We start from the raw sequence: 51,095 nt of genomic DNA, 5'->3' as shown, positions 1-51,095 counted from the left end.
TGTTGGTCGCGGCGAGCGCCTCGTGCACGGCCTGCTCGTCCGCCTTGGACCACTGCCGCCACCAGGTCTGGTGCGGCGACCGGCCCCGGTTGACGGCCGCCGGGCCGAGGTGCTGACCGAGCTGGGCTCGCTGGAGTTCGCCTCGGTACGTTCCTCGGCGGGCATCCCCCGCCTGACCGAGGCGATGCGCCTGCCGGGCCAGCCGCAGTACCGCGTCCAGGCGGCGGTGGCCCTGGGTACGGCGCTGGCCAGACGCGGCGAGACGCGCGCGGCGGTGACCCTGCTCCGCGATCTGGACGGCCAGCTGACGAACCACCCGGACCTGCTGCGCACGGTCCAGACGGCCTCGGCACTCCTGGGCGACCACGACCAGACGATCCGCAAGGAGATGTACCGCTGGCTGCGCGACACCGCCGAACACTCCCCCGGGGCACTGGGCCCCGCCGGCCAGGCCCTCCTCGTACGGTACGAGGCGACAGCGGGCCTGACCTCGGCGGAAGCCGCCATGAAGCAGGTACGCGCCCTGCTGGCGGAACCGGCCGACCCCCTGGCGGAGCCGTTCCTCCTGGGCACGGCGGCAGCGGTGGCCCAATGGGCCGACGAACTGGACGAGGCCGAACGCCTGACTGACCGAGGCCTGACCGGCCAACGCCCGACCCTGCTCCACCCGATGTACGAGGCCCTGCTGAACGTACGCGCGGACATAGCCGCCGCCCGCGGGGACTACGCCCAGTTGCTGAGCGGACCGGAGTCGTGGAAGGGGGAGGCCCCGGGGACGAACGAGGCCTCCGGGTCGAGCTTCAGATTCGGGCTGGAGTGGGCGACGGGGGGTGAGGAGGGGCCGTGGAGCGAAGCGGGTAGCGGGAGCAAGGCCGGGACGGCTGAGTCGGACGGCGGAACCGGAACCGCGCCGACGAACGTGGAGGCACACGTACTCCTGGCGCTCGTCGAGACGGGCCGCCTCGACGAGGCCTGGCAGCTCGCCGACGCGTTCGATCTGCGGGAGGCGTACGACTCCTGGGAGTTGAACCGTTTCCTGTACGCCCGGGGCGTGGTGCGCGCCACCTCCGGTGATGCGGCAGGCGCGCTGGGGGACTTCCTGGAGTGCGGACGCCGCCAGTCCGCACGCGACGTGATGAGCCCGGTGGTCACGCCTTGGCGGGCAGCCGCAGCGCAGTGCAGGCTGGCACTGGGCCGCCCCCAGGAGGCCCTGGCGCTGGCGGAGGAGGAACTACGCCTGGCCCGGGTGTGGAACACCCCACGCCTGGTGGGCCGTTCACTGCGGGTCCTGGGTACGGCAACCGGCGGACGCCACGGCCTGGACCTGACGGACGAGGCGGTACGAGTCCTGCGCGAGGCCTCCGTCGAAACGGAACTGATCCCGACCCTGATCGCCCGGGGCCGCCAACTGATCGCCGCCGGCGAACGCGCCCGAGCCCGCAAGTCACTGCGCGAGGCAGCCGAACGAGCGGAACGCCTGGGCGCCGTACGCCTGCGCTCGGCAGCGGACGAGGCCCTGCGCGAGGGCGGCGCCCGCCGCACGGCGACGGCACTCACAGCAAGCGAACGCCGAATAGCGGAACTGGCGACGAACGGCCGCACGAACACGGAGATAGCGGAGCTGCTGCACGTGGCCCGCCGCACGGTGGAAACCCATCTGACCAGCGCGTACCGGAAGTTGGGCATCCGCAGAAGGGCGGAACTGATGGCGGCACTGGACCGCGCCCCGGGCAGCCACGCCTGAGGTTCAGGGGCTGCCGGCCCCCGTGGAGAGCAGCCCGTTGATGACCAGGGTCGCCAACGACTCGGCGGTGGCGGCGAGTTGCCCGGGCGTGGCGGGGTGGGGCCGGCCCAGCCGCCGGGCCAGCGGAAGGTCGATCATCCCGGGCGCGATCCTGGTCTCGGCGGGCCTGTTCTGCCTGGTCTACGGCTTCTCGAACGCGGAGACTCACGACTGGAGCTCCGCGGCGACATGGGGCTTCCTGGCGACAGGCGCGGCCCTGCTGGCGGCGTTCACCTGGTGGCAGACCCGCTCCCCGCACCCCCTCCTCCCTCTGCGCGTCCTGCTGGACCGCAACCGCGGGGCGTCGTTCATCTCGGTCCTGCTGCTGGGCGCGGGCATGTTCGGCGTCTTCCTCTTCCTGACGTACTACCTCCAGCAGACCCTGTCCTACACGCCCATCAAAACGGGCCTGGCCTTCCTCCCGATGATCGCCGCACTGATGATCGCCTCGACGATCGCGACGACGGTACTGGTCCCCCGCATCGGCCCGAAGCCGATAGTCCCACTGGGCATGGGCCTCGCGGCGGCCGGCATGGTCTGGCTGACAGGCCTGAGCCTGAACAGCGGCTACGCCGGCGACATCATGCCGCCACTGGTGGTGGCGGGGCTGGGGTTGGCCACGGAGGGGGTACGGGCGGTGGACGCGGGGGTTGCCTCGGCGGCCGTGAACACGATGCAGCAGGTCGGGGGGTCGCTGGGGACGGCGCTGCTGAACACGCTGTCGACGAGCGCGGTTGCGAACTACCTGGAGGGGAGGAACCCGAAGGATCCGGGGGTGCTGGCACAGGCGGGCTTGGAGGGGTACTCGACGGCTTATTGGTGGTCGGCGGTGTTCTTCGCGGTCGGGTTGGTCATCAGCGCTGTGCTTTATCGGCGGGGGTGCCGGTTGCGGATCCGGATGCGGCGCCGGTGGTGCATATGTGAGGCATCTGCTCTTGTGAGGCCCGAACGGCAGCGGGTTGCCCGGCGTTCAGCAGCTGTGTCAGGGCCTGTGATCAGCATCAAGCGGGGAGAGACCGCGCGATCCGGAACGCATCCCGCTGTCATCCGCCAGGCGGCTGCGGCGGGCGCCATCGACCCGATCGGTATTCGTCCAACAACCGACGGCTCGCGACCGTGAAAGGATGCTCGGCGCCCAGGCCACGTGCCCGTCGCTCGACGACGTCGGTCATCAGCGCGATCCCCTCCTCCACGTGTCCGAGCGCGGCCCGGGTCCGGGAGAGGAGTTGCCGGGCGGCAAGCACGATCGGGTACTCGGGCCCGAAGCGCCGCACATACGTCTCGGCGACCAACCGCATCTCACGGTCGGCCTCGTCGAAGCGGCCCAGGAGATACAGCGCCCACGCGTGGTTGTGCCGGGCGCCCACGGTCACGGTGTGGTCGGGACCGAGGGACCGATCGCATTCCGACGGCAGCGTGAGCAGCGTGCCGCCTTCCTCGGTGACCACTTCGGCGGCGGGCAGCATCTCCAGCAGGCTGGCGCGGGCCCGCAGGGTCAGCGGATGCGCGGGGCCCAGCGCCGAGCGCCGCCCGGCGACGGTGTCGCGGAGCAGCGCGACGGATTCCTCGCGTCTGCCGAGGTTCGCCAGCACGAGCTGGAGGCCGTAGCCGCTGTCCGTGGTGTCGGGGTCGTCGGTGCCGAACAGGCGCTCCTGGGCGTCTCGCACCGCGCGGAGCAGCGCTTCGGCTTCGGCGTACCTGCCCAGCCGGAACAGTGCCCGCCCTGCCCTGGAGCGGGCGGCGAGGACCGTGCGGTGGTCCGCGCCGAGGAGTCGCTGTGCGAGGTCAGCCGCGCTTCGGGCGGTCTCCCAGGCGGAGAGATAGTCACCGGTCCGGTGCAGCGCGACCGACAGCCGCGTCGCGACGGCGAGGGCGTCGGCGGCGGACGGCCCGCCGATGTGACTCAGCAGGGTCAGCACGTGTGGCGCCAACAGGCGCAGTCGCGGATCGTGCGGACCCGCGTCGGGTACGCCGGGCACGGCCGCGTCGAGCAGCCGGACGGCTGTCGTGTCGAGGGCGGGCACCAGGTCCGCTGGGGTCGCCGCCGAGACGCTGTCGAGCAAGATGCCGTGACTCTGCACGCAGCGTGCGCCGGCGGCGTCGACCAGTTCGGACAGCGACTGGTCGAGGAGGGCCCTGAGGGCTGTCTCGGTTCGGGCACGAGGCAGTACGGCGCCGATGTCGGCGTGGTTGAGCAGAGTCAGCGGCAGCGGTTCGGCGGCGAACCGGGCCAGCAGTCTGAGCAGAGCCGCCGCTTCGGGCAGCCCGCGCGCTTCGAACGCGTCGAGGGTCAACTGCCAGGTCAGGCCGACCAGATGCCGGGGGTCCGCTTCGGACAGCGCGTCGGCTCCCCGGTCGATCAGCTGGACCCGTTCGTCTCCGTCGAGCTGGTCCCCGTAGGCGTCCATCGTCCAGGGGTCGATGACCTGGTGGGAGAGGAAGCCGCCCGCCAGGGTGAGGGCGAGGGGCAGGCGCCCGAGCCGGTCCGCGACCCGCGCCGCCTGCTCCGTCGTACCGCTGTGCGGGGCGAGATCGCGCAGCACGAGCGCGGCGTCCTCTCGGGGCAGTACGCCGATGTACTGCAGCTCGGCGCCCGGCCACCACCGGGCCGCGGCTCGCCGTGTGGTGACCAGGACGGTGCCACGTGGGCTGGTGCGCAACCAGTTGCCGTCCCGCAGGATCTCCGGCTCGTCGGTGTTGTCCAGGACCAGTAACCAGGGTTCGGCGGAACGGTCGAGATATGTCCAGACGAGATCGGCGGCAGGCCTGAGGCCGTTCCGTGCGGCAAGCAGTTCGCCGTCGCTCGCCCCTCGGTCGGCGGCGACGGCGAGCATGCCGGCGCGCAGGCTCGCACGGTCGGAGGCGTTGACCCACAGGCCCACCCGGCCCTGCTCTCCGGCGACCTCCTGGAACAGGGCACAGGCGACCGCCGTCTTGCCGGAGCCGCCCATGCCGTAGAGCACGTAGACCTGGCCGCCTCGCTCCACCTCGACGCTCGCTCGCAGACGTTCCATCACCTCGCTGCGGTCGCGGAGCGCGACGGGAGGCCTACCGACCGCCGGATGTCGCACGGAGTCCGGTCCGCCGCGCTCAGGCCCGTCACCGCCGTAGTGGTGGTGCTCGCTGATGTGCTGGTCGCCCCGCGACTGGTAAACGCGTCCCTGGTCCTCCGCGTGGCCGTCCGTCCCGCCCGTCATCGCTCTGCGATGTGCTGGTCACGTCCGGCTTGGTAGACCCGGGCCTGGCCGGACGCGGTGGCGTGCTGGGTGATCTGCCGGGCGGCGGCCGAGCCACCGGGATCGAGTTGGTCCAGCAGCACGCGCAGTTCCTCGACGGCAGCGGGACGCGCGACGAGCAGCCGCCGCACCAACCCCTGCCACTGAAGGCGCAGTTCGTCCAGGGTCTCCTGGTCGTCCGCCGCCACGGCGGCCAGCACGTCCTCGCGGCCGGCCTCCAACTCGGCGGCGACGGTCTCGGCACGTCCGGGTTGCGTCCGGCGCCAGAGCCGCGTAATCCCGTCACGCGCATGGTGCCAAGCATCGGTCGCCATCAACGCGACCAAGGTGGTCCCCGCGCTCTGTGCGAGCAAGGTCACTTCCGGGTCCACAGTCGCCCCCCGTTCACCCGATTTTCCGACAGCAGAGTGGGAAAGTGTCGTCTGCCAGGCGTTGGCATGATTTTCTTTCCGACCAATATCATTCCACCCTTGAGCGACATGAGACAAGGAGGAATCAATCCTCGCCAATACCCCCGCAAGCAGGGTCTAACACATGGTCAGGCAGGCAAGGTGCACGCTACAGTGAGACGATCCAGACTGATCGAGGGGGCGACGGAAATGGCCAGGCCATGGGAAGCGGATCCGGACACGAGTTTCAAACAGCGCCTGGGAAAAACACCCCAGGAACTCGGAATCACAACCGGAACTCCTGACTGCCCGGACATCTGGGAACTCGCCAACGGCGACATCGCCGTCATCGGCCGGGACGTCACCCACTCACTCGGCAGGAACCTGCCCGACGGTGTCTCGATCGGGTCGGACGAACGCCTCGTGGTCATCCCCAGGAACATGCTCATCGCGGCGAAACCGGACATCCCCAGTGTTTGACTCCTTCCCCGGCGGCACCTCCGAACGCCTGGACCGCCCGACGTACCACGCGGACTTAAGCCGGGTCCACGCCAGCGGGGTCGGCTTCCTCAACAAGCTCGAGCGCGGCCAGCACTTCCAGGAACGCGGCTTCCCAAGCTGGGAGGCCTTCGCCGACGGCGACTGGCAGAGGGCCCTGTCCCTGGCCGACGAGAGGCGCGAAGAGTACGCCCAGGAACTCAGCCGGGCATCGCAACTCGGCGTCACGCACCGCCGCCTTCGTGTCGTGGAATTCCCGATCACGCCGTATGTGCAATGGGAGTTGTTCGTCCTGCGTGTGCGCGTGGACATGGGCGACGACATCAAGGTCCTCGACGCGGGCGATATTTCGAACATCGAGCGGAGGCACCCGGTTCCAGAAGTGGTGATTCTCGGCGATGTGGCCATGTATGAGGTCGTTTACGACGAGGATGGAAATGCAGCAGGAGCCAACCGTTACACCGACCGCTCACTGATCCGGGAAACGAACGCCGGATTCGATGCGCTTTATGAGCGTGGCGAGGGGTTCCACGATTTCTTCGACCGGGAGATCGCTGCCCTGGACCCGCCCTTGATGTCCGGTGCGTCGCCGGGTTCTCGCGGTTCGCGGTGATCGCCGAGGCAGGGTGACGAGCGAGTCCTCAACCTCAGTGTGCGCTTGCGGCGTCAGGACTGGGATTCCTCCAGCTTGATGACAGTGGCGTCCGTGTCGTGCTGTTCAGCGTCTGCTACGGCGAAGGGCTCGTGGTCTTCCACGACCTCCCCATCCACGACATCGCCATCCAGGACTTCGTCATCCACGACTCGGTGCGAGGGTTTCGTCAGCTCCAAGCTTGAGAGGTGCTTCTTGAGCCTCTTGGCCATCGGCAGGTAGGTCGCAAGGGTGAGCCCGCCGGAGACAACGGCCCCGACGACAGGGATGGCCTTCGAGACGCTCTTCGCGAAGGACTGCTTTGTCATCTGAACGCCGAGGTATGCCGCAACCTTTTTCACTACCGGGTAGATGACACCTTTGGTGAGCGCCTTCTGGGGCAGCTTCTTGGCGACCTGCTCCGCCATCATCCCGGCGACCTTCCCCACAGCGGCGTTCGCCGACTGGGTGCCGAACATCACGCCGAAGAACAGCGTGAGTACCCCCATGGTCGCGTCATCGACGTCATGACCATCGTCACCATCGTCGGAGAACAGATCGGGCCAGCTGTAGAGGTACGCGAGTTTCTGCGCGATACGCACCATGTGGCCGAAGTACTGGGCCAGGTCGGCAGGCACCGTGGCGGGAAGGGCGAGGATGCCGGGAATCCCGGCAGCGGCGGAGAGGGCGCTGACCTTGGCGGTCTCGTAGCGGATGGAGTCGTTGGCCAATTTGTCGAGAACCTCGACAGAGATGCCCGCCGCTGCGGGGGTCTCTTCGATCGCCCTTCGGATGTCGTCCTCGGAGCAGTGGCGAGCCAGCGCGCTTCGGAGGTACGCCTCCCTGTTGATCCGCACACCCGGAAGCTTTGCTGCCGCCAGCAGCACCGTGGAGAAGCGCGACTCGGGATTCTCGATCCCTTTGCCCTGTTTCATAGCAGGAACCTACAGTAACTCCGCGCTCCAAGGGCCTTACTGTGTCAGCCCGTTGGGGCCTTGTTGTGGTCTTGGGAGTGGTGGTGGCGTGCGCTGGGTCCATGTGAGATGGGCGGGACTTGAACGGGGCCAGGTGCCTGGCGTTGGGGAACGTGGGGCACCCGATGCCGTTCTAGACCCGGGCGTCGGCGTCGGTGTCCGTCGCCGCAAGCACCGTGACCCGGGTACCACTGGGATCGAGCACGGCGAAGGCCACGTCCGCCGTGTCGTGGTGGAACCAGTCCGTGAACGCCATGAACCGCAGCCACCGACAGTCGGCTGCGTGCCGCACCGCCTCCGGGAACGGGATGTCGTCGGGCAGCCCCATCAGCGCGTACAGGCTGTTCCAGGCGTGCAGTCGGGCGTACTCGGCGCCCTGCCCCTGGCCGTTCACCCCGCCGTTGTGCGCTGCCGCGAACAGTTCGTTGATCACGTCGTCGGGGGTGGTGTGACAGGTGAGAGCACCGCCCCGGCGGGTGCCCTCGCCCTCCAGGCAGTCCAGGGGCAGTTCCTTGACGAACGCGATGTTGAAGTCGTCCGGATCGAGCGGGCCCGGCAGTGCGAAGAAGCGCGCCTCGGGCTCACGGGACCAACCGCTGACGGTGAAGGGCTCGGCGACCGTCGCCGCGCGCTCGGCGTCGTGACTCTCAACGGCCGTACGTCCGACTGCCGCACCGCTGTCGGTCGGGGGAATCTCCGGGAAGCGGGACCGTAGCTGGTCCGGGGTTTTCACGGACCCGAGGCCCCGTACGCGGACCCCGAACCGGTGCTCGACGTCCAGGCGAGTCCTCGGCAGCCGGGCCAGCGGGTGCCCCAGCTCGCGCAGCCTCTCCGCGTAGGCGTCCAGGGCGGGCCGACCACGCCCCGCACCGATCATGGCCAGCTCGCCGAGGACGCAGGCCCGCACCTCCACGGCGGGATCATCGAGCCGCTCCGGCAGCTCCCCGAACAGAACTTCCAGATCACGCAGTTGCTGCGATTTGACCAGCGTCTCGGCCACCGAGCGCCCCACCCGGTTGCTTTCCGCCCGCCGTTCGGGCCCGAGCGGCAGCAGCAGCTCCACGATGGCCACGGCGAACCTCGCGCAGTCCCGGGAACGCGTGTCGGCGAGAGCATCGGCGATCCGTCCGACGGCCCGCGCCGCGGAGAGCCCCTCGGGCCCTTCACGGAACGCCGAACGACACAACTGCTCCGCCGCTTCGTACAGTTCCTCCGGACGTGACTCGGCCAGCTGCTTCAGCTCCGCCGTGCCAGCCTGCTCCCAGCGGGGCTGACGGAAAGCAGCATCACCAGGCGTCACATCGTTGTCGCTCACGCCCGAAGTCTACGAGCAGGGATCGAGTAACTTTGCTGAGGCATACGCGCCTTGAGTGAAGCAGTGCGACGGGGGACGAACGTGGGACATCGGCCGACGGACTGGCACGTTCTTGATCTGGACAAGGACCCGACGCCGGGCGACCCGACCCGGGTGCGCTCGCTGGCGAGGACCCTGCACGACTTCGCCGACGACGTCTCGGAAGCGCTGCGGCTGGTGAAGGGGATGGCGGGGGAAGACGCCATCCTGACGTCGGTGGGCAAGACCGCCGACGTCTTCCGCGACGAGTTCTCCAGCGTTCCGAAGAACCTGCAGAAGCTCAAGAAGTCCTACGACCTGGCCGGGGACGCGCTCGCGGCGTACTGGCCGGAGCTCGAACGCGCCCAGACGCTCGCGGACAAGGCGCTCGCCAAGGGGCGGGAGGCGCAGGCCGATCTCTCGTCGGCCAAGTCCCGTCTGTCGTCGGCCGATTCGTGGGTGGGCCGGGCGACCAAGGAGGCCGACAAGTACAAGGACGACCCGACCGGCGGAAAGGACGTCGACAAGCCCGACGAGGCGAAGGTGCGGGCGGCCACCCGGGACGCGCAGAACGCCGAGTCCGCGCGGACCTCGGCCCAGTCGGATGTCACCTCGGCCTCCAGTGCTCTGGACGCGGCGAAGAAGATGGCCGAGGACGCACGGCAGATGCGTGAGGAGGCCGCCAGGGACGCCAAGCGGAAACTGGACGAGGCCTCCGACGCCGGTATCCAGAACCGCAGTTGGTACGAGGAGATCGGCGACTGGGTCTCCGACAACTGGGACTCTATCGTCGCGGTGTGCAAGATCGTCGTCACCGTCGTCGGCGTCGTCGCGATGATCATCGGCGGGCCGATACTCGGCGCGATCGTCCTGATCGCCGCGCTCGTCGTTCTCGCCGACACCCTCAACAAATACGCGAAAGGCCAGGCCTCCCTGTGGGACGTGGGCTTCGCCGCCCTCGACTGCATACCCGGCGGCAAGGGCATCACGTCCCTCGGCAAACTCGCCAAGGGCATGAAGGGCCTCGGCAAGACAGGGCTCAAGGGCATGGCCAAGGGGCTGCGGGGCGGGCTGCGCCGGGGAGCGGACGACGCGGTGGGCGCGAGCAAGCCCGCCAGGACACGCTGCAAGAACGGTGACCCGGTCGACATGGTCTCCGGCGAGATGCTCATGGAGGAGACCGACGTCGAGCTTCCCGGTCTCCTTCCCCTCGTCCTGCGGCGCACACACCTCTCGACCTACCGATGGGGCCACTGGTTCGGCCCGTCCTGGGCGTCCACGATCGACGAGCGTCTCGAACTGGACAGCGACGGCGCCGTGTTCGCGGCCGACGACGGCATGATCCTCGTCTACCCCGTCCCCACGCCCGGCACCTCGGTCATGCCGCTGGAAGGCCCGCGCTGGCCGCTCGACTGGGACGGCGCGCCCGGCGCCCCCATCCGCATCACCGACCCCGCCACGGGCCACACCCGGCACTTCGCCCCGCTCGGCAGCGCCGCAGCCGCCCACGACACGTTCGTCCTCCCGCTGGCCGCGGTGACCGATCGCAGCGGACGGCGCATCGACTTCGACCGGGACGAGACCGGCACTCCGACCGCCGTCCGCGACTCCGCAGGCCGCCACCTGCACATCGACACCGAGGGCGACCGCGTAGTCGGGCTGCGGCTGCGCAACGAGGAGGAGGGCCCCCACGGCACGCCACTTCTCCGCTACGGATACGACACCGCCGGCCACCTCGCCGAGATCCACAACTCCAGCGGCCTTCCGCTCAGGCTCACCTACGACGACCGCGCACGCATCACGTCCTGGACCGACCGCAACGGTTCCTGGTACCGCTTCACGTACGACGACCAGGACCGCTGCATACGAGGCGAGGGCGCCGACGGCTACCTTTCCTGCGCCATCGCCTACGACGCGGAGACCCGAGAGACGCGCTACACCGACTCCCTGGGCCACACCACGACCTACCGGCACAACGAACGCCGCCAACTGGTCGCCCAGACCGACCCCCTCGGCAACACCACGTACGCCGAGTGGGACCCGTACAACCGGCTGCTCTCCCGGACGGACCCGCTCGGCCACACGTCCCGCTTCACCTACGACGAGCGCGGCAACCTCACTTCGGTGGTCCGGCCCGACGGCACGGCCACCACCGCCGAGTACGACGCCTCCGACCGCCCTCTGACGATCACTCTGCCGACCGGCGGCGCGCGTGGGTACGCGTACGACGAGCAAGGCCGCCCGACGGCGACGACGAACCCCGACGGCGCGGTCACGAGGTTCGCCTACGACACGTCCGGCGGCCTCCTCTCCATCACCAACGCCCTGGGAGCGACCCACCAGGTCGAGCCGGACCCACTGGGCCTGCCCGCCTCCACGACGGCGCCGCTGGGCGGGACCACACACGTCGTCCGCGACGCCTTCGGGCGCATCACCGAGTCGGTCGACCCCACCGGCGCAAGGACGCGCACGCGGTGGACGGTCGAAGGCCGCCCCGCCGAACGAACCATGCCCGACGGACGAAGCGAAAGCTGGTCGTACGACGGCGAGGGCAACACGGTCCTCTACACCGCCCCCGACGGCCGCGGCGTCACTCACACCTTCACCCGCTTCGACCGCCCCGTCACCCGCACGGAGGCGGACGGCTCGACAGTCCAGTTCACCTACGACACCGAACTCCGCCTCACCTCCGTGACGAGCGCGTCGGGCGCGGTGTGGTCGTACACGTACGACGCGGCGGGCCGACTCGTGGCCGAGACCGACTTCAGCGGCCGCACGATCGCCTACTCCTACGACGCGGCGGGCCGCCTGACCAGCCGCACCAACGGCGCCGGCGAGACCACCACCTACGTACGCGACGCCTGCGACCGAGTCGTCGAACGACACTCCGGTACCACGGTCACGACGTTCACCCACGACGCCGCAGGCCTGCTGATCGGGGCCGCCACCCCGGACACAGTCCTCACCCTCACCCGGGACGCGGTCGGCCGAGTCGTCACCGAGGAGTGCAACGGCCGCGCTCTGCACACGGCGTACGACCTCCTCGGCCGACGCGTGGAGCGGCGCACACCGTCGGGCACCGTCAGCCGGTGGGAGTGGGATGCGAACAACCGCCCCACACAAGTCCAACTCGCGGGCAACGCACTGTCGTTCGGCTACGGCGCCTCGGGGCACGAGACCGAGCGGCGGCTCGGCGGGACGGCCGTACTGTCCCAGGAGTGGGACGCGGGCCACCGCCTGACGGGCCAGACGGTCACGCGGGGCGCGGGCCTGTCGTCCGGCGAACAGTCGGAACGGCTGCTGTACCGCTCGTACGCATACGGCCAGGACGGCGACCTCACGGCCATCGAGGACGAGACCCACGGCACACGCCGCTTCACCCATGACCGTCTGGGCCGGGTGGAGGCGGTCTCCGCGACCGGATGGTCGGAGCGCTACACCTACGACGCGGCGGGCAACGTCAGCCGCGCCGACACCCCCGAGGGCCCGCGGGCGGAACGCGTCCACGAGGGCACGCTCGTACGCCGGGCCGGCCACATCACCTACGTCCACGACGCCCAGGGCCGCCTGGTCCGGCAGTCGCGCAGACTGCTGTCCGGCGGCGCGCGGGAGTGGACGTACACCTGGGACGCAGAGGACCGCCTCACCCAGGTCACCACCCCGGACGGCCGCCGCTGGTCATACGTCTACGACGGCCTGGGCCGCCGCGTCGCCAAACGCCTGCTGTCCGACGACGGCAGCCGTGTGATCGAGGAGACCGTCTTCACCTGGGACGGCTCACACCTGGCGGAACAGAGCGACGGGACGGGCGGCGGCCGGAGGAGCAGCTGGGAATGGGCTCCCGGTACGAATCGCGCGTTGCTGCAACTCGACGAGGACGAGGTAGACCGCCGTTTCTACGCCATCGTCACCGACCTGGTGGGCACTCCCACGGAGTTGGTGAACGAGGAGGGCCGGGTAGCGTGGCGCGCCCGCACGACGTTGTGGGGCACGCCGTTCGCCGACGGGACGAGCGATCCGGACACCCCGGTCGACTGCCCTCTCCGCTTCCCAGGCCAGTACCACGACACCGAGACCGGCCTGCGCTACAACTTCCGGCGCTACTACGACCCCGAGAACGCCCGCTACATCAGCCCCGACCCGTTGGGCCTGGCCCCGGCCCCGAACCATTACGCGTACGTGATCAACCCCCTCCGCTTCACCGACCCTTGGGGTTTGGTGAGCTGTGAGGGCAGCAACCACGGAATCAGCACGGCCCGCGAGAACCACATCGAGGGCCAGCACGGCCCCGGCGCCCAGGACCGGGTACGCGAAACAGCCGACCCGACCGGCCCGGAACCCTCACTGCCGGGCGAGTTCTACGACGACTTCCTCTGGGACGGCGAAGACTTCGTCCTGGGCCGACGCCTCATGGATGGCGTCGACGGAACCCCGGCCATCCCCAACCCCCGGGCCCGAGCCGGCCAGAACACCCACCTGCACCGCTTCGACCATGGCAGCCCGGTGGGCATCAACGGAAGCGGACGGGAGACGAGCGTGGTGGAGGTTGTGATTCGGGACGGGGACATTCATACGGCTTATCCGGTGTGATGGGGGTCGGGATTGCCGCCACCTCACGGCTTGCCTCATGCACCACAGGGCCCGTAGCGGCTACTACGGCGCGATGGGCTCCTCTGGGGCGAGACGGGCCACGGTTGCGGCAAATGCCTGCTGGTCCGCCATGTAGTAGCGCGCACGAGTCCACCAGAAGGCAAAGAACTGGCGCTGCACCGGAGCGGTCAGCGCGACCAGTAGCTCCAGTTTGGTGGCCTCCTCCCGCTCCGACAGCACCACCATCCGGGCCCTCGATGCGTAGGCGACAGCAAAATCGATGTGGCGGCGCAGGGGCCAGCTACCCGCGTACGTCAGGACGTGGTCGATCATCCAGCGAGATGCGTCGTCGAGCTGTTGCAGCCACCGCTCCCTCTCACCCTTGAGGCGCTCCCTCAACACCGGCGTCCAGCCCGGGTCGTCTTCCGGAGTCTGCTGCAGAAGAGTGCAGGCCGACAAGATGGTCAGCAGCTGGGTGCCGAAGGTATCCCGGGATGCATGGGCCTCACTGATGCGCTTCTTGCGAGCATCCAGCCGGGGCATGACGAGCAGACCAGTCGCAACGGTTGTCACCACAGCGGTAACGGCGGCCCCCAGGAGAGTCCATGCGGTGTTCATGACGCACATGCTCCCGCACTCTGCGGGCCATCTCGCCTATTGCGTCCCCGTGTTGGCCGGAATTGCCCGGACGCGGCTCCGGCAAAGCTGGCGAATTGAGGTCGGGGACGACTCGTACGTCGTGATGAGCACGACCGCCTCCCTCTAGGCTCAAGGGGATACCGCCCAAAGGAGGAGCAGGCATGCCCACCCCCGAACCGGTGAGACTTCGTAGTGATGGTGTCGGGCCGTACGTGATTGTCGTCCCCCACGCCCCCATCACCGACGGTCGTCTTTCTGCAACCGATCTCGGCGTATACCTGCGCTGCCGGTGGCTGTTGGACGTCTGCGCGCCATACGGCGATCTCGATTGGCTGATCTCTGAACTCGGTATGCCGGAGGACGAAACCCGTGACTCTGTTCGGCGTCTCGTCGAACTCGGATACGTCGAGACAGTTGGGGCCGTCGAGGTCGAGTTCCGTTCTGCGCATGAAATGGGCGATGGCGTCCGTGCTGCCATTGAAGCAACAGTTGACGATCTCACGCCGACCGAGCGTGCCACAGTCGCCCGTTTCGCCGACCTCGTGGACCAACGCCAGGCACAGGCGGACGAGGCGTTTACCGCGGAGCAGAGACGTGACCTGTCCGGCAGTTAGAGGAGGGCTCTGACCTCTGGGATTGTTTCCGGTTCGATAAGCTCTTCGCCAAATACCCTGAGGCCGCTGCCAGGTATGCGGTGACTTGCAGAAGGCTGGAGCTCGAAATACTGAAGATCGACTTCAGCAAGCAAGTAGGGGTCACGCGCATTGAGGACGGCCGAATCATCACGGAGTTTCTCGATCGCGACAAGGTCGAGCGCTCCGCTCACCACGCCTGCTGTGAGTGGCCCTCCAACGACGATGGCCTTTGCAACAGGATATGTCCGGAGTGATTCACTCCTGGGTGGCTGGCTCCTCCTGGGCCGGACACAAAGACGGCTTGTCTAACTCCTCATGGGCGAGTGCGGTCAGGTCCGCATCATGCGTGCGGCCAATGCACTTACCGATCCGAGAAGTTCCGATGGGGCTTGGCCAAGATCGAGGGCGTGCTGGTGCAGCACGATTCCGGAACGCCGGACCATATGGCCGAAGTGTGGCGCGTTTCCCTTCGCATACACCAGGTGACCGTCCTTCAGCCCAAGGGAGGTGCAGTACGCCAGCATCTGGTACAGGTCGGCATCGGGGTAGCCTCGCGGTTTTCCCGCCTTGTATTTCGCGTCGGCCACAGCCAACGGAAGTCCCGACTCCCCGTACCAGACGAAGTCCGGTCGCATCCGGATGACGTCGTCCTCATCAAGGTAGACGTTCCCGGCTTGGAGAGTGCCGCGCCCGCCATACCGGGACAGGGCCTCACGAAGAGCGACGCAGACGAAATCCTCGAAGACCCTGTTCATGTCGAAAAGGAAGCCGTTCATGCGCAGGCCGCCTGGCAGATGCTCGGTCGACGTTCCGTCCAACACGAGGCCTGCCAGACGGAGGGCGACGTGATAGCGGGCGTTGAGTCGGTTCGGCTGCCATGCCGGGACCGCCTGTCCGCGCACGAGTGGGGCAACATCCGAGAGCCTGGCCCGCTGATGCATCAGGCGCGCGCGTGTGCCTCGGGGCACGCCGGGCAGGCGTAGCAGCCGTTCAACTGCAGTACGCAGTATGCGGTTCTCGGCAATGTCCGTCGTGAACTCGTCGTACGCGATCTCCAGCGGTAGAGGGGCACCGAATCGACGCCGGATCTGCTCCGCTTCGCGGATCCGGCCTCGTACGACGAACGCCGTGGCTTCCGTGAGCCGATAGCCCTGCAGAAGCCCCTGCCGTACGGCCCGGTCCGTCTGCCGCTCCACCGCGTGTGCGAAGGCAGGCAGCAGTCCGTCATGACCCGCGACGTCGACCGTTCCCTCCCGCCAGCCGGACGGGTCGAGGCTGTAGCCGAGGAGGAAGAACAGGCGCTCGATGGGTACTTTGGGCGTGATCCTCAAGGTGACGGCATCGCGTCCCGGGACGTCGAGTACCACCGCGCCCACCTTGCTTCCCGCCCGCAGCCGCCACAGTCCCGGCTCGTACGGATCGGGCACAGCGTCCACGATCCTCGATACGGCAAGGGCCCGCCCCACTGCGTCCGGTAGGGATACAACTGTCGCCGGTGCGTGCTCGACGAGGTGAATCTCAGTCACTGCGTGCCGCGGCCTTCTTCGTCTTCGTCCGCCGCTGCCTTGCGTACGACCAGGGACGCCCGTAGCGCTTCCAGCCCGTACCGCTTCTCGATGTCCACGCCTTCCCCGTAGTGGTGCTCTTCCAGCAGCGGCAGGATTTTCGTCCGCCAGGTGCGTTCGAGTCCGCCCTCACGGTAGACGCCGGGTTTCATCAGGTAGGACGGCCCGACCCGGAAGTCGACATCGTCGATACGGGCGTTGAGGGCATCGAGCAGGTCGGCCGGCTCGGTGTCCTTCTTCTCGCCTTCCAGCCAGCGTTCCAGCAGCCCGCTGGTCGGCTCTACCCTCGGGGAGAGCTCGACGAAGGCGAAACGCCTGCGCATCGCAGCGTCCACCAGTGCGATGGACCGGTCGGCGGTGTTCATCGTGCCGATGATGAACAGGTTTCGGGGCAGGGCGAAGTCCTCGTCCGAGTAGGTGAGTCGGACCGCCTTCTTGCGGTACTCCAGCAGGAAGTACAACTCGCCGAAGACCTTGGCCAGATTGGCACGATTGATCTCGTCGATGATCAGGAAGTACGGGACGTGCCGATTGCCTTCTCGACCGGCGACGTCGGCCAGCTCCCGCAGCGGACCGGGAGTCAGCCGGAACGCGACCTCGTGAGTGTCCGGGTCCTCCCGGGGCCGGAACCCCTCGAAGAAGTCCTCGTACGCGTAACTGGGGTGGAACTGAACCAGCTTGACCTGCTCCGGGCCGCCGCCGAGGAATTCGGCGAGTTCCTGCGCGAGGTACGTCTTGCCCGTTCCGGGAGGTCCGTAGAAGATCAGCTGACGTTCGTCCCAGAGCAGGTCGCATACCTCGCTCAGCCATTCGAGTTCATGGACGTTGAGCTTCTTGCGCAGTTCTTCTTCGGGTTGAGGGAATTCAAGTTCACGATGAGCAATGACGGCCTGAATCGCCATTCCGGATGCACCCGAGGCTTCCTCCGCCACCTTCCTCAATTCCGCTTCTGACGACCAGAGCCCGTCGAGAAGGCTCTTGACCGCCGTCAGATCGACCAGATCGTGACCACTGTGCAGCCTCTGCTGCAGTTCCTCCGGGAGCTTGTCGTACGGGTAGCCTTCTCTTGCCCACTCCACCGGGCGGCGCAGAATGCTCCGTCCGTCCTCCGAAACCACCTGCTCGGCGTTCCCGGTGATCTCACCGACGTACAATTCTCCACCGGAGAACAGGCAAACGGTGTCTCCCGGTCGCATCCGGGAGAGAAACGCGTGGAATTCTTCGACGAGTCGTGCCCTCTGGCTGTAGGCGACCGCCGACTCGTAGTCCTCGTCCACAATGGCGCGCAGTCGCTCCTTGCTGACGCCCGGGGCCACTCCCGGCCTCAACCGGTCCGCGCCGAGCGTCACGCGGTCCCTGGAACGCCACATCTGGTCGGCCGCCGGACCAAGGCCGTCGATCTCGGGGTCACGGACCAGCCAGGCGCGGCTGGGGCCTGCCGAGGCCTGTTCCAGGAAATCAGCAAGGGGCCGACCGTCAGCGGTCTTCCATTCCAGCCAGCCGTTGGCGCTGCGGCCGAGGAGGATCTCAGCCGCAGCCGACGGTGAGTTGCACTCGACGTCGCTGACAACCTCCAGCCAGCCGGGCCAGGTGGTCGTCTCCTTGATCGTGCCCTCTTCCCTCAGTTGTTCCCGCAGCCGGTGGGAGGACGGCATCCGGACGGGGAAGGAGGGTACGACCTCGGGCCGGGCCGGCGAGCCTGCCAGGACCACCATCTTCTGGCTGCCGTTGGTTCCCTTCTCCCCGAGCAACCGTCCTCGCGCCACCGGCCCACCGTGCGGCAGGTTCAGCAGGAACTCCGGGTACTCGTCGGTCATCGGTCTCCTCAGTCGCTCAGGTCAGGGACAGGAACAAGCCGCCCTCAGGCACAGTCACAGGTGCGTTTCCGGCCGGATATTGAAGCCGGATTGGCCTCCGAAGCGTGCTGCGCCCATGATCTGTTCCCAAGGGGAGCAGACATGAGGGGGAACGGTGGGAAGCGGAACGACAACGGGGCCGAGGCAATCGCAGGCGGAGGCTGTACCCACGGCACTTGGCGTGTCGGTGTCGGAGCTCGTACACGCGGTGGGCCGCTTCGAGGGTGGCCCGGCCGAGATGGTTCGGGCCTCGGTACGGGCAGCTGAGCGGGCGTTCGCCGAACTCGACGCATGCGATGCCGTGATCGACAAGGCCTCGGAGTCCGGCAGGAGCATCGCGGACCGTCTGCGCGCACATCTCGCCACGGAGTCCGCGGCGGACATCCCCGCCGAGTTGGACGAACTGGCGGCCATCGCTGCCAGGGTGCGAGGCACCGACGAAACCCGTCGGCTGCTGAACCGCGTATTGGACAAGGAGGACCGGGACACGTTCACGCCCGCCGGCGTCGCCCACCTCACCGCCGCCGACCTCCCCAGGCTCCCCTCCGCCTACGCGGAACCCGACGACTACAAGGACCTCCTCGCGGTGGCCGGCCGGGAAGAGCAGTTGCGGCCTCAACTGAAACTCGTGCACGCGGATCGGATCGCGCGTACGGCCTCGCACCTGGTGACCGTGGTGGAACGAGTGGCCGCGGCGGGCTTCATCGACAGGCGGTTCGCCACCGAGTCGCTGAGCGAGGCACGCCGTGCGTACGGGCTGTGGGAGAGGTGCCTGGCCGAGCGCCGACGTGACCTGGGCTAGGAGCATGGCTCACACAGCTCCAGTCATCTTGAAAGCGGCCCAGAACAGCGGGTTCTCAGCGCCCAGTTGATCCATGTACCCACGCCACTCCGGAAGCACCGAGTCGATGGCCGACTCGGCGGAGAGCAAGGGCCCTTGCTGAGAGGGCACTCGCCACTGATGCGCACGCAGATATCGAATCGTGTCGGCGTACGCGGTGCGGGTGCCCGTGCCGGAGCCGAGGTAGGCGTGGAGCACGGCGGAGAAGACGACGCCCAGCAGATCAGTGATCTCCCACAGCGTGGAGATGACTGCCCTTGCGCCGCGAGCCAGGAACGCGGACTCAAGGCTGCGCAGGGTCTGCACAGTTCGTCCGGTGCCTTCGTGGGCGCCCGTTCGGCAAGCGTTCAGGACGACCAGGTCGACGCTGGAGAAGTCGCCATCGGCGAGGATCCTGCTTGCTGTCAGTGTGGCCTCCCCCAGTGAACTGCCGTGCAGCGCAAGTCCGGCGGCCCAACGATCCGGATGGGGAAGGCCGTGTGATGCCACGTGGACGATTCGTGCACCGGACATCGCGTGCAGGGCTTGGTCCGGGGTCGCTTCCTCTCGCAGGAGCACCTCCGTGCCGCCCTGAAGGCTGGCGATCAACTCTGCTTCGTAGAGCGGCCCGCCGATCGAGGTGACATCGGGAAGGTGGCCGCCACCGTGCGCGACCACCAGCACCTCGACCCCCGCGACACGTCGCGGGGACCTCTGAATGGCGGACACCAGACGGGCGGTGGGCGCATACGTGATGTGCTCGAACGCATCGCTCAATGTCATTGTCCGCTCGCTGTCGAGCGGAGCCGCGTGAAGAGGCAACAGTTCCAGCGGAGCCGTGGGACTGAGTATCAACCGATCGCACCCAGAAGATGCGGTCATCTCGACGATGGCTCGCGCCGGCTCGCCACACTCGCTGACGAGCCGTTCCATGTCGTCATGCCACGTGTTACCAGGATGATCCGGTGAGTGTCCTCTCCATTCCTCCACCGCAGCCGCGAGATACCCGAGGGGCAGTTCCTCGCAGGTGACCAGGTCGAAGTGTGGGCGGCCCGCGCGAGTCCAGGACGCTGCGAGCTGAAGCCTTCCATGCTGGTTGATCAGGTGTATGAACACCGTTCGTTCGTCCAGCAGCGCAGTCTTGGCATTCCCGCGGCCATCGGCTGCCCGGAAGAGTTCCAGCATCCGCTGCCGGTCTTCGGCAGCGGACTTCAACTCCGCGCTCGTCTCATGCGCGATCTCCTGGTTCAGCAGACGTGAGGCATGCCGAGCACGTGCATGGGCGAGATCGCGTACGGCACCCATGAAACGCCGGTGCTCAGGGACGTCGGAAACAAGGGCGAGCTCTTCATGAATGTCCTCGCCCTTGGCGTTCTCACAGCTTCGGAAGGCAACCTCTGGGGCTTGGTCTTGACCTTCGGTGGCTATCCGTTGCTTTATCGTCTGCGTATCATCTCCGACCAGCTCTCGGAGTGCCTTGATGGCGGCCTCCTTGCTGCGGGTGCGCACCTCCTCCGGCAGTTCGAGCCAAATACTTCCCGCTGCCTTGAGTTCGCCATCGCCGACGATCCGGACAACGCTGAGGCGGATGTATCCGACGGTTGCGAGATGCAGGAGCTCCCAAGCGTGTTCCACCCAGGACAAGCCATAGGTGTACGGGACTTGAAGCGGAGGTTCAGGATCGCCCAGAGGCACGGGAAGAACCAGCCAGAGCTTCAAGCCGTTGCGGTACTCATCGATGTTGAAGCCGTACCGGGCACCCGGCTCCATCAACGCCTGCATGGCGGCAAGATGCGTGTCCGTCTCGGCGGTGGCCAACCAGACGGGGTGAGGGCCCGTCTGCACATGAAAGAAACGTGCTCCAGCTGTGACGATTTCCTCGACCATCCAGTCCGGAACCGAAGAGTTCAGAGCGCGGGTCTGCGATTCCCACAACAGAGCATCGTCCACCAGTAGTCGGACTTGGTGCAGCCCCTTGCCCGCTACAAGACACTCTTCCGCGTACCGATCATCCTCTGTCATCGGTTTCATCAATGTGCGCTCGTACGCCGTCAGGCGGGACACCAGTCGGCCCATCTGCGCGTCCCATACGTCGAGATCGTCACGAAGCCCCGCCAACGGTTCCGGTGATGGGTTCCTGATGCGATCCACCCCGTTCTCCAGATCGAAACGGCGGTGCAGGCGCTTGGTGATCTCCGCCAGATCAGGTCTGTCAGCCAGCTCCGACCTGGCGCGCAGGACGTCCTCACTACAGGTGATCTTGATCCATCCGCCTACGACGAGGGCTTGCAGACACGCACGCGCTCTGCCGGTAGCAGATTCGTGGAGGAGGTCCGGCGGCAACGAAGCGTAGGGATCTGCAGCATCGCGGAGGAAGGTCTCAACCAGGTGGCCCGGGACGCGCCAGACGCTCGTCATTTCCTCCCGGACCGTCTCCGTGGATTGAGTCGACAGGCGCCGTTCAGCCCACAGTTCGAAGAGCAACACGTGCAGTCCGGTAACGTCCCACCACCGTTCCCAGGGAACCCCTTTCTTACGAACTCTGCGCAGCACAGGCATGACGAGGTTCTCGGCGACTACGGGACTGGGCACCCTGGAGTCGACAAGGCCGGCCGCTCGAAGATGGTCACAGATGACCTGCGGAGATCTGCCCCTTATGTCATCGAAAGCGATTCGGGCCAGCAAGGCAGCGAGCGCCAGCGGGTCATCCTCGACCCATGTGGGGAACATGCCGGAACGGCATGTGTCGGGCCTGAGTTCGCGACAGACCCGAGCCGCGAGACCATCGACCCAGACGGAACGCATCCACGACAGGTTGTCTCGCATCAGCCGCCCCCAGCTCGCTCCCCCAACAATACGCAAGTGCCACGGCAGTATGTCTGTGGCACACAGCCAACTCACCGTGAGATTACGGGACATGGGGCTTCCGAGTCGCATAGCTCCCGCACCCGCCGTTCGGAAGGACGCACAGCGATGCCGCACGCACCGACGACAGTCACCCAAGTCGTCATCGTCCTTCTCCTCGTACTCCCCGGCGCGACCTACCAGTTCGTCCGCGAGCGCGCTCGTGGCCTCGTTCCCGGCCACAAAGACCTGGGCGAGCGCATTCTCCGAGCGGTGACTGCCGGTATCGCTCTCGACACCCTCTACGTCCTGCTCGCAGGCCCGTGGTTGGTGCGTCTCGTCTACGACCGTCGCCGGGGCTGGCTGACCGGCGCGGCGGAGAATCCACGCCTCACGGCCCTGACAGCAGCGGCACTGTTGATTGTTGTGCCGGCCGTCGCCGCATGGCTGCCCTCCTGGCTGCGCTCAAGGCGCATCCGATCGACCTACGATCCGACCCCCACCGCGTGGGACAAGATCTTCCAGAGTCGTGGCCACTGCCTGGTGCGTGCGCGGCTGAAGAGCGGCCGCTTGATAGGCGGGTACTACGGTGAGGAGTCCTACACGTCGAGTTACCCGGAACCCGCGGACCTGTATCTGCAGACCGCCTGGACCCTGTCCGAGTCCGGGCTCTTCGAACACCCGCAGGAGCACTCCGGCGGGATCTATATTCGGATGGATGACGTGGAGGTTCTCGACTTCGTCGAAGTGTCTCCAGCGACTGGACCGGCCCCCGACGGCGAAAACGGAGACACAACCGGTGACTGAAACACGACCTCTGTTCGACCCGAACGAGAAGAGGGGGTACCGGCCCGTCGGCCGACGCCCCGAGCCGACGCAGGCTCCGCCCACTCCTCCCCCGATCACTGAGCCGGACGCCGGGACAGCCGACGAAGAGTGACTCGGCAGGCGTCCACCGTTCGAAACCCACACATCCTGTCCCCGCGAGGGGTGGTCTAGCGTGACGCTGGACGCCCGCCCCTCCTGCTCGCCCTGATTGTGAGGCCCCACGTGCACATCGCGCCCCTCAGCCCCGACGATCCCTCCGAGCTGGGTGGATACGAGTTGCTCGGGCGGATCGGGCAGGGCGGTATGGGCCAGGTGTATCTGGGGGAGTCGCCGGGCGGGGAACCGGCCGCCGTGAAGGTGATCAAGCCGTCCATCGTGGACTCCGAGACCCGGCTGAGGTTCGCGCAGGAGGTGGAGATCCTCAAGACGATCTGGGGAGCTCGGATCGCCGCCCTCCTGGACGCCGACCCGGAGGCGGACCCGCCGTGGCTGGCGACCGAGTACGTCGAAGGGCTGGACCTCAGCAGGCATGTGGCCAGTCACGGCCCGCTGGACGCGCTGCTCACCGCCTCGCTGGGTGCGACGCTCGCGGAGGCGCTGGCGACGGTGCACAAGCAGGGGCTGCTGCACCGTGATCTGAAGCCGGCCAATGTGCTCCTCGGCCCCAACGGACCGAAGGTGATCGACTTCGGGCTCGCGGTGTTCGCGGAGTCCAGCGTGTCGCTGACCGCGGCCAACACGGTCGTCGGCACACCCTCCTGCATGCCGCCCGAGCAGGCGAACGGCGAGAAGCCGCTGACCCCCGCGGTCGATGTGTACGCACTGGGCGCCGTGCTGCTGTTCGCCTCCACGGGGCACGCCCCCTACCGGGCCGACAACATCCACCTCCTGTTCCACCAGGTCGTCGACGCCTCGATCGCACCCGACCTCTCGGGAGCGCCCGAGGAGCTGGTGCCTCTGCTGACGGCCATGCTGGCCCACCGTCCCCAGGACCGGCCCGCGCTCGACGACGTCATACGGCGGTGCCGGGCGCTGATCGAGGCGCGAGGGCTCAAGGTCGCCCAAGCGCGGCGCAGGCTCACGAACTTCACGGCCGCTCCGGCCCATGTGCTCGACGACCTGCTCGCCGTGGACCGCCCTGCCACGCCGGGATCGACGGCTCGGGCACGTGCCGGGGCGGCCGACGTTCCGCCCGGCCAAGGAGAGTCAGAGCCAGAGATGCTCGCGCCCGAAGCGGCCCAGCAGGAGCCGGGCGGGTTCCGGCCCGACCGTCAAGAGCCCGAGCCGCCGCACACCCCGCCGATGCCACCGGCTCCGGTGCCCCGGCCGACGGATCCGCGCCTGCTGTTCGCGCGCATCGACACCCCCACGCCGCCACCGGCCGGCACCACGACGGATGAGGCAGCGGTGAAGCCGGACCGCAGTCGGCCCTCGGCCCGTCCGGCGCCACGAGGCGGTACGGGCACCGGCGGCGGCAGCAGCGCCCCACGCCGCTCGCTGCGGCATTCCGCACAGGCCAGAATCACCGCCCAGCGGCTGCGCGAGGCATACGCGGCCAATAGCCCTTTCTGACCCGCCCCTCCTGGCCCGTACGCCCCTCCGACCCGCGATAATGGGCGGGCCCTGAAGGAGGGCCCGCGCATGTACGACCGAACCGCCTCAGGAGGCCACGGGTGACCGCCGTCCAGACCAGTGCGGAGCAGAGCGGCGCCACGACCGGCCAGGAGCAGGAGCACGACCAGTACCCGGCCGGTGCCCAGGTGCTCGTGCGGGACGAGGTGTGGCTGGTCAGAAGCTCGATGCCGACGACCGAGGACGGTACCCGGATCGAGGTCGTCGGGGTGTCGGAGTTCGTCCGCGATCAGGAGGCCGTGTTCCTCTCCGGTCTGGACCGCATCGAACTGCTGGACCCGCGTGCGACCGCCCTGGTCATGGACGACTCCCCGAACTACCGCCGCTCCCGGCTGTTCCTCGAAGCCGTGCTCCGCCGCACCGCGCTGCCCCAGTCGGAGCGTCGGCTCGCCCTGGCCGACTCGTTCCTGATGGACCCGCTGCCGTACCAGCGGCGCCCCGCCGAGCTGGCCCTGTCCGGTGCCAACCTCCGCCCACGGCTGCTGATCGCGGATGTGGTGGGCCTCGGCAAGACCCTGGAGATCGGTCTGACGCTGGCCGAACTGATCCGTCGCGGCCGGGGCGAGCGCATCCTGGTCGTCACCCCGCAGCATGTGCTGGAGCAGTTCCAGCACGAGCTGTGGACGCGGTTCGCGATCCCGCTGGTGCGACTGGACTCGGTCGGCATCGAACGGATCCAGCGGGAGATCCCGGCCGGCCGCAACCCCTTCACCTCGTTCAAGCGGGTCATCGTCTCCATCGACACCCTGAAGAACACCGACCAGTACCGGCACCATCTGGAGCAGATCCGCTGGGACGCGGTCGTCATCGACGAGTCGCACAACCTGATCAACCGCGGCTCCCTGCGCAACCAGCTCGCGCGTACCCTCGCCCCCCGCACCGACGCCCTGATCCTGGCGTCGGCGACCCCGCACAACGGCGACGCGAAATCCTTCGCCGAGCTGATCGGCCTCCTCGACCCGGTGGCGATCCGAGACCCGGAGAACTACCGCGCGGCCGACATCGAGCATCTCTTCATCCGCCGTACGAAGATCAGCCCCGAGGTCCGCGAGCAGATGAAGGGCCAGTGGGCGGACCGCGGCCCCTCCCGCTCCGTGCACTGCCCGGCCACCCCCGCCGAGGAGAAGATCTTCGAGGAACTGGCGGCCGTCTGGTTCCCCCGCGACGGGGACACTTCGGTGAGCTCGGTGCCCCTCTTCCCGTACACGCTGCTGAAGTCGTTCCTGTCGTCCCACGCGGCGCTGCGGGCCACGGTCTCCGCGCGCATCAAGACCCTGGAGAAGAAGGACGACCCGCAGGGCACCGCGGCCGAACTGGCCGCCCTCCACCGGCTGTCGGAACTGGCCGCCGACCTGACCGAGGCGGATTCGGCGAAGTTCGCCGCCCTCGTGCGTCAGCTCCGCGAGGAGATCGGTGTCGGACCCGGTTCCGACGAACGGGTCGTGGTGTTCTCCGAGCGTGTGCAGACCCTGGAGTGGCTGGCCGAGGTGCTGCCCGCGGCGCTGGGCTTCAAGGGCCGGGCCGCCCGTGACTGCGTCCGGGTCATGCACGGTGGTCTCTCCGACGAGCAACAGATGGCCTGTGTCGAGGAGTTCGGCCTGGCCGACACGCCCGTACGGGTCCTGGTGACCGGTGATGTGGCCTCCGAGGGCGTCAACCTGCACCGGCAGTGCCATCAGTTGGTGCACTACGACGTGCCGTGGTCGCTGATCCGGATCGAGCAGCGCAACGGCCGTATCGACCGGTACGGGCAGGCCAGCCCCCCGGAGTTCCGCGCGCTGATCCTGACCAGCGACGTCGAGGGCGCCAAGGACGACACCGTGGTCGCCGAGCGGCTGCTGGAACGTGAGGACCAGGCCCACCGCTCCCTCGGCACGGCGGAGGCGGTGACCGGCCTGTACCGGGCGGAGGCGGAGGAGAAGTCCCTCATCCAGGACCTGCTGCACGGCCGGACCGTGGACGAGTCCCTGGACGCCCGCCGCTCCGACGAGGACGACGAGGACGCGGGCCTGGAGGACTTCCTCGCTGACTTCTTCGGCCCGGTGGGTGAGGAAGCGCCACCGGTGGAACCCACAGCAGCCGACGGCTCCGCTGCCGGTACGGAGTCGTCGGGCGGCCGGGCCGCCGCGAGCCCCGTACTCCCCCGGCTCTTCGACTCGACCGCGCACTTCCTGGACGACGCGCTGCGCGAGGTGTACCCCGACGCCCGCGAGCGGCTGGACCTGGACCGCGACCAGCAGTCGGGGCTGCTCTCGTTCCGCCCGCCGACGGAACTCATCCATCGTCTCAAGGCGCTCCCCATGGACTACCTGCGCGAACAGCGGCTGCGCGAGCGTCTGCTCGTGACGTTCAACCGCCGCCTCGCCGAGCACTCGCTGCAGCGTGCCCGGGAGTCGTCCACGTCGAGCTGGCCGGAGATCTCCCTGCTGACGGACCTGCACCCGGTCGTCGAGTGGCTCACCGACAAGGTCCTCGTCGGGATGGGCCGCCAGGAAGCCCCGATGATCACGGCGAACGTGGCGGAGCCCGTCTATCTCGTCCAGGGCGTCTACTCGAACAAGCTGGGCAGGCCCACGGTCGTGAAATGGATGGGCGTCACCTGGCGGCAGGCAGGCAAGGAAGGGCTGGTCGACGACGACATGGTGTCGCTGCTGCGCCGCTGCGGAGTCGGCCCCACCATGGCGAACAAGCTCCGCTACCGCGATCCCGCGCCGCTGCGCGCGACTCTCCCCCGGGTGCTGGACACGGCCGAGGCGTTCCTCAACGCTCACCGCGACGCGTGGGACGAACCGCTGCGCGAACCCATCGAGCAGTACAAGCGGCGGCTCGGCACCTGGCAGCAGCCCACCCTCGCAGGGGAGCGCACGAAGGAGCGCCTCGCCGATCTCGCCGACTCCCTGCTGACGACGGGCCGGCCGCTGCTGCGGGTCCTCGCGGTTCTGGTGCCGGACCCGGACCGCAAGGACGGCGACGACGGCCCGCCGCTCGTGTCCCTCACCGCCCCGGCCGCGTCCCCGTTCCGGTTCTGAGAGAAGCCCTGTCATGACGTACGACTCCCTGGTCAACCGCGGCGACTACTTCTCGGCCCACTATCTGGCCGAGGTACTGCCGAAGGACCTCAAGTCGGGCCTGTTGCAGGCGTGGAAGGAACGCGAGGAGGCAGCCAAGCCGCCCTCCGAAGGTGCCGCCGCGTCGGAGGCCGACGTGCTCGCCACGGCGGCACCCGGCGGCGACGAACTGCCGGTGACCCCCCGCGCCGGACTGCGGGCCCTGCGCCGCGACTACTTCCGGGCCCGGTCCTTCTTCGCCCTCCCCGAGGACGAGGACGGCATCCCCGCCGTACGCGACACCGACGACGACACTCTGACGTATCACGCCCCGCAGTGGCGGGAGCGGGTACAGGCCCTCAACGCCGAGGTACTGCGCGCCCTCGGCTACGACGCGAAGCCGCGCACGCTCACGGTCGAGCGCGCGGGGCAGACGTACGAGATCCCGGTCGCGCACGCCGAGAAGGGCCTCGTCGCGGTGGACTGCGGCTGGGCCGCCGAACCGGACGCGGCGCTCGACCCGAAGGGCCGGGGACGCCTGCTGGACTCGGTGCCGCTGGACGGCCCGACGCCCGTCGAGACCGGATCCAAGCTGGCCTCGTTCCTGTTCGCCTGCGAGGAGGTCGACGGCGACCGGCCGCCCCGGTACGTGCTGCTGCTCGGCGGCGGTGTGATCGTCCTCGCCGACCGCGCGGTGTGGGGCGAGGGCCGCTACCTCGCCGTCTCCCTCGACACGGCGCTCCAGCGCAACGACACCAGGGCGGGCGGCGAACTCGACACGGTGGCCGCGTTGTTCGGCGCGGACTCGCTGCGTATGCCGGAGGAGGGCGGCGAGAACCCGCTGTCCAAGCTTGTCAGCGAGTCGACCAAGCACGCGGTGGGGGTCTCCCGCGATCTTCGCGACGGCCTGCGCAAGAGCGTCGAGCTGATCGCTAACGAAGTCCTGGACCGGCTGCGCGCGCAGGGTCTACGCCCCGAGGACATCGGCGAACTCCCGGAATTGGGCCGCCAATTGACGCGCGAGTCGCTGCGCTACCTCTACCGGATCCTGTTTCTCCTCTACGCGGAGGCCCGCCCCGAGCTGGGCATCCTGCCTGCTGACTATCCCGAGTACCAGCAGGGGTACGGACTCGGCCGGCTCGCCGAGCTGATCGCCGACCGGGAGCCGATCAGCGACAGCGCCCGCAACGGCTTCTACCTCTACGAGTCCCTGGACCTACTATTCGGCAAGGTCCAAAACGGCTACCGCCCGCGCCGAACCCACGGCGTGGACGCGACCGAGGTCGACCTCGACGCGAAGGCCAGCGAGGACGTCGGCCTGCGCTTCGAGCCGCTGCACAGCAAGCTGTTCGAACGCGACGCCATTCGGCTGATCGGCGCCGACAGCCTCCTCGACCCCCGCCACGACTCCGACGAGGCCTTGGCCCGGGGCGAGTCCGTCCACCACCTGGACACCCGACTACGCAACGCCACGCTCCACCAGGTGCTGCACAGCCTGATGATCACCCAGGGGAAACGGGGCGAACGCGGCGGCTTCATCTCGTACGCCCAGCTGGGCATCAACCAGCTCGGCGCGGTGTATGAAGGCCTGATGTCCTACGGCGGCTTCATCGCGGGCGAGGAGCTTTACGAGGTCGCCAAGGGCGGTGACCCGAAGGACGGCTCCTGGCTGGTCCCCAAGTCGAAGATCGGCGACTACGACGACCCGGTGTTCGTACCACGCAGAGACAGGCACACAGGCGAGGACGTCCGGGTGCGGTACGCCCCAGGTTCGTTCGTGTACCGCCTCTCCGGCCGCGACCGGCAGACCTCCGCCTCGTACTACACGCCGGAGTCGCTGACGAAGGTCACCGTGCAGCTGGCCCTCCAGCAGCTGCTCACCGAGGAGACCGAGGCGAAGGACCTGCTGAACTGGCGGATCTGCGAGCCCGCGCTCGGCTCGGGCGCGTTCCTCAACGAGGCGATCAACCAGGTCTCGGCCGAGTATCTGCGGCGTAGGCAGAGTGAGTTGGGCCGGTCGATCGACACCGAGCAGTACGCCGTCGAGCTGCAGAAGGCCAAGGCGTACATCGCCCTGCACAACTCGTACGGCGTCGACCTCAACGAGACGGCCGTGGAGCTGGCCGAGGTGTCACTGTGGCTCAACACGATGCACCCCGGCATGGAGGCCCCCTGGTTCGGCCTGCACCTGCGGCGCGGCAACTCGCTGATCGGCGGGCGGCGGGAGGTGTACGCGGCTGATCGTCTGAAGAAGGGCGGCTGGCTGGGGACGACTCCGGAGCGGTTCGCGTTGGCGGACGCGGTGGGGGGTGCGGCGCTGCCCGAGGGTTCGGTGCACCACTTCCTGCTTCCGGCGAAGGAGTGGGGCGCGGTCGCCGCCGAGAAGGAGGCGCGGGCTCTCGCGCCAGAGGCGGCCAAGGCGCTGGGTGCGTGGCGGAAGGCGATCACCAAGTCACCAACGGCCAGGCAGACGGCCCGACTTCAGGGGCTGGCCCGGCGGGCCGAGTACCTGTGGGGGCTCGTCGTACGGCGGTTGGAGCTGTCGGAGCGGGACATCTCGCGGCACATCCGGGTGTGGGGCGCGGAGGGCGACTGGCTGCGGCGGCCGGAAGTCGTGGTGCAGCGAGACGAGGTACTGGCCGACCTCCAGGCCGAGGACACGCCGTACTGGCGGCTAAAGACGCTCATGGACACGTGGTGCGCGCTGTGGTTCTGGCCTGTCCAGAGCGCTTCGCTGCTGGACGGTACGGATGAACTGTACGCGCGGGCCGAGGCGTTGGCGGAGCGGGCGGCGGAGTTCGAGGCGGCGGAGGAAGCTGGCGCGGCTGGTGAGGAGGGTTCCGGGGTTCTGATGGCCTGGGATGTGGATGCGCTTCCCGGCTTCGAGGCCGAGCCCAAGCAGATGACGCTGACGCGCGATTCGGTCTCGCGCCGCCGCACCGGGCGCCGAGAGGAGCGGCTCAAGGGACAGCGCCGGGAGGTCATTCCGCTGGCGGGGCTGGACGACTGGCTCGACTTCGCCGAGGCGTTGCTGGGTACGCAGGATGTGCCGAGTGAGTCGCTGGTGTCGACGTTCGAGACGTTGGACGACCTGTCGGTGTATGAGGACGAGTTGCCCGAGTGGATGGGCATGGAGCGGTTCCATCGGCTGGAGAACCAGTTCCTGTGGGCAGGCGCGGCGAAGGATGTGGCTAAGGCTCAGGGATTCTTCCACTGGGAGTTGGAGTTCGCGCAGGTTTTTGCGCGGGGTGGGTTTGATTTGCAGGTGGGGAATCCGCCTTGGGTTCGGCCGAGGTGGCAGGAGGACCTGGTCCTCGCGGAGTTGGAGCCGTGGTTCGTGTTGGAGGAGCGGCCCAGCACGGCGGAGTGGCGTCTGCGGCGGAATGAGGTTCTGGATGCCTCCGATGACAATCAGGCCTACTTCCTGCGCGAGTTGGCCACACACGAGGGATCCGTCGCTGTGCTGGGCAGCTCTGGCGTCTATCCGCTGCTCGCGGGAACACAGGGTGACCTCTACCGAGCCTTCATGTCGCAGGTGTGGCGGCACATGACACCTCGCGGGAGCGCAGGTTTGATTCACCCTGACACGCACTTTGGCGGAGCCCGCGAAGGCGCACTTCGTGCGGCCGCATACCGTCATCTGCGCGTGCACGGACATTTCGTCAACTCGGCCAACTGGGCATTTGAAGATCTCGGACGTACGCAAGAGTTCGGTACGCACATCTATGGCTCTTCGCGCGAGCCCGATTTCCTGCACGCCAGCGAACTACGCGCTGCGGAGGTGCTGCCCGAATCGCTGGCCCACGACGGACAAGGGACAGTGCCCGGCATCAGGTACGGCGACACGTGGGATGTACGGCCGCATCTAGAGCGCGTGGTACACGTGAACACGGCGCTGCTGACCAGCTGGCAGACTCTGACGGGCTCGGCAGGTCCAGCCACTGAGGCGCCCTTGCTCTACCCCCTCCTACGCGGAGAGGAGGCGGCCATCGAAGCACTCGCCGCCTATCACAGCATCCTTGCCGACTACCGACCGATGATCACGAGGGGATACGACGAAGCCGGTGCCAAGAAAGACGGACTGATCCGTTGGGGCAACCAGACCGTTCCCGAGCAGGCGGATGTCATCCTGCAAGGGCCGCACATCTCGGTAGCCCATCCCTTCTCAAAAGAGCCGAGAACCCCTTGCCGAAATCACCGGGACTGGGAACCTGTTGCGCCCACGGAACTGCCTGAGGCGTACGTACCAGTGACCAACTACGTGAGGGCGACCGATAGCGCGACGTACCAGACCGCCCAGAACTCCTGGAATGGAGAGCCCTCCACCTCGTACTTCCGGCTGGCCTGGCGAGCCATGATCCCCTTCAACACATATCGCAGCCTGATGGCCGCCCTGTTCCCGCCCGGCCCTGCGCACGTCCACACAGTGCACTCGATGGCCCTGAAGAGCAATCGATTGACTGCACTCAACGCGGGCTTCTGGGCAGCGCTTCCTCTCGACTACCTGTTGCGCATCACTAGCCGCTCCCATCTGCAGGTAGCTGAGGCACACCAGATGCCCGCCCCCGACCCCAAGCACCCGCTTGCCCCAGCGCTCCTCCTCCGCACTCTCCGCCTAAACGCCCTCACCACCCACTACACCCCCCTCTGGACAGAGCTGTTCGACCCCCGCTGGGCAGGCTACGAAGACTGGGCCAACCCTGACTGGCGCCACCTGAAACCCCTCGCCGCCGGCCTCAAGCCAACCTGGGAGTACGGCACCCCCCTCCGCACCGAGCACGAGCGCCGCGCCGCCCTCGTAGAACTCGACGCCCTCGTCGCCGTCTGGCTCGGCATCACCGCCGACCAGCTCGCCGCAATCTTCAAGTCCCGCTACCCGCAGCTGTACGACTACGAGTCGGCGACCTACTTCGACGTCAACGGCCGCAAGATCGCGGGCGACTTCAACACGTACGGCCACGGCCAGACCAAGCAGGACTACCTCGATCTCCTCGCCCACCTGGAGGACCCAGAGCACACCCCTCCCCCGGAGGGCTACCAGGCCCCCTTCTACAAGGCCGACCGAGAGACCGAGATGAGGGCCGCCCACGCGCACTTCCAGGCCCGCCTGGACGCGGAGATCGCCGCCGGGCGCTGGACTCCGCCCGTCCGCGACGCCGTACAGGCGTAGTCGGCGGGTCCTGCCGGACACAGGTCTGCCCCTGACACCTTGCCAGGGGCAGACCCAACGCCCTACCGGACGGCGAAGCCGACGAACGCGGTCCAGGCCGACTCATCGACCGCAAGGCCACGGCGGACTATGTCCTTGGAGTCGCGCACGTGGACGACGTGAGGGCAGACGGCGACCTCGACGCACTCGCCTCCATCGCCCGTGCTGTAACTGCTCTTGAACCAGGCCAGTTCGGGCTCGAAGTTCATGTCTCTCCCAGCAACTTCTCTACGTATGCCAGTGACTCGGTCGGCGTGAGGGCCTGTGCTCGGAGAATCCCGTAACGGGCCTCAAGCTCCCGGACCTTCGGCTGCCCCGAGTAGAGGCGGCTGTCGCCTTGCACCTCTGCATAGGCGATCCTCCGCCCTTCGGGTGCATCGATCAAGGTGAACGGGCCACCCAGTGCGCCATGGTCCTCGCGGCTGACCGGCATGACCTGGATCTCAACGTTCCGCTTATGGCCAATGAGCAGTACCTGCTCCAACTGGCCCCGCAGAACTTCCTTACCCCCGATGGGCCTCTGGAGCACGGACTCTTCCAGGACGAAGCTCATCAGCGGCGCGGGCGTGCGCGCATAGATCTCCTGCCTCGCCAGGCGTGCACTCAGCCCTTGCTCGATCCGGTCCTCGTCAAGCAGCGGGCGGCGGACGGCAAACACCGCTCGGGCGTAGTCCTCGGTCTGCAACAGGCCCGGGATGGCGTACATCGCGTACACGTGAAGCGCAATCGCCTCCGCCTCCAACCTGGCCGCATCCCGGAAGAACGCCGGAAACTGCGCCCGCGCAACCTCCTCCTTCATCTCCCGGAGGACCCCACCCGCGTCCAGCACCTCATCCGCCCGGTCGATGAACTTCGGCGGCGCCACCCGGCGCCCCTGCTCGAACGCCGCGATCGTCGACGCCGAATAGCCCACCATCGCCCCGAACTCGGCCCGCTCCAGCCCCGCCCGGACCCGGAACCTCTTCAACTGGCGCCCGAAGACACGCAGAATGCCGGAGCCCGCCCCCGGCTCCCGCTCCTCCTCCGCGCCGGACTCCTCCTCGGCCGATCCAGCCAACTCGCTCATGTCCCGCACCACCTCCCCGGCCAACGCGGCCCCGCGTCGACCGTCACGCTCCGCCCCGCCTACACCCACCGACTCACCACGTACAGCGACCTCCTGTGTGCACGTCGTATCTCGTCACGGTAAAACCGGCACGTCAGCGTGGACACATGAACAACGAAACTTCCCCCTCCCAGGGGACCGCACCGTGCCCGGTCCGCGAGTTCGCGATGCGCTTCACCTCGTCCGCACGCGGCGCGCGCCTCGCCCGTCGTCTCGTCTCGCACCGGCTGGACTCCTGGGGCCATCCGTACACCGGTGACGTCAACGAGACGCTGGCGCTGCTCACTTCGGAGCTGGCCGCGAACGCCGTACGCCACGGGCATGTCGCCGGGCGGGACTTCCACGTACGGCTGTCCGAGACCGGCGGCAACCCGCGCACCCTGCGTGTCGAGGTCACCGACACCCGCACCGAACGCGTACCGCTGCTCACCGCCCAGGAGCCGCCCGGGGACGAGGAGTCGGGGCGAGGTCTGCTCATCGTGGCGTGTCTGGCGTCGCGTTGGGCGGTCGCGCCGCGCGTGAACGGCCCCGGCAAAACCGTATGGGCGGAGCTGTGGCTGCGCTGAGGCACCCAGCGCTCCGCCCCCTCCCCCGCTGCGTACCTCATGACACGGCAACCGCAGAGATGATGAACCGTCAGCCTCCAAAGCCGACACGCCTGCAACGCCGGCAAGCCGGTCCGGAGGAAAAGCAAGGTCGGACACCGCCTTGACAGCGAGGTGTCGTCGTGTTGATCCAATTGGCCTGCCCGGATCAGCGAGCAGCCTGAGCGCAGTGGGCGTACCAATGGCAGCTTTGCAGTGTGTCGGGGTGGTCCGGTCCCAACACCCGGGCCCTGTCCCCGGCCACACCGGCCATCAGCCACGCTGCCTGAGCAAGATCACCGGCCTTCATGACGTAATAGGCGTGCCAGTGTCGACTTTCCAGTGTCTCGGGGTGGTCCGGTCCCTGCACCCGGGCCCTGTCGCCGGCCACGCCCCCCAAGAGCCAGGCTGCCTGGGCGGGATCACCGGTTTCCCCGACGAAACAGGCATGAGCGAAGCGGCTGAGCAACGTGTCATGGTGGTCCGGTCCCAGCACCCGGGCCCTGTCGCCGACCACACCGGCCATCAGCCACGCTGCCTGAGGGCGATCGCCGGAGGCCCCGACGAAGCAGGCGTGCTCGTAGCGGCTGAGCAGCGTATCGGGGTTGCCGGGCCCCAGCACCCGGGCGCGGCCAGCGGCTACACCTGCCATCAGCCCCGCTGCCTGAGCAACATCGCCGGCCACCCCGACGAAGCAGGCGTGCAAGTGGCGGCTGAGCAGCGTGCTGGGGTGTTCCGGTCCCAGCACGCGGGCGCGGCCGGCGGCCACACCGCCCATCAGCCCCACTGCCTGAGCAACATCGCCGGCCTCAAAGACGCCGTGCGCGTGGATGTGGCTACTGAGTAGCGTGTCGGGGTGGTCCGGTCCCAGCACCCGGGCGCGGCCGGCGGCCACACCGGCCATCAGGGCCCCTGCCTGAGCGCGATCGCCGGCCGCCCAAACGCCAAAAGCGTGAAAGTGGCGGCTTTCCAGTGTGTGGGGGTGTTCTGGTCCCAGCACCTGGGCGCGGTCGGCGGCCACGCCGGCCATGAGCCGTGCTGACTCGGCAAAGTCTGCGGTGGCTCCCAACTGCAGGGCCTCCTGGTGGCGTCGAGCCAATTCCGCGATGGTGAGGCCTGGTTGGGGGGCGGCGGTGACAGGTACGGTCGGGGGGTGTGTGACCGCCCCGTTCGGCTGCACCATTGCAGCGGGTATCCCCGGTGCGGGCTCCTTTCGACTTCGGATCAGCCGGGTCACCTCGGCAGGCCAAAGCGGCCCCGGAAAGTGGTCCGGAGGAGCCCACTGGTTTGCGATCGCTCCGGCGAGCCCCGGGAGGGTGGGCCGCTGGTCAGGGTCCTTACGCAGGCAGTCGGCGACCAGGTCACGCAACGGCCGCGGTACAGAGTCCAGTTGGGGTTCGGCGCTGATGACGCGGTGCATCAGGGCTGCGGCACCGCCTTCGCCGAACGGCCCGGTGCCGGTGGAAGCGAAGGCGATCACCGCTCCGAGCGCGAACACGTCGCTGGGCGGCTCCACCGTCCCACCCTGGACCTGCTCCGGCGACATGAAGCCGAACGTGCCGATCACCTTTCCGGTGCCGGTCAGCGCGGTCTGGTCGACCGCCCGGGCGATACCGAAGTCGATGACCCGCGGGCCGTCCTGGGCGAGCAGCACGTTCGCGGGCTTCAGGTCCCGGTGGACGATGTGCACCGCGTGGATCGCCTGTAACGCCTCTACCAACCCCCCCAACAGCGGCCACAACGATGCCTCTGGCAGCGGGCCACCCGCCGCGACAGCCTCGGCCAGGTTCGGCCCCGGCACGTAGACGGTCGCCAGCCAGGGCGGGTCGTCATCCGGGCCCGCTGCCACCACGGGTGCGGTGAAGGCACCGCTCACCGCCCGTGCGACCGTGACCTCTTGCCGGAACCGGCGTCTGAACTCCGGATCCTGCGCGTAGTGCGGGTGAACGATCTTCACCGCCACGGCCCGTCCGGCCGGCGAGTGGCCCAGGAACACCTGGCCCATACCACCCGCACCGAGACGGGCCCTCAGCACGAACCCCCCGACCATGGCCGGGTCCCCGTCTGTCAACGGCTTCATCCCCGCCCCCTCCCCGTCCCCCCGGGCGCAGCACCGTGCGTCACGGGCCATACCCAGAATCCCGTCGGACGAAAGCTGCGTGCCCACCGGCGCTCCGGCAGTCACCGACCGAGGGCGCACGAAGCCCGAAGCGCATCGGTCGTGCCGTCGGTACGAACGCCAGAGCCTGCGGCGGCGGTCGCGCTCGTACTGCGACGAGCTTCAGGCGGAGCCGTGCTGCACCAACAACGTGGAACGCCGCGAATCTGCGTTTTCAGGCCAACACCTGACGGGTTTTCGGAAACTCGGGCGCCCGGTGTCAGACCCGCCGACTAACGTCAGCCGCTCATGCCTCCGTCAGTGCATGGCAGACCAAGGGGAAGCGCTGTGACCACCACGCCCGAGGACCGGACCAGGTACCGGATCTCCATCGTCGATGAGGACCCGCTGCGTGCGCGCAAGGAAGCGCGCGAGCTGCTCGCCGGGATCGCCGACGCTGACCCCGGGGCTGCCCTCGACGTTCCCCGGCACGGCACAGCGGCCGGCGCGACGGAGAAGGGCGGGCTGTCCGCCGACACCATCGGGCTGGTGATCAGCTCGGGTTCGCTGGTCGCCGCCGGGGTGCAGATCTGGCTGGCCCGCGTACCCCAGCGGACGATCACCGTCAGGCGGCCCGACGGCGCGACTCTGCACATCACCGGCAAAGAGGCCCGCGAGGACGACGAGCGGATCGAGCGGTTCCTCGCGGGCGGCGGAGAGACGCCGCACACGGGCGACGACGGCCTCGGCAACACTCCTGCAGCGGGCTGAGCGAACATGGCCGACAACGACCGGTTCGCCATGCTCGTCGGCGTGTCCACGTACGACAGCGAGGCCTACCGCGATCTGCCGCCCGTACGCGCCGACCTGCACTACATGCGGGCGGTGCTGGAGAACACCGAGATCGGCATGTACAACGACTGCGCGCTGGTCGCCGAGCCGACCCGCGCGGAGATGCTGCACGCCGTCGAGACGTACCTGAGCGCGCGGCAGCCCAGCGAGACGGCCCTGCTGTACTTCAGCGGACACGGGGAGTTCTGCGAGGACGACAACCAGCTGTACTTCCTGACCCGGGACACCGACCCGGACGATCTGCCGGGTACGGCGGTCCCGGCGGAGTTCCTGGAGCGGATGCTCCAGTCGTGCCGGGCCGCCTCGAAGCTGGTGCTGCTGGACTGCTGCTCCAGCGGTTCCGTCGTCCAGGGCTGGACCGCAAAGGGGCCGGCGGAAGAGCCCGCGCGGCCCGCGCCGAGCACGCTGCTGCGGCCGACGGGCGTGTACTTCATCACCGCGTCCGACGCCCTCCAGTCCGCGTCCGCGATGGCGCCGGCCGGGTCGGGTCTCGGTACGTCCCGGTTCACCGGGGAGATCGTGGAGGGGCTGCGCAACGGGCGGATCAAGGAGGGCGGCTGGATCACGCCGGACGACCTCTTCGAGTACCTGACCGCGCAGATGAGGCGGGACGGCGTACCGGAGGAGCAGCGTCCCACCAAGTCCACGATCAGGGCCACGAACCAGCTGCCCTTCGCCCGGTCGGTGGCCCGCCCGGTGCGTCTCGCGGAGCCGCCGCGCGACGCGGGCGAGGCGGGCCGGCGGTCCCCCGCCCTGCTGAAGGCCCGGGAACTGGCGGCGTTGGGCGCGCGGGACGGCGTCGACTGGGAGCGGCTGCTGCGGTACTACGCGCACTGCCTCACCGCTCAGTCGGCGGCCGGGATGCGGCCCGACCGGGACAGCGGGCGGGACTCGAAGTACTTCCTGCTGGGCCAGGGCGAGGAGACCATACAGTCCGGGCGGGGTTCCGTCTTTCCCGCCCCCGGGAAGCTGCCCAAGCCGCAGGCGGCCACGGGCGGTTCGGCGGGTTCGGGCGGCGGGGACGCGGGGGCACAGCAGGAGTACTGGTACGGCTATCCGGCGATCACCCTGCCCGTGCGGGACAGCGGGGCCCGGGGGCGCCGTACGGCGGTGGAGCTGGCGCCGCTGCTCATCCAGCAGATGGAACTGGCCCCGGACGAGGAGGGCCGGGACGTGCTCCGGCCCAGTGGTGTTCCCTCCCTGCACACGGGTGTCGTCGCGGAACTGCTGGACGCGGGCGACGCGGCCGACCTCGTCGCGCGCTGGCAGCCGTCCTGGCAGGAGGGCAACGACGCGCAGATGCTGCGCGCCGTACGGGAGTTGCTGGACGAGCTGGGGCTGCCGGAGCTGGAGCCGCTGGACCCGTCCGCGCTCAGCGAGCGGACGGTGATGCAGGCGCTGCGGCCCGGCGCGCACAACGCGGCCGTACTGCTGGTGCCTTCGGGTGTGGAGGCCAAGGCCACCGAGGCCCTGGTGGACAACCTGTTGCAGATCTCGACCCGGACCGGGCAGATCCCCGGCACCGCCCTGGACGCGTTGCTGAGCGGCGGTGAGGGCGGTGCGCGGGGCGCGTCGTCCGTCGCCGTGGTGGCTCCGGGGCCGTGCAACGAGAGCCAGGAGTCGGTCATCTCCTCGGCGATGACACGGCCCCTGACGGTGGCGACCGGGCCGCCGGGCACGGGCAAGAGCGAGGTCGTCACGGCCGTCGTCACCACCTGTGTCGCCGCCGGGCAGTCCGTACTGGTCGCCTCGACGAACAACGAGGCCGTGAACGTCGTCGCCGAACGCTGCGACGACATCGCTCCCGGCCTGCTGATGCGGACGGGCAACACCGAAGCGCTGGTGCGGGAGGCGGCCAAGCTGGAGCGGCTGCTGGGCGAGCCCGCCCAGGCGCCGCGCCGCGGATCGGCCACCGTGGGCGGGCAGTTGCGCAGTGCGCGCAAGGCCGCCGACGGACTGCGGGCAGAGGCCGCGCGACACGTCGACGAGGAGGGGCGGTTGCTGGAGCTGCTTCGGGAGCGGAAGGAACGGGTGGAAGCTCTGGAGCTGCCGCTGCCGCTCCTGGAGGGTGTCTGGGCGGCACCGGGCGAGGACGACTCAGCCGCGCTGGGACGGTGGGAGGACCGGGCGCGGAAGGTGGCCGGGGCCCCCTGGTGGCTGCTCGGCCCGTGGCGTCGGCGGCGGGCGCTGGCCGCGCTCGTCTCGGCGGTGTCCGACGACGCGGAGGAGGACCACCCGAGTCCTCCGAACCGACCGGATCCTTCGAACCTGCGGGACCGGCCGTCGTGGCCGGAGTGGGCGACCGGGCGTCCTGTACGCGCGGAGTTGCTGGAGTCGCTGGCGGACACGGTGGCCGTGGAACGGGAGGTGCGGGCGCTCGTCCCCCGGCACACGGGATGGGACGAGGACGGGCTGCGGCGGTCACGGTTGGAGGCGGCGGGCACGCTCTCCGAACTGTCGGCGGAGTTGTCGCGGGCGCTGTCCGCCGAGACGCTGACACGGGCGCGTGGGCTCATGCAGCAGCGGCTCCAGGCGCTGCGGAGCCGCTCGGGCTTCCAGCGCAGCCAGAAGAACCTGCTGGCGCACATCAAGGGCTGGGCCGTCAGCACGCACTCGGTGCGGCAACTGGAGCTGACCCCGAAGCTGTTCGACCTCGTCGTCATCGACGAGGCGAGCCAGTGCTCCATCCCCTCGGTGCTGCCACTGCTGTTCCGGGCCCGACGGGCGCTGATCATCGGCGACCCGATGCAGCTCGGACACATCCCCGGCGTGTCCCCTCAGCAGGAACAGCAGGCGCGGGTCCGGGCCGGGCTGAGCGCGGCGCAGTTGGAGGACCACCGGCTCACGTACCACGTGTACTCCTCGTACCACGCGGCCGAGCAGCACGGTGACTCAGCGCTGCTCCTCGACGAGCACTACCGGTGCCACCCCCGGATCGCCGACATCGTCAACGGTTACTGCTACGCGGGCCAGTTGCAGGTGCTCACCGACGTACGGCGGCAGATCCCGGCCCTCGACCCGGTGAGGGCGGCCGATCCGGCGCCGGCGCTGGGCTGGGTCGACGTACCGCGCGGCGAGTCGGCGCGGGGCGGCGACGGACGGTCCTGGCGCAACGCGACGGAGGCGGAAGCCGTACGGCGGGTGGTGGACGAACTGCTGGCGCGGCTGCCGCAGGACGCCACTGTCGGCGTGGTCACGCCCTTCCGGGCGCAGAAGGATGCGTTGGCGCGGGTGTGGCGCGACGACGACCGTGTCCGGGTCGGCACCGTGCACGCCTTCCAGGGCGGGCAGCGCGACGTGATGGTGCTGAGCCCGGTGGCCACGCACAACACCCCGCCGAGGACGACCCATTGGGTCGCGAGCCAGGTCAACCTGTGGAACGTGGCGGTGACCCGGGCCAAGTCCCAGCTGATCACCGTGGGGGCGCACGCGTTCTGGCAGGGGCAGAGCGGACTGCCGACCCTGCTCGCGGAGCGCTCGGCGCCTCTGGGGGCGAGCATGGACGAGGCCGACGGGCCGGTGGTGACGGCGACCCCGGCGACCGGGTTCCGCGAGGAACTCGCCGACCGGCTCCAGCGGTACCTGACCGAGCGTGGGATCACCGACCTGGAGCGGGCGGCGGTGGTCGGCGGCCACCCGGTGGACCTGCTGTTCACGGGAGGCGGGGAGAACACGGCCGTCCTGGTCGACCCCGGCCCACCGCCCGGCGTCGACCCGGCACGGCATCTACGGCTGACACACACGCGGAGCGACCTCCTGACCGGGCTGCCGTCCGGGGGCTACGGAGCGAAGGCGTGCCCGGTGGGGCGCACGGTGCGGGTGCCGGCGTGGCGGATCCTGGCGGGCGATGAGGTGCTGGCGCCGCTGTTCGACTGAGTGGGGAGACGCCTCCGCCGGGGCCGGTTCAGGTGCCGGGCAGGGACCGGACGACGTACGTCATGTGCTGGACGTTGCCCGCCCAGAGCCACTGGGTGTGGGTGCCGGTGCCCTCGCTGTCCGTCATGGGCCCGTCGGCGCAGTCGCGCAGCCAGGTCTCCCCGGCGCTCGCGACCGCCTTCCGGAAGTCGGGCAGATCGCGGATCCGGCCGGCTGCGGCCCGGATGCCCGCCGTGCGGTCCGGTCCGCCGTTCAGCACCTTGCACAGCACGAACGAGCGGTCGGTGGTGTAGCGGAGGACGCCCCAGGGCGGGCCTCCGTCCCCCGGCTTCGTGGCCAGGGACGCGGGGGACTGCACTCCGTAGTCGCCGTACCTGAGCCGTGAGAGGCGTTCCCGGCGCATCGCCCGTATCTCGTGCCACGTGTCCCAGTCGGCGCGGGGTTCGTCGTGCGGCTCTCCCAACTGCACCATGTCATCCGTGACTTGGGGGAACGCCCCGCCGAGCACGGCGACGGTCCGCCAGTCGTCGGCCAGTGCCACGAGAGCGTCGAGGGCGCGCAGCGCCTCCTTGCCCGCGTCGGGGCGGCCGGGCAGGACACCGCCCAGGTCCAGCAGGAGATCGACGGGCACCTCCCCGCCGATACGGTCCAGCAGCGCGCCGACGTCCTCGGCGACGGCTCCGTCCCACTCCCCCGGCATACGGACACGGATGCCGACTCCGCAGCCACAGCGGCGGGCGGTCTCCACCGCGGCTGTCTGCTGGGCCTCGTCCCGCTCCGGCCCGGTCACCGGGCGCAGCAGGCGGTTGATCGCGGTGCACTCGTCCAGGATCGCGGCGAGTGCCGGTATCTGCGCGGCCTCGGCGAACGGGGCGTCGATCCAGCCCGGATGGCGCCGGTGCACGCCCCTCACCCGGCGCAGTTCCTTCTGCCAGTAGGCGCTCTTGAGTTGCTCCGGGATCGTCCCCGGAGAGGGTGGGAGGTTCCAGAGAGGCACGATCGCCGCCTGTATATCGGGCCGGAGGCGTTCGTAAGCGATCCGGGCATGCTGCCGGACCGGCAGAACGGGGACGTAGAGCGGTTCGGACATCGCGGCTCCCCCTCGGCACTGCCCGCGCGCTTTCCCTTCCCGTCAGGGTCCGTGCACGTCAAGGCGTGAGGAAAGAGGGCCGTTTCGGTCCGAATGGCTGAAGTGCGCAAGTACCTGGTGACGGTGTGACGCAAGTTGTACGCTTCGTGATGCTCGGTGGTCGGACGCGCCAAGTGGACGGCACACGTGGGGAACTGAGCAGCCCTCAGCGGCCTGTCTCAGGAACCGTCCGCCGTGCGCCGACCAGTTCGATGCCCGGGTCTTCGTGGCCCGGCCGTTCCACGATGGGCGCGAGGCTTGAACCACCGGATACTCGGTCTCACAGTGCGCAACTTCCGCACCCTGACCGACACGAAGCTGCCGCTCGGGCCCCTGACCGTCATGGTTGGTCCGAACGCGGCGGGCAAGTCGAATGTGCTGCACGCGTTGGAGTTCCTGGGGGACGTGACCCGCAAGGGGATCGAGCCGACCCTGGAGGAACGTGGCGGGTTCGACGCCCTGGCCTTCCGAGGCGGCCGGACTCCGATGTCGAAGATCACCATTGGTGTCGAGGGCATCTGGACGGACTTCGCATCGGAAGAAACTCCGGACAGCTACGAGTTGAGCGTCTCTCAGCGCCGACTCCCCGAACCTCGGCACCGTGGGCATGTGCTCTATCGACAGGAGCGGTTCACCCAGCACCCGTGTCCGAACGCGGAGTCGACAGCCGAGCTGACCAGCAATGCCTGCGTCATCAACAGCCCGTCGGAGAGCGGCAGCGAAGAAGTTCAGGTCACTGTCGACCGAATGGTGTCCGCCCTTCACCAGAACCAGGTTGTTCCCTGGCCGGACGGCAGTTCGTCCGCGAAGGCCATCAGCGAAGTGAAGCGGCATCTTTCCCGCATTCGGGTCTTCGACCCGGACGTGAGGGCCGCCCGGCGGCCCTCACCCATCAGTGAGTCGGGGCGGTACCTCAAAGGTGACGCTTCCAACCTGGCGGACTTTCTGCTGGGTCTCCAGGAACATGGAGAGGCATGGGAACTTCTCCTGGAGGACATCAGGACCGCGGTCCCCCAGATCCGGAACATTCATATGTCCCTCCTTCCTGGTTCCGGCCTGGTCGAAGTGGAACTGGAGGAAGAACGCCTGCGAGGGCGCACCCGCCTGGCTGACGCGTCCTGGGGCACTGTCCGCGCCCTGTGCATGCTCGCGGTCATTCATGATCCGGAGCCTCCGTTGCTGACGTGCATCGAAGAGATCGATCACGGCCTCCACCCGCATGTGCTGAGTCTTCTGGCGCTCAGGCTCCGCGAGGCCAGCGCTCACGGCCAGTTCCTTGTGACCACGCATTCGCCAGTCCTCGTCAACGAGCTGGAACCCGAGGAATTGATCGTGTGCGAACGTCGCCCGAGCGGTGCGTCCCACATCCCGGCTCGGAGCCTGGAGGACATTCAGCGGGTCGTCGAGAAGTCCGAGTTCGAGCCGCTGGGAGATCTCTGGTACTCGGGTGCTCTCGGGGGTGCCCTGTGAGCCCGAAGCCTGTTCGCGGCCGTCAGCGCTCGGTCATCGTGGTCGCCGGTGAGGACCCGAACGACTGCAAGGTGCTCCAGCACCTGATTCCCGCGCTCTATCCGGGGTCCTGCCCGGAAGTGAAGTTCATGAGGAAGCCCGTCCGGCTGGCGCGTGCCCAGGCAACGCTTTCTCCCCGCCTTCAGGAGATCAAGCGATTCGCTCAGGGCCATGCGGACACGGCAAAACTGGCCGGGGTCGTCATACACGTCGATTTCGACGCGGTCGCCGACGAGAAGTACGACAGTGTGCGCAGGCGCATCACCGAGGAGATGCGCGCCGCCTTCAGGGAATGCTGCCCTTCCGCTCTGGCCCTGGCCGCCTACGAGATGGAGGCCTGGCTGATGCTCTTCCCCGAAGCGTTCCCCAAGGTCAAGCCAGGCTGGCAGCTCAAGGAGGCCGAACGCCGCCGCGATCTCGGCCAAATCATGAAGGCCAAAGAGCACCTCGCCAAGAGCCTCGGGAAACCTCCGTACAGCGAGTCCCACGCTCCCAAGATCATGGAGGAGGCGGTCAAGGGCGGTTATGTCACCGGGCGCCCCGCCGGCAACAACCGGTCGTTCCGCGACTTCGCCGAGGAACTGGCCAACTGGAAGAAGGCCGCCTAACCAGGTCAGGCCCGGTTCACCACCGTATGGGACTGTCAGCCACCCCCTATACGGTGGTACCGATCACCAGGGCACCGGCATCGCAAGGGGGACCGTCGTGAAGCCCACCATGGCCGCCGCGCAGCTCCGCGGCAGTCTGACGCAGTACCTCACGACGACGTACGCCCTCGCCGACGAGGACACCCGCGGCGCACTCGAACGCTTCCTCGGGCATCCCGAGACCGGCATTTTCCGCGGGCCCTACCTGCGGATCAGGACGCCGTTCCATGTCGCCGAAGGCGGGTGGGAACGGGAACTTGAGTGGTCCGCCGGGTTCCCCGGGTTCGCCCCGTGGCGGCATCAGGCCAAGGCATGGGCGCGGCTGTCCACGCTGCACGGGTCCGCCAGGCCGACCCTGGTGACCACCGGCACCGGGTCCGGCAAGACCGAGTCGTTCCTGATCCCCGTACTGGACCACTGCCGGCGGCAGAAGGCCGAGGGGCGAGCCGGGATCAAGGCCGTGCTGCTGTACCCGATGAACGCGCTCGCCACCGACCAGGCCGGGCGCATCGGGGAGTACCTGGCGCGGCCTGAGCTGGCCCAGGTCACGGCGGGGCTCTATATCGGGGATCGGCCCGACACCGACTTCCGGCGGGTGATGACGCGCCGCGAAGAGATGCGTGTCTCGCCGCCGGACGTGCTGATCACCAACTACAAGATGCTCGACCTGCTGTTGCAGCGGGGAGAGGACCGCATGCTGTGGGACGGCGCCGAGCCCGCGTACGTCGTGCTGGACGAGTTCCACACGTACGACGGCGCGCAGGGCACCGACGTGGCGATGCTGCTGCGCCGGCTGGCCGCCGCCACCGGCGCGTCCAGGCCCGGCAGACCGCTGGGGTCGATCTGCCCGGTGGCGACCTCGGCGACGCTGGGTGAGGGTGCGCCGGGCAAGGAGGCCGGGGGCATCCTCGATGTGGCGGCGCGGGTGTTCGGGATGCCGTTCCCGGCGGACGCGGTCATCGGTGAGGAGCGGATGACCGCCGACGAGTTCACCGGCACCGTGGACTACGAACTGCCGGAACCGCCGACCCCGCAGGAGGTCGTGGCGGTGTCCGGCGGACCGGACGTCGAGGCCCGGCCCCACCTGCTGGACCTGGACGCCCTCGCCGCCCGGATGCTGGGCCGCTTCGGCCTGGACGCCTTCCGGATCGGACGGCTGCTGAAGCGGCACGACTTCACCCACGGTGTGCTGTCACTGCTCAGCGGGGAGCCACTGGACGAGTGGGCGCTGCGGGAACGGCTCGCCCGGTTCGGCTACACCTGGGGCCGCACCGCGCGGGAGAACCCTCTGCTGGTGCTGCAGGCGCTGTCCCGGTTCGTGGCGCTGTTGTCGGCCGCCCGCGACCCGGACTCCGACGCGCGCAGACCCCGGCCGCTGCTGCACATCGAGGCACACCTGTGGGTGCGGCCCGTGACCCGGGTTCTGCGCGGGGTGGGCCGCACCCCCGAGTTCCGCTGGTACGAGGACGACCGCACCGCCGCCCGCCGGGCCGCGCTCAACGCCGCGCCGCCCGGTGACGAGGACCCGGACGCCTCGTCCGGCAGCTATCCGTCGTCCGCGGGCAGTCAGCCGCTGCCGGGCACCGACACCGCGCCACGCCCGGCCCAGGTGCACCTGCCCGCCGTGTACTGCCGCAACTGCGGACGCTCCGGTTGGGCCGCTCTCTCCCCCGAGACCGACCCGCAGCAGCTCGTGATGGCCCAGGACCGGATCTGGCGGGCCGGGGTGGGCCGGGACAAGCGACGTGTCCGCTACTTCATCTCCGCCACCGGCCGCGAGCGACAGCAGGCCCTCGACGCGCTGACCGGGGCACGCCCTTCGGACGGCGGCGTCGACCCACTGTCGGTGGTGGTGCTGGACGGCGGGCAGGGCACCTACCGACTGCCGACCACCGGGGACGACGGAGATCTCGTCGACGCCTGGTTCACGTTGGCCGTGCTCGACAAGAAGACCGCCGACCGGGCCGCCAAGGACGACCGGTGCCCGGCCTGCCACACCGACAACAGCATCCGCTTCCTCGGCACGGCCCAGGCGGCCCTCGCCTCCGCGACGGTCACTCAGCTGTTCACCGGCGGCGACATCGCGCTCGTCCCGGAGGAGCGCAAGACGCTGCTGTTCAACGACTCCACGCAGGACGCGGCCCACCGGGCGGGATACGTCGCCAACGCCTCGTACAAGTTCTCGCTCCGCTCGCTCCTGGCCCACAACCTGGACGAGTCCGGTGCGCCGACCGCGCTGAACGACCTGATCGGCCATGTCCTGGACTCGGTCGACGACCCGGAGGCACTGGCTGCAGTAGTGCCCCCCGATCTGCACGACGAACCGGGCGTCGACCGGCTGCTCTCCGGGCGCGGCACGGGCGACGCGCGGACCTGGCGGCTGATCGGGGAGCGGTTGGCGTTCGCGACGGTGATGGAGTTCGGGCTGCGCAGCCGCATGGGCCGCACCCTGGAACTGACTCGGACCGCCGCCGCCGAGGTCGCCGTGGCGGACCCGGACCGGGTCACGGACCTGGCGCGGGACCTGCACCTGACCCTGCCCGGCCAGTTGCTGGCGGTCGGCGGGCTGCCCACACCCGAGCGCTATCTCGCGTACGTCCGGGGCCTGCTGGAGCGGCTACGGCTGCGCGGCGCGGTGCGGCACCGCTGGCTCGACACCTGGATCAAGGAAGTCGGCGCCGACCGGTATCTCATCTCCGGGCGCAGGCCGGACGGCATGCCCGCCTTCCCCGAGGGAGTCGCCCCGCCGCGGTTCCTGCTGGACGGGCAGAAGGACAAGACGGAGTTCGACTCGGTCACAGGACGCCTGGGGTGGTACCAGGACTGGACCCGCAGATGCCTGGATCTGGACGCCGCCGGGGCCACCGAGTACCTGCGCAGGCTGCTGCCCGCCCTCGCCGACGCGGGCGTCCTCTCGGTGCGGACCGCCCGCGACCGGCAGACCCGGGTTTACGGGCTGCAGCCCGGCCACATCGAGGTGCGGCTCCTCGACGACGCCGTCGTCAACAAGGCCTTCGTGAACTGCGAGGACTGCCGCTGGCAGCAGGTCGTGGCGCCCGAGCGCCTCACCCGCTGGTACGGGCATCCCTGCCCTCGCTACCGGTGCAAGGGGCTGCTGACCGCGCCCCGGGCCGACCGGTCCGGCGCCGAGGCCGAGGTGTCCCGCTTCGGATCGGGCCCACTCGTACCGGAACGGGACTACACCGGCGACTACTACCGCCGCCTCTATCTGACGGGCGGCACGTTCCGCGTGGTGACCGCCGAGCACACGGGCATGCTCAGCCGCCCCGAACGGGAGCGCGTCGAGCGCGCCTTCAAGACGGGTACGCACTACACCGACCCCAATGTGCTGTCGTGCACCCCAACGCTGGAACTCGGTATCGACATCGGCGACCTGTCCGCCGTACTGCTCGGCTCCCTGCCGGCCGGTCCCGCCAACTACGTACAGCGGGCCGGACGCGCCGGGCGCCGCACGGGCAACGCGCTGATCGTCGCGTTCGGCGGACGCAAGGCGCGCGACCTGTACTACCTGGACGAGCCGCGCGAGATGATCGCCGGGACGATCCTGCCGCCGGGCTGCTATCTGTCGGCGGTGGAGATCCTGCGCCGCCAGTACACGGCGCGGCTGCTGGACCTGGCGGCCCGTGGCGAGCTGCGGACCTCCGACGGCGAGGTGCTCGCACCGCTCCCCCGGCTGTCCTCCGCCCTCTTCGGCACCAGCGGGTGGTGCGAGGACCTCGCGGACGCCGCGCGCACGCACGGAGCGGCGCTCGTGGAGGAGTTCCTGGACCTGTTCCCCGACGCCGGCGACGGCCGGGACACCGACAGTTCCGACGGGGCGGGCGTCTCCGCGTACGCGGCGGAGGAACTCCGGGCGTACGCGACCAGCGGGATCGCGCGGGCGTTGCAGGAGGCCGAGGAGGACTGGACGGGGCGGCGCGAGGAGCTGCGCCGCCGGATCGCGGCGATCGACGAGGCCGCGGAGCAGCTGGCCCAGTCCGACGAGTCGCAGGCCCGGGAACGGCGCGAACTGCTCGCCGAGCGGCGGGGTGCCGGGGACCTGTTGCGGGAGCTGAGCCAGTCCAGCGCTCACGCCACCCTGGTGGACCTCGGGCTGCTGCCCAACTACAGCCTGACGGACACCACCACCCAGCTGGAAGCGACGCTCTACTGGACGGAGACGCCGGAGGAGGACGACACCGACGGGGTGGGAGCCGCCGAGCGGGGCGCCGTCCGCAAGGTGTACCGCAGTGAGACGCGGGACTACGAGCGGTCCCGCAAGCTGGCCCTCACCGAACTCGCCCCCGGCAACAGCTTCTACGTCAACGGCTACCGCCACGTGGTGCGCGCCCTCGACGTCGGCACTCCCGAGCGCCGCGCCTGGTCGGTGTGGCGGCTCTGCCCCGCCTGCGGATACGTCCGCACCGAGGAGCGGAACGCCGAGCACAACACCGATCCGTGCCCGCGCTGCCAGGGCCGGGAGATCGCCGACGCGGGCTGTGTCCAGCGCGTACTGCGGCCCAGGCGGGTCCTGTCCCGCGACAAACGCGACGACGCCCGGGTCCGCGACGACCACGACGAACGGGACCGCAGGCGCTACGCGGTCCTCACCACCGTGGACATCGACCCCGACCGTCTGGCGCCCGGTTCCTGGCGGCACGACACCGCCGTGTTCGGCGTGGACTTCACCCGCCACGCCACGATCCGGACACTGAACCTCGGGCTGGACCGCGAGGACGGCAGCAGCACGGTGCCGCTCGCCGGACAGGACGTACGGATCAACCCGTTCTACGTCTGCACCGAGTGCGGCGGCGCCACGGCCGACGGCCGACCGGTGGTGGACGTACCGCAGCACGCGCTCACCGAGTCGGGGGCGGCGAGCACCCCGGCCGCCCACCACCATCAGTTGTGGTGCGCGCGGCGCCGTGTCCGCAAGCCGGTGACCGATGCGGGTGAACAGCAGGGCAAGGGCCAGGACGTGCCGCTGCTGCTCGCTCACGAACTGACCACCGAGGCCGTGCGCATTCTGCTGCCCGCGTCGGTGGCACGCGTCAAGGAGCGGCTCGCGTCGTTCACCGCCGCCCTGTTCGTGGGGATCGCGGCCCGCTACGGCGGCGATCCCGACCACATCGACATCGCCGAGGCGACTATGCCCGACCACGCGGGCGACCTGGACGCGGACTGGCCGAGGCGCTTCCTCGTCGTCTACGACCGGCTGCCGGGCGGCACGGGCTATCTGCACCGGCTGGCGTCCGCCGACGGCTTCCGGGAGGTGCTGCTCAGGGCACGGGACGTCATCGAGGGCTGCGCGTGCCGCGAGAAGGGGCTCGACGGCTGCCACCAGTGCCTGCTGCGGCGGGTACCGGCCGCCGACTACGACAAGGTCAGCCGCAACGAGGTCCGCCAGATGCTGGACGAGCTGCTGGGCGCCGACGGTGAGCGGTGGCGCACCTCACCGGTGGCGACGACACGTCATATCCCGCTGCAACGACAGGCCGAGAGCGACCTGGAGATCCTCTTCATCGACACCCTCCAGGACTGGGCGAAACTGGCCGAGTCGAAGGCCGCGGCGGACACGTACACGACCTCCGCCGGTACGTACGCCCTCGACCTGCGGCTCACCGCGGCCGACGGGTCCACCGTGAGCTGGCGTGTCTCCCAGCAGCGTGCCCTGGACGGCACCCGGCCCGACATACTCCTCGAACGGCTGGACACCCCCGGCCCGCGCGTGGCCCTGTACCTCGACGGCTACGCATACCACGCCACCCGTGAGCACAACCGCCTGGCGGACGACGCGATGAAGCGCACCCGGCTCCGGGCGGACGGCCTTCGCGTGTTCCAGCTGACCTACCACGACGTCAAGGAGTGGCGTCAGCGGATCAAGGACACCGGGTACGCGGGAGCCGGCCCCGCCGCCCCCGTGTGGGAGCCGTACGGCGCGGCGGGACAGCAGCGGGCCCGCGACTACTACGACCGCGTAGGCCGGGGCCTGCCCGGTGAACTCGCCGAGACGGTGTGGGTCAACCCGGCCCGGTTGCTGCTGGCCTATCTGCGCTCTCCGGACCCGGAACGCTGGAGGCGACGAGCGGAGGCGGCTGCCGCCGGGCTCAGCGGGGCGGACGGGGTCCGCGCCACCGCGCTCACCGGCGAAGGCGTCGGCGAGGGCCTCCGGGCGGCGCTGCGCGGCGGCATGCCCGCCGGGGGCGCCGGACCCGTACGGCTGCTGTCCGGCCCCGACGCGTCGGGCTGCCGTCTGGTGCTGGCCGCCGACGGCAGACGCACCCCGCCCGTGTGGACAGGGCTCAGCGTCCTGGACAACAGTGACGCGGCCCTGGCCGACGAGCCGGCCCACAAGCGGCGCTGGCGCGCCTGGTTGTACTGGAGCAACGTGCTGCAGTTCCTGGAGCACGGCGGTGGTGACAGTGCCCAGCTGACGTCGAGCATGCTCGACGGCTTCGCCCCCGAGGTGCTCACCGTGACCGGCGGGGAGGGCTGGCTGACGTCGACACGTACGCCGGTGCCCTCACCGGCGGACGAGCTCGCGTCCGTCGGGGTCGTCCCCGCGCCCTCGGTGCCTGCCGTGAGCAGCGGTGAGGCAATCGCACCGAGGCCCCCGGCAGACGAGGCACGCGGTGACGAGGGAGCGGGGCGGGATCCCGGCTGGGACCGGGTCATCGAGTACCTCGACCCGGAGGAACCGGGGCTCACGGATCTCGCCCACGCGCTGGCCGACGCGGCGGTGCCCGCACCCGAGGACGGCTACGAACTGGACGGCCACGGCTGGCA

The 51,095-nt window shown here is 69.1% G+C and carries 29 protein-coding genes and 1 pseudogene; 17 read left to right on the top strand and 13 right to left on the bottom strand.

The window, feature by feature from the left end; all coding sequences use genetic code 11:
• Positions 1–1,744, top strand: a 1,744-nt coding sequence (locus ACWCRB_RS25690) for a LuxR C-terminal-related transcriptional regulator (RefSeq protein ID WP_450998275.1), incomplete at its 5' end; no start/stop codon positions are given.
• Between the two features lie 64 nt (positions 1,745–1,808).
• Positions 1,809–2,707 (top strand): annotated as a pseudogene (locus ACWCRB_RS25685) (MFS transporter); the annotation flags it as partial.
• Between the two features lie 119 nt (positions 2,708–2,826).
• Here the strand turns inward: ACWCRB_RS25685 and ACWCRB_RS25680 are convergent.
• Positions 2,827–4,980 (bottom strand): tetratricopeptide repeat protein, encoded by a 2,154-nt coding sequence (locus ACWCRB_RS25680; protein WP_450998274.1) that lies wholly within the window; start codon positions 4,978–4,980, stop codon positions 2,827–2,829.
• Positions 4,977–5,390 (bottom strand): hypothetical protein, encoded by a 414-nt coding sequence (locus ACWCRB_RS25675; protein ID WP_450998273.1) that lies wholly within the window; start codon positions 5,388–5,390, stop codon positions 4,977–4,979. The genes ACWCRB_RS25680 and ACWCRB_RS25675 overlap by 4 nt, the downstream gene beginning before the upstream one ends.
• 228 nt (positions 5,391–5,618) lie before the next feature.
• Here ACWCRB_RS25675 and ACWCRB_RS25670 point away from each other — a divergent pair, with 228 nt between their 5' ends.
• Together ACWCRB_RS25670 and ACWCRB_RS25665 are read left to right on the top strand one after the other, a co-directional pair.
• The gene (locus ACWCRB_RS25670; protein WP_450998276.1) at positions 5,619–5,888 is read left to right on the top strand and encodes a hypothetical protein; all 270 of its coding nucleotides are present in this window, start codon (positions 5,619–5,621) and stop codon (positions 5,886–5,888) included.
• Positions 5,881–6,519, top strand: a complete 639-nt coding sequence (locus tag ACWCRB_RS25665) for a DUF6879 family protein (RefSeq protein ID WP_450998272.1) — start codon at positions 5,881–5,883, stop codon at positions 6,517–6,519. Before ACWCRB_RS25670 ends, ACWCRB_RS25665 begins: the two co-directional genes overlap by 8 nt.
• 53 nt (positions 6,520–6,572) lie before the next feature.
• On the opposite strand, the gene ACWCRB_RS25660 is transcribed toward ACWCRB_RS25665, so the two are convergent.
• Both ACWCRB_RS25660 and ACWCRB_RS25655 read right to left on the bottom strand, forming a co-directional pair.
• Positions 6,573–7,472, bottom strand: a complete 900-nt coding sequence (locus ACWCRB_RS25660; RefSeq protein WP_450998271.1) for a hypothetical protein — start codon at positions 7,470–7,472, stop codon at positions 6,573–6,575.
• Positions 7,473–7,644: 172 nt separating this feature from the next.
• Positions 7,645–8,826: a DUF6183 family protein gene (locus ACWCRB_RS25655; RefSeq protein WP_450998270.1), complete on the bottom strand. Its 1,182-nt coding sequence runs from the start codon at positions 8,824–8,826 to the stop codon at positions 7,645–7,647.
• 81 nt (positions 8,827–8,907) lie between these two features.
• On the opposite strand from ACWCRB_RS25655, the gene ACWCRB_RS25650 reads away from it, so the two are divergent.
• On the top strand, positions 8,908–13,434 hold the full coding sequence (locus ACWCRB_RS25650; RefSeq protein WP_450998269.1) for a DUF6531 domain-containing protein: 4,527 nt from the start codon (positions 8,908–8,910) through the stop codon (positions 13,432–13,434).
• Positions 13,435–13,497: 63 nt separating this feature from the next.
• On the opposite strand, the gene ACWCRB_RS25645 is transcribed toward ACWCRB_RS25650, so the two are convergent.
• Positions 13,498–14,052: a hypothetical protein gene (locus ACWCRB_RS25645; RefSeq protein WP_450998268.1), complete on the bottom strand. Its 555-nt coding sequence runs from the start codon at positions 14,050–14,052 to the stop codon at positions 13,498–13,500.
• 182 nt (positions 14,053–14,234) lie between these two features.
• On the opposite strand from ACWCRB_RS25645, the gene ACWCRB_RS25640 reads away from it, so the two are divergent.
• Complete coding sequence (locus tag ACWCRB_RS25640) at positions 14,235–14,687, top strand: hypothetical protein (RefSeq protein WP_450998267.1); 453 nt, start codon at positions 14,235–14,237, stop codon at positions 14,685–14,687.
• Here ACWCRB_RS25640 and ACWCRB_RS25635 read toward each other — a convergent pair.
• From ACWCRB_RS25635 to ACWCRB_RS25625, 3 genes are all read right to left on the bottom strand, one after another.
• Positions 14,684–14,899 (bottom strand): hypothetical protein, encoded by a 216-nt coding sequence (locus ACWCRB_RS25635; RefSeq protein ID WP_450998266.1) that lies wholly within the window; start codon positions 14,897–14,899, stop codon positions 14,684–14,686. The two genes, ACWCRB_RS25640 and ACWCRB_RS25635, sit on opposite strands and share 4 nt — an antisense overlap.
• A gap of 138 nt (positions 14,900–15,037) precedes the next feature.
• A complete protein-coding gene (locus ACWCRB_RS25630; RefSeq protein WP_450998265.1) occupies positions 15,038–16,234 on the bottom strand; it encodes an McrC family protein in 1,197 nt (398 codons plus the stop codon).
• Positions 16,231–18,090, bottom strand: a complete 1,860-nt coding sequence (locus ACWCRB_RS25625; RefSeq protein WP_450998264.1) for a DUF4357 domain-containing protein — start codon at positions 18,088–18,090, stop codon at positions 16,231–16,233. The genes ACWCRB_RS25630 and ACWCRB_RS25625 overlap by 4 nt, the downstream gene beginning before the upstream one ends.
• 220 nt (positions 18,091–18,310) lie before the next feature.
• Here ACWCRB_RS25625 and ACWCRB_RS25620 point away from each other — a divergent pair, with 220 nt between their 5' ends.
• Positions 18,311–18,931, top strand: coding sequence for a hypothetical protein (locus tag ACWCRB_RS25620; protein WP_450998263.1), 621 nt, complete (start codon positions 18,311–18,313; stop codon positions 18,929–18,931).
• A gap of 9 nt (positions 18,932–18,940) precedes the next feature.
• Here the strand turns inward: ACWCRB_RS25620 and ACWCRB_RS25615 are convergent, their stop codons facing one another.
• Complete coding sequence (locus ACWCRB_RS25615; RefSeq protein WP_450998262.1) at positions 18,941–21,775, bottom strand: CHAT domain-containing protein; 2,835 nt, start codon at positions 21,773–21,775, stop codon at positions 18,941–18,943.
• Positions 21,776–21,922: 147 nt separating this feature from the next.
• Here ACWCRB_RS25615 and ACWCRB_RS25610 point away from each other — a divergent pair, with 147 nt between their 5' ends.
• The 4 genes from ACWCRB_RS25610 (at position 21,923) to ACWCRB_RS25595 (ending at position 32,470) form a co-directional block, all read left to right on the top strand.
• On the top strand, positions 21,923–22,600 hold the full coding sequence (locus ACWCRB_RS25610; RefSeq protein WP_450998261.1) for a DUF6338 family protein: 678 nt from the start codon (positions 21,923–21,925) through the stop codon (positions 22,598–22,600).
• A 243-nt stretch (positions 22,601–22,843) separates the two neighbouring features.
• A complete protein-coding gene (locus ACWCRB_RS25605) occupies positions 22,844–24,193 on the top strand; it encodes a serine/threonine-protein kinase (protein ID WP_450998260.1) in 1,350 nt (449 codons plus the stop codon).
• 101 nt (positions 24,194–24,294) lie between these two features.
• On the top strand, positions 24,295–27,282 hold the full coding sequence (locus ACWCRB_RS25600) for a DEAD/DEAH box helicase (protein WP_450998259.1): 2,988 nt from the start codon (positions 24,295–24,297) through the stop codon (positions 27,280–27,282).
• A gap of 13 nt (positions 27,283–27,295) precedes the next feature.
• Positions 27,296–32,470, top strand: coding sequence for an Eco57I restriction-modification methylase domain-containing protein (locus ACWCRB_RS25595; RefSeq protein WP_450998258.1), 5,175 nt, complete (start codon positions 27,296–27,298; stop codon positions 32,468–32,470).
• A 62-nt stretch (positions 32,471–32,532) separates the two neighbouring features.
• Here the strand turns inward: ACWCRB_RS25595 and ACWCRB_RS25590 are convergent, their stop codons facing one another.
• Together ACWCRB_RS25590 and ACWCRB_RS25585 are read right to left on the bottom strand one after the other, a co-directional pair.
• Entirely contained in the window at positions 32,533–32,718 is a 186-nt protein-coding gene (locus tag ACWCRB_RS25590) for a DUF397 domain-containing protein (RefSeq protein WP_450998257.1), read from the bottom strand.
• Positions 32,715–33,575: a helix-turn-helix domain-containing protein gene (locus tag ACWCRB_RS25585; protein ID WP_450998256.1), complete on the bottom strand. Its 861-nt coding sequence runs from the start codon at positions 33,573–33,575 to the stop codon at positions 32,715–32,717. Before ACWCRB_RS25585 ends, ACWCRB_RS25590 begins: the two co-directional genes overlap by 4 nt.
• A 146-nt stretch (positions 33,576–33,721) precedes the next feature.
• Here ACWCRB_RS25585 and ACWCRB_RS25580 point away from each other — a divergent pair, with 146 nt between their 5' ends.
• Entirely contained in the window at positions 33,722–34,180 is a 459-nt protein-coding gene (locus ACWCRB_RS25580; RefSeq protein WP_450998255.1) for an ATP-binding protein, read from the top strand.
• 187 nt (positions 34,181–34,367) lie between these two features.
• Here ACWCRB_RS25580 and ACWCRB_RS25575 read toward each other — a convergent pair whose 3' ends face one another.
• Positions 34,368–36,278, bottom strand: a complete 1,911-nt coding sequence (locus tag ACWCRB_RS25575) for a protein kinase domain-containing protein (RefSeq protein WP_450998254.1) — start codon at positions 36,276–36,278, stop codon at positions 34,368–34,370.
• 366 nt (positions 36,279–36,644) lie between these two features.
• Here ACWCRB_RS25575 and ACWCRB_RS25570 point away from each other — a divergent pair, with 366 nt between their 5' ends.
• Both ACWCRB_RS25570 and ACWCRB_RS25565 read left to right on the top strand, forming a co-directional pair.
• Positions 36,645–37,067, top strand: coding sequence for an effector-associated constant component EACC1 (locus tag ACWCRB_RS25570; protein WP_450998253.1), 423 nt, complete (start codon positions 36,645–36,647; stop codon positions 37,065–37,067).
• A gap of 6 nt (positions 37,068–37,073) precedes the next feature.
• Complete coding sequence (locus ACWCRB_RS25565; protein ID WP_450998252.1) at positions 37,074–41,024, top strand: caspase, EACC1-associated type; 3,951 nt, start codon at positions 37,074–37,076, stop codon at positions 41,022–41,024.
• A gap of 28 nt (positions 41,025–41,052) precedes the next feature.
• Here ACWCRB_RS25565 and ACWCRB_RS25560 read toward each other — a convergent pair whose 3' ends face one another.
• On the bottom strand, positions 41,053–42,114 hold the full coding sequence (locus ACWCRB_RS25560; protein WP_450998251.1) for a beta family protein: 1,062 nt from the start codon (positions 42,112–42,114) through the stop codon (positions 41,053–41,055).
• Between the two features lie 324 nt (positions 42,115–42,438).
• Here ACWCRB_RS25560 and ACWCRB_RS25555 point away from each other — a divergent pair, with 324 nt between their 5' ends.
• From ACWCRB_RS25555 to ACWCRB_RS25545, 3 genes are all read left to right on the top strand, one after another.
• The gene (locus tag ACWCRB_RS25555) at positions 42,439–43,623 is read left to right on the top strand and encodes an AAA family ATPase (RefSeq protein WP_450998250.1); all 1,185 of its coding nucleotides are present in this window, start codon (positions 42,439–42,441) and stop codon (positions 43,621–43,623) included.
• Positions 43,620–44,270, top strand: a complete 651-nt coding sequence (locus tag ACWCRB_RS25550; protein WP_450998249.1) for a hypothetical protein — start codon at positions 43,620–43,622, stop codon at positions 44,268–44,270. The genes ACWCRB_RS25555 and ACWCRB_RS25550 overlap by 4 nt, the downstream gene beginning before the upstream one ends.
• Before the next feature lie 97 nt (positions 44,271–44,367).
• The coding region (locus tag ACWCRB_RS25545) for a DEAD/DEAH box helicase (RefSeq protein ID WP_450998248.1) at positions 44,368–51,095 on the top strand (6,728 nt) is incomplete at its 3' end.

This window comes from Streptomyces sp. NPDC002156 (assembly GCF_053593675.1).
This window is presented reverse-complemented; position numbering and strand designations above follow the sequence as displayed.

Bases quoted from the DNA above. Each gene is read 5' to 3' on its own strand.
- ACWCRB_RS25680 (WP_450998274.1), bottom strand. From the start codon at position 4,980: ATGACGGGCGGGACGGACGGCCACGCGGAGGACCAGGGACGCGTTTAC.
- ACWCRB_RS25670 (WP_450998276.1), top strand. From the start codon at position 5,619: ATGGCCAGGCCATGGGAAGCGGATCCGGACACGAGTTTCAAACAGCGC.
- ACWCRB_RS25660 (WP_450998271.1), bottom strand. From the start codon at position 7,472: ATGAAACAGGGCAAAGGGATCGAGAATCCCGAGTCGCGCTTCTCCACG.
- ACWCRB_RS25645 (WP_450998268.1), bottom strand. From the start codon at position 14,052: ATGAACACCGCATGGACTCTCCTGGGGGCCGCCGTTACCGCTGTGGTG.
- ACWCRB_RS25640 (WP_450998267.1), top strand. From the start codon at position 14,235: ATGCCCACCCCCGAACCGGTGAGACTTCGTAGTGATGGTGTCGGGCCG.
- ACWCRB_RS25625 (WP_450998264.1), bottom strand. From the start codon at position 18,090: ATGACCGACGAGTACCCGGAGTTCCTGCTGAACCTGCCGCACGGTGGG.
- ACWCRB_RS25615 (WP_450998262.1), bottom strand. From the start codon at position 21,775: ATGCGAGACAACCTGTCGTGGATGCGTTCCGTCTGGGTCGATGGTCTC.
- ACWCRB_RS25610 (WP_450998261.1), top strand. From the start codon at position 21,923: ATGCCGCACGCACCGACGACAGTCACCCAAGTCGTCATCGTCCTTCTC.
- ACWCRB_RS25595 (WP_450998258.1), top strand. From the start codon at position 27,296: ATGACGTACGACTCCCTGGTCAACCGCGGCGACTACTTCTCGGCCCAC.
- ACWCRB_RS25590 (WP_450998257.1), bottom strand. From the start codon at position 32,718: ATGAACTTCGAGCCCGAACTGGCCTGGTTCAAGAGCAGTTACAGCACG.
- ACWCRB_RS25585 (WP_450998256.1), bottom strand. From the start codon at position 33,575: ATGAGCGAGTTGGCTGGATCGGCCGAGGAGGAGTCCGGCGCGGAGGAG.
- ACWCRB_RS25580 (WP_450998255.1), top strand. From the start codon at position 33,722: ATGAACAACGAAACTTCCCCCTCCCAGGGGACCGCACCGTGCCCGGTC.
- ACWCRB_RS25575 (WP_450998254.1), bottom strand. From the start codon at position 36,278: ATGAAGCCGTTGACAGACGGGGACCCGGCCATGGTCGGGGGGTTCGTG.
- ACWCRB_RS25565 (WP_450998252.1), top strand. From the start codon at position 37,074: ATGGCCGACAACGACCGGTTCGCCATGCTCGTCGGCGTGTCCACGTAC.
- ACWCRB_RS25560 (WP_450998251.1), bottom strand. From the start codon at position 42,114: ATGTCCGAACCGCTCTACGTCCCCGTTCTGCCGGTCCGGCAGCATGCC.